The organism is Acholeplasma equifetale ATCC 29724 (assembly GCF_000687735.1).
Taxonomy (GTDB): Bacteria; Bacillota_I; Bacilli_A; order Acholeplasmatales; family Acholeplasmataceae; genus Acholeplasma; species Acholeplasma equifetale.
On sequence record NZ_JHXL01000001.1, the window covers coordinates 1 to 57,671 of the forward strand.

Genomic DNA, 57,671 nt, shown 5'->3' on the forward strand with positions numbered 1-57,671 from the left:
TGCAAGAGACATTTTTAATAAATACACATTTGATGGCAAATATATCATCAATGGAACAAGACTTATCATATGCCAGAGTAATGCATCAACTGATGATTTAAGAAAAGAATACCCTGATGCTGAAATCAATCCATTAGGAGATTGGACAGGTGGAACTGATGTTGACTCAGGTGCTACGAATAGAAAACTTGGCTCTGATATGGCTGATTCTGTTACTGGTGGTGGTCTTCATGGTAAAGACCTATCTAAAGCAGATGTTAGTTTAAACATCTATTGTTTCTTAAAAGCACAAGAGACTGGAGTGCCTATTGAACTTTGCTGTGCAATTGGTGATGAAATCATCGATGGTAGACCATATGCTGAGATAGTTGAGATTGCTCGTGAGTATATTAATGATCTAGGTGGTTTTGAGAAATTTGCAGAATGGGGATTGGTATAAATGGCAAAGACTTCTGTTAAAGAATTCAAACTTGTCGATGTTGATTTACTAGTTCCTTATGCAAATAATGCTAGAACTCACTCTAAAGAACAAATTAAGAAACTGCAATCATCTCTTAGAGAGTTTGGCTTTATTAACCCTTTAATCATCGATAGACAATACAATCTATTAGCAGGACATGGAAGACTTGAAGCTGCAAAAGCTGAAGGTTATAGAGAGGTTCCATGTGTATTTGTTGAAGATTTATCTGATGCTCAAAAGAAAGCATACATTCTAGCTGATAACAGAATGGCTCTTGATGCTGGTTGGGATGAAGAACTATTAGCAGTAGAACTTGAAGGATTATCTGATTTAGGCTTTGATTTATCTCTTACTGGTTTTGATGAAAAGGAACTATCTAACCTATTCAAAAGCGATGAAGCAGAGATAGAAGATGACGATTACGATTTAACGGAAGCTTTAGAAAAAGCAGCATTTGTCGAATATGGTGATCGTTGGATTGTTGGACGCCATGTTTTAGTTTGCGGTGATGCTACTAATCCAGATGATGTCAACAAACTCATGGATGGTAAAAGAGCAAACTTGCTTCTGACCGACCCGCCCTACGGTGTTTCATTCACTAGTTCCAGTGGACTTAAAATTAAAAATGATTCACTAAAGAATGAAGAGTTTTATCAGTTCCTACTTAAAGCATTTAAAAACATGGTTGATCATTGCGAACCAGGTGCATCAGCTTATTGTTTCCATGCTGATACTGAAGGTTTGAATTTTAGATCAGCATTTCATGATGCAGGGTTACATTTGGCTGGATGTTGCATTTGGGTAAAAGATTCACTCGTTTTAGGAAGATCTGATTATCAGTGGCAGCATGAACCAGTGCTTTATGGATTCTTAAAGAATGGGAAACATAGCTGGTATTCAGATAGAAAGCAAACAACTATCTGGAACTTTAAAAAACCAAAGAGAAATGAAAATCATCCAACAAGTAAGCCACTAGATTTATTATCATATCCTTTAAAAAATAGTTCACAAGAAAATGCAGTTGTACTTGATACATTTGGTGGTTCTGGTTCGACATTAATGGCTTGTGAACTTACGAATCGTATCTGTTACACAATGGAAATTGATGAGAAATATGCATCCGTAATCCTAAGAAGATACGTAGAGAACACAGGTGATGTAGACAATGTTTATTGCATTAGAAATGGTGTAAAAGTTTCTTATTTGGATGTAGTCAGAAAAGTCGAAATAAATAGCACAAATGACTTGCTATAATTGCCGTTTAGAGTGATATATATAGTACCTTAAAGGAGGTATAGAAATGGCAGAAAAAACAGTAGATGAATTAAGAGTAGAACTTAAAGCAGTATGTGAAAAGTATGACACAAGATACTCTGGAATGGAGTATTTAGTTAACTACTACATCAACTCACTTAAGTGGACTGAAAAAGAAGCACTTGAGTATGCTTTGAGGTTATTTCACGATGGAACAATCTCTCAAATAAAGTTGATTGGCAAAAACGGAAAAGAACTCTAAATGGAGGTATAGAAATGCTTGATAAAATTGTTGAAATGTTAAGGAAAGAATACCCTAAAGGAACAAGAATCGAACTCTTGAAAATGGATGACTTTCAAGCACCACCTGTTGGTTCAAAAGGAACTGTAGTTGGAGTCGATGATATTGGATCTATTTTAGTTCATTGGGATAATGGGAGTTCCCTAAATATTGTGTATGGTGAAGACCTGTTTAAGGTCATAACTGAGCCAAAAAAGTAATATCAAAAATAGTTAAAAAACACTTCTCAAATGACTTGATATTAATTGCCTTTAGAGTGATATATATACACGACAAAAGGAAATATACATACCATTTGAGGAGGATTAAACATGAAAGAAAAAGTTCAAAACTTAATCAACAAGATGAAAGAGCAAACCATCGGAGTTGAAATTGAAATGAATAACATTACAAGAAAGAAGGCAGCTGAATTATTAGCCGCATTCTTTGGAACAAGAGCATGGAACGCTGCAGGCGAATACGGGTATTCAACATGGGCTTGCAAAGACACAAACGGTAGAATTTGGAAGTTTCAAAAGGATGTAAGCATTGCAGGACCAGACGATGAAAAATGCGAAATGGTAACACCAATACTAAAATATGAAGATATCGATGCATTACAAGAGATAATCAGAATTTTAAGAAAGGCTGGAGCGAAAAGTGATGCAACAAGAATGTGTGGAGTCCACATTCACATTGGAGCTAATGGTCACACACCAAAGACTATGAGAAACCTAACAAACATCATGGCAAGTCATGAAAGATTGCTGGTTGAAGCATTAGACCTTGATAGAAACAGAATCGGAAGATACTGCAAGATGGTTGATCCAAGATTTCTAGCAGCATTAAACAAAAAGAAACCATCAACAATGAGTGGTTTTGCAGATGTTTGGTACAAAAGCCAAAATGAAGATTATCAAAGAAGCAACCATTACAATGGCTCAAGATACCGTATGTTAAATTTCCATGCAACCTTCACAAAGGGAACAATTGAATTTAGATTATTCCAATTCGATGCACCACAAGATCGCAAAAAAAATGGGCTTCACGCAGGTCAATTAAAGAGTTACATTCAATTATGCCTAGCACTAAGTCAAATGGCTAAGGAAGCCAAAGGAGCCTCACCAAAGCCACAACAAAACGAGAATCCAAAGTACGCAATGAGAACTTGGTTACTAAGACTTGGATTCATCGGTGAAGAATTCGCAACAGCGAGGGAATTCTTAACAAAGAGATTATCAGGTGATGCAAGTTTCAGAAGTGGGATAAGACCTACTTCTGAAGCAACATCAATTGGAGGTGCTGTATGAGTAAATATTATATTGCTTACGGAAGCAACCTCAATGTTAACCAGATGAAAAGAAGATGTCCAACTGCTAAGGTCGTTGGAACTGGGTTTATTGAAGATTATGAATTACTTTTCAAAGGTAGCAAAACTGGTGGTTACCTGACAATTGAAAAAGCAGAAGGAAAATCACTACCAGTTGCAATTTGGAAAGTAACTGAACTCGATGAACAAGCACTTGACAGATACGAAGGTTATCCAACCTTTTATTATAAGACCGATGTTGAGATTAATATCAAAGGCATCAAAACAGGATCTGAGTATAGAAAGAAAGCATTCGTTTATATCATGCACGAAGATCGAGATGTAGGGATGCCTTCAAAGTCCTATGTGATGACATGCCTTGAAGGTTACAAGACATTTGGATTTAGTCCTAAGTATCTAGAAGATGCATTAAAAAGAACTATGGAGGTTACCAATGAAAACAACAACTGATTTTTTAAAGACTTGTCCTTTGTGTGGTAAGGAATACAAAGGTCATCCTGCAATTTCAAGAGTTGATAATCAAACACCAATTTGCCCTACTTGTGGGACAAGACAAGCGTTAGAAGGACTTGGACTAAAACCTGATGAAATTGATAAGATTATACAATCCATTCTAAAGAGTAATGAACTTTAAAATCTAATATCAAAATGAATGAGTCGATAATAGTCGGCTTTTTCTTTACGCAAATGGAGGTTGAGGTTTTGGGTAAACTAAAAAAATATGTTCCTACCAAGTTCAAAGCCAAAGACTCCTACTATAGCAAAGAAGCAGCTGATAGAGCTGTATGCTTTATTGAATCATTAAAACACACAGATGGAGTTTGGTACAATAAACCATTTGAGCTTTTAGATTGGCAGGAACAAATAATAAGAGATGTTTTCGGTATTTTAAAACCGAATGGGTATAGGCAGTTTAATACAGCTTATATTGAAATTCCAAAGAAACAAGGAAAGAGTGAACTTGCAGCAGCAGTCGCTCTTTTACTTACTTGTGCAGACTTTGAGGAAGGTGCTCAAGTGTATGGTTGTGCTGCTGATAGAAACCAAGCGAAGATTGTTTTCAATGTGGCAAAAAAGATGGTTGAACTTAATAAGTATCTAAAGCGAACTGTTAAGATTTCTGAATCTAAAAACAGAATCGAATATAAAAATAGTTTTTATCAGGTTCTTTCAGCTGAGGCATACTCGAAACATGGATTTAATGTTCATGGCGTAGTTTTTGATGAACTGCATGCACAACCAAATAGAAAACTATATGATGTTATGACGAAGGGTTCTGGTGATGCTAGAAAACAACCTCTATTCTTTTTGATTACTACAGCTGGTGATGATACAAACTCTATATGTTATGAAGTACATCAAAAGGCAAAGGATATTCTTGAAGGAAGAAAGATAGATCCAACTTTCTACCCTGTTATTTATGGTACAGATCCGGATGAAGATTGGACTGATCCTGAAGTGTGGAAAAAGGCAAATCCTAGTCTTGGAATAACCGTAGATATAGAAAAAGTAAGAGCAGCATGTGAATCAGCAAAACAAATGCCAAGTGAAGAAAATACATTTAGGCAACTCAGACTTAATCAGTGGGTTAAACAAGAAAAGAGATGGATGCCCATGCGTAAGTTTGATGACTGCTATGTTAATTTCAAACCTGAAGACTTGGAAGGTCGTGTATGTTATGGTGGATTAGACTTGTCATCTACTATGGATATTACCGCCTTTGTACTAGTGTTTCCGCCTAATGAAAACGAAGATAAATACCATATCCTACCTTATTTTTGGATACCGGAAGAGAATATGAAACAAAGAGTAATCAGAGATCATGTTCCTTATGACTTATGGACACAACAAGGCTATTTAGAGACAACCGAAGGAAATGTCATTCACTATGGTTATATAGAACACTTTATCGAAGAACTTGGAAAGAAATACAACATTAAAGAGATTGCTTTTGACCGATGGGGAGCTGTTCAGATGACACAAAATTTAGAATATATGGGTTTTACAGTTGTTCCCTTTGGACAGGGTTTTAAAGATATGAGTCCTCCTACTAAAGAACTTATGAATTTAGTTGTTGGCAAACGAATCGCACATAATGGAAATCCAGTCCTTCATTGGATGATGGATAATATTTCAATCAGAGAAGATCCAGCTGGAAACATTAAGATGGATAAATCAAAATCAGTAGAAAAAATTGATGGTGCTGTGGCAACTGTTATGGCACTGGATAGGGCATTAAGAAATCAAGGTATTACAAATGAATCAGTCTATGATTCAAGAGGTATTCTATTTATCTAAGGAGGAAATACTTATGGGAATGTTCAGTCATATTTTTAAACCACGAGATAAACCTAAAGACAAAGCATTGTCATCTCAATATACTTTTTTGATGGGAAATAGTAGTGCTGGCAAAACTGTCAATGAAAGAACAGCTATGCAAATTACAGCTGTACATGCGTGTGTTAGGGTTATCTCAGAAACAATTGCATCTTTACCACTTCATCTTTATAGGTATGGTGAAAAAGGAAATAAGGAAAAAGCAACTGATCATCCACTTTATTTCCTCTTACACGATGAACCTAACCCAGAGATGACTAGTTTTGTTTTTAGAGAAACACTAATGACTCATCTGCTTTTGTGGGGAAATGCATACGCCCAAATTATTAGAAATGGAAAAGGTGAAGTTGTAGCCTTATATCCATTGATGCCTAATCGAATGAAAGTTGAAAGAGATGAGAATGGACAACTCTATTATGAATACTCTAAAACAGTCGATGAACGTGGTAGCTCAAAAGAAATAACCTATGTCCTACTACCAAAGGATGTACTCCATATTCCAGGGTTAGGTTTTGATGGACTTGTAGGTTACTCTCCCATTGCAATGGCAAAAAATGCGATAGGTTTAGCTTTAGCCACAGAAGAGTTCGGTAGTAAGTTTTTTGCAAATGGTGCAACACCGAGTGGTATTTTAGAACATCCAGGAACTATTAAGGATCCACAAAAAGTGCGTGATGCATGGATGAGCCAATTTGGCGGATCTAAAAATTCAAATAAAGTAGCTGTTCTGGAAGAGGGAATGAAATACACACAAATTTCTATTAACCCATCTGAAGCACAATTCCTTGAGACCAGAAAGTTCCAAATAGATGAAATTGCACGAATATTTAGAGTTCCACCACATATGATTGGTGATTTGGATAAATCATCATTTTCTAACATAGAACAGCAATCATTAGAGTTTGTTATGTACACTCTTGATCCCTGGGTTATTCGATTTGAGTCTTCATTAGCGAAGGCTCTTTTTAATTTCAATGAAAAGCGAGAGTTATTCTTCAAATTCAATGTGGATGGATTACTTCGTGGTGACTACTCAAGCCGTATGAGTGGATATGCAACAGGAATACAAAATGGATTCATGTCACCAAATGATGTTAGAAGACTTGAAAATATGGATTTAATTCCAACCGAACTTGGTGGAGATGATTACTACTGCAATGGTAATTTCTTACCATTACGCTTAGCTGGTGCATATGCACAAGCGAAATTAAATGATTCAAGTAATGATCTTGATTCAGATAAAGAAATTGAAAAGAAGGAGGAAACACAAAGTGAAAACAAAGAAGTTCTGGAAGTGGACAAACGAATCACTAAACGAACCAAATGAAATTCGTAACCTTGAACTTTATGGAACAATCGCTGAAACTAGCTGGTTTGATGACGAAATCACACCACAAATGTTCAAAGATGAGTTGTTTCAGGGCAAAGGTCCTGTCACTATTTGGATTAACTCACCTGGTGGAGATTGTATTGCAGCTAGTCAAATATACACCATGTTGATGGAATATCCTGGTGAAGTCACAGTAAAGATTGATGGGTTGGCTGCTAGTGCTGCATCAGTAATTGCGATGGCTGGTTCAAAAGTTTTAATGGCACCAACAGCAATGATGATGATTCACAATCCTATGACAACTGCTTTTGGTGATCATGTTGAAATGCAAAAGACGATTGAAATGCTCGAAGAAGTAAAAGAGTCAATCATCAATGCCTATGAAATCAAAACAAGCTTATCAAGGGCAAAACTCTCTCGTCTAATGGATGAAGAGACATGGATGAATGCGTACAAAGCAATTGAACTTGGTTTTGCAGATGCTCTTTTAGAGGATAAGAAAACTGCAAACATGAAGGATTCGTATGTATTCAGTCAAAGAAAAGTAGATGCTGCACTACTTAATAAAATGACAGCAAAGACAAAAGATAAAGCAAATCAATTCACTGGTAGAAATGTAGATGAATTAAAAAACCAATTAAAAGTCATGGAAAAATTATTCAATTTAGGAGGAAAGTAAAAATGACGATCAATGAATTATTGGAAAAGCGTAAAGCAAAATGGGAAGCAATGAATGCTTTCTTAAACACTCACAGAAATGAAAAAGGTGTACTTTCTGCTGAGGATGACAAGTTGTATTCTGCTATGGAAACAGAAATGGTAGAACTTACAAATGAAATTGAAAGAATGAACAGAGCAGCAGCTTTAGAAAAGATTATGAGCAAACCAGTATCTGAACCTATCACCTTAAAACCTATGTCATCAGATGATCATAAGGAAGATAAAACTGGTCGTAGTTCAAAAGCTTATAAAGATGCTTTAATGAAAGCTCTAAGAACAAACTTTAGATCCATTAGTAATGTTTTACAAGAAAATGTGGACACTGATGGTGGTTATTTAGTTCCGGAAGAAATCGATGGTAGACTTATTGAAAAACTAGAAACTGAAAACATCATCAGATTACTAGGTACTTCAATTGAGACATCTGGTGATCACAAGATTAATATTGCAGCATCTAAGCCAGCAGCAGCTTGGACAGATGAAGGAGAAACAATCACATTTGATGATGCTAAGTTTTCTCAAATCTTACTTGATGCTCACAAATTATGTGTTGCAGTTAAAGTAACAGAAGAACTTTTATACGATTCAGCATTTGACCTTGAAAATTACCTAACATCTGCTTTTGCAAAAGCACTAGCAAATGCAGAAGAAAATGCATTCTTAAATGGTAATGGAATAGGTAAACCTCTAGGTATTTTTGCTAATACAGGTGGTGCAGAAATTGGTGTAACTACAAGCGGAAACACTCCAACATATGATGAAATTATTAATCTTGTTTACTCTCTAAAACGTCCTTACAGAAAAAATGCTGCATTTATTATGAATGATTCAACTATTGCGGTTATTCGTAAGTTAAAAGACGGTAATGGTAGTTATATTTGGCAACCATCAAGCGTAGCTGGTGAGCCTGATAAAATATTAGGTTATCCAGTTTATACATCTGCTTATGTACCTGAAATAGCTGCTGGTAATAAGGTTATCGCATTTGGTGATTTTTCTTACTATAACATTGGTGACAGAGGTACTCGTTCATTCAGTCAATTAAAAGAATTATTTGCTGGTAATGGATTAGTTGGTTTTGTTGCTAAAGAAAGAGTCGATGGCAAACTCGTACTTCCAGAAGCAGTCAAAGTTCTTAAGATTAAGGACTAAGGTGACTAATTATGAGTGAGTACAATGTGAAAAACTACACCGAACAAGGTGGTGAGAAGACTGTGATCGGTGGCACTCTTGAAATCAAAGAAGGTGCTACCATTACAGGATTACCAGTCACTCTATCACCGGATGTTCCATTAGCATCAATTGAGACTGCAGGTTTAGTGAAACAAGCAGAAAATCAAACTGATTCAGATGCATCAACCTTAGCAGATTTAGTAGCTGATTTTAATGCATTATTAGCTAAATTAAAAAATGCTGGAGTGATGAAAACTGATGAACCAATAGTTGAAACACCTGAAGATGAAAATAAAGATGGTGAATCCTTAGAAGGAAACTAGCATAAAGGAGGGCAGCAGATATGGCTACTGTTGATTTATTAAGCAAGGTAAAAAAGAATTTAATACTTGAACATTCACAAGATGATGAACTGATTAGTAGTTTCATCTCTGCTGCTGTTTCATATGCTGAAAGTTATCAGCATTTAGAAGTTAACTATTACCAGACTCATGTGATACCACCAACAACTGAACAAGCAATTATTATGTTGTCGAGCCATTTTTATGAAAGCCGAGATGGCTCTACAGGTGGATTTTATGCTGATAATACATCAGCTGGACAGCAAGTGTGGAACACAGTGAATAGACTATTAAGACTTGATAGAGAATGGAAGGTTTAATATGGGATTATCTAGAATGGATCGTTTCATTAAGATTGTTAGAGAAGACCACATAATCGATTCTGAGGGCTTTAATTTGCCCACTGTGGAAGTTTTAGCAGAAGTACGAGCATACAGAGAAGGAAGGCACGGAAGCCGCAAGTGGGCGAATCGTGCGGCTTTTTCAGATGCAACAGATCTTTATCAGTTTAGAGTTATTCCTAACTTAGAAATCAAAACAGACATGCTTATATATGACGGTGATTCTCATTTTAAAATCACTTCAGTTGAAAATATCAAAGGGAGAAACATGTATGTTGAATGCTTAGTTAAGGAGGTAAAACCTCATGGCTAAGATGGTTATTAAAATGCCAGAAGACTTTCTTATAAAGCTTTCAAAATTAGGATCAAAAACAGATCTAATAATTACTAAAGTTTTAGAAGAGGGTTCAAAAGTACTTGAATCGGAAGTTCGTTCTAACTTACAAATAGTGATTGGTAAAAAAACAAAGCTACCTTCTAAATCAACCGGTGAACTTTTAGCTTCGCTTGGTACATCAAGTGTAAGACAAGACAAGAATGGTAATTTCAATATTAAGGTTGGTTTTGATGAAGATAGACCGGACGGAAAGTCAAACGCTATGATTGCAAATATTCTAGAGTATGGTAAGAGTGATCAACAGGCAAAACCATTCTTAAAACCAGCTCTAAGAAAGTCAAAACAAGCAGTAATGGACACTATGGTAAGAACACTGGATGAGGAGGTAAATAAGTTATGAGTTTATTAGGTGAACTAAAAGCGATCTTTACTGATTTAAAAATCCCATGTGAAACTGCAGTGTTTTCTGGAAAAGCACCAAACAGGTATGTTGTTTTAACTCCATTAGTGGACACCTTTGTTTTACATGGAGATAACACACCGAATATGAATGTTGAGGAAGTGCGAATATCTTTATTTGATAAAGGTAATTATTTAGAAGCAAAATCAAGAATCGAACAAGCACTTATGTCAAACGAGATAACTATAACCGCTCGTAGATATGTCGATCATGAAGATGATACAGGTTATAACAATTATGCGATTGATGTCGCAAAAAATTATTTATTAGGAGGAAATTAATAATGGCTACAATCGGTTTAGACAAACTTTATTACGCAAAAATCACAGAAGATGAACATGGGAATGAAACCTATGGTACACCTATCCAATTAGCAAAAGCAATTGAAGCTGATATCGCAGTTGAATTAATGGAAGCAATTTTATACGCAGATGATGGTGCCGACACGACAATTAAAGAATTCAAGAGTGGAACATTGACACTTGGAATTGATGATATTGGTGTTCAATCAGCACAAGATTTAACTGGTTCAACCTTAGACAAAAATGGTGTTTTAATCTCTACTGGTGAAGATGAACCAAAACCTGTCGCAATTGGTTTTAGAGCTAAAGCTGCTAATGGGAACTATCGATATTTCTGGTTATACAGAGTAATCTTTGGTATTCCTTCAACTACACTAAAAACAAGAGGTGACTCTATTGAGTTTTCAACACCATCTATTGAAGGAACCATTACACGTAGAAATAAGCTAGATGGTTTGAATAAACATCCGTGGAAAGCGGAGGTTACAGAAGGAGTCTCTGGAGTATCTAATGAAGTAATTAGTGGGTGGTTCACAACTGTATATGAGCCCTCATATGAAACGGAAGAAATCGAGGAAGAGGAGGAGTAAAACATGATTAACGATAGAGCAGCGAATATTAGAATTGGTGATCAAGAGTATCAATTAATCCTCACTACTCGTGCAACAAAGGAAATCGCAAAACGATATGGAGGATTAGCAAATTTAGGTGATAAGTTGATGCAAAATGAAAACTTTGAACTAGCATTAGATGAAATTATATGGCTTATCACCTTACTTGCAAATCAATCGATCGAGATTAAAAACCTACAAAATAAAGCAGATAATTTACCACTTTTAACAACTGATGAAGTCGAATTATTAACTAGTCCATTTGATTTAGCTAGTTATAAAGAAGCAATCAGTGAAGCACTAATTAAAGGTACAAAACGTGAAGTTGAAAGTGAAGAAAAAAAGTCAAAAAACATTTAGGTCGAGCAGATGATTCACGAGATGATGAGTTGTTTGCTCGACTTATCTTTTATGGAACAGTTTTATTAAATAGAACTGAACAGGAAGTATGGTTTATGCCTATTGGTCATTTATTGGATCAATGGGAAATCTATAAGCAATTCAACGGAATAGCAAAGCCTAAGCAAACAAGAACAATAGATGATGTTATTCCATTTGGCATTTAGGAGGTGAGTCTATGGCAGATAACATTGGTATCAAGATTGGTATAGAAGGTGAGAAAGCCTTTAAACAAGCCCTTTACGAGATTAATTCATCAATGAAAGTACTGGGTTCAGAAATGAAACTAGTAGAGTCTCAGTTTGATAGCCAGGATAAATCTGTGCAAGCATTAACAGCTCGAAATGCCGTACTAGAAAAATCGATTGATGCACAAAAGAAAAAGATTGAAACTCTTAGAAATGCCTTAAAAAACTCAACTGAATCGTTCGGTGAAAATGACAGCCGAACTAAAAACTGGGCTATTCAACTTAATAATGCTCAATCAGAACTTATCAGCTTAGAGAAATCATTAGCTAAGAACAATGCTACTTTAGATGATGCAAACACTGGTTTAGGTGTTGCAAAAGACAAAGTCGATGATCTAGGTGAGGAACTTAAAGATACAAAAGATGAAACTGAAGATGCTGGTGTAAGCTTTGAAGCATTAGGTAAAGTAGTCAAAGCAGTTGCTTCAACTATTGCAGTAGCTGCAGCAGCAATTTCAGCAGCTGCCATAGGTGCAGGAAAAGCACTTATTGATATGTCTATTGGTGGATCTCAGTATGCAGATGAGGTTCTAACAACAGCAACTGTCACAGGCATCGCTACTGACAAACTTCAAGAATACATGTATGCAGCAGAATTAGTGGATGTATCGGTCGAAACATTAACAAGTTCAATGGCCAAAAACATCAAATCGATGAAGTCTTTTGAAGAAGGCAATAAGAATGTTGTTGATGCTTATGAACGACTAGGTGTGTCCGTCTTTGATGCTAATGGTAATTTCAGAGACAGTGACACTGTGTATTGGGAACTCATCGATTCACTAGGAATGATTAAAAATGAAACTGAACGTGATGCGTTAGCGATGACCTTGCTTGGTCGTTCTGCACAAGAATTAAATCCATTAATCACATCAGGTTCAAAAGTCTTAAATGAATTGGGACGTGAAGCACAAAAAGCAGGATATGTTTTAAGTGATGAAATGCTGGTTGCTTATGGTGCACTTGATGATCAAATGCAGTACTTAAAAAACGGAGCGACTGCAGCAAAAAATGCATTGGGAACTATCCTGTTGCCATTATTATCAAATCTCGCTGGAAATGGTGTTGACCTACTTGGTGAGTTTACAAATGGGGTATTAAATGCTAATGGAGATTTAGAGAAAATTGGTTCAGTAATTAGTGATATCGTTCCAAAAGCAATTAGTGGAATCATGCAATTTGTCCCATCAATCATTGGTTTAATAGGAACAGTTCTTAAGTCAATCGGTAACACTATTGTTGCAAATTTACCAGAAATCGTAAGTGCAGCAAGTTCCATACTAACCGTTATAGTTTCTGGATTATTTAATGCTTTACCACAGATAAGTTCAGCAGCAGGACAAATCATAGGTATCTTTGCTAACACATTAATTGAGAACCTTCCAGTTTTAATTGACTCAATAGTCCTCATTACAAACTTAATAGTTGATAAAATTGCTGACTCATTACCTGTCGTCATTCCAATGATAATCGAGCTGATTAAATCAATTGTTGCAAAGGTTATCTCTGCACTTCCTGAACTTATACAAGCGGTATTAAAGTTGATAAAGGGAGTAGCAAAAACTATTGAAAGTTCACTACCACAACTCTTAGCATTCGTATTTCAAGGCATGAAAGAAGTTGTGACGATACTGGTTAGCTCATTTCCTGAAATCATCAATGTCATTTTGCTTCTTATAACTCAAATAGTGGATTCGTTAATTGGTGCTATTCCGGATTTAGTAAACTTAATTGGAGATGTGTTACCAGTAGTCATTCAAGCAATTTTGGCTGCGATTCCAGACATTATTAATGCAGTAATTACTATTATCCAATCAATCGTAAACACCCTACCAATAATCATTGATTCACTTGTTACAATGATTCCACAAATTATACAAAGTGTGATAACGGCAATCATTGAAGCAATTCCAAGCATTATTGATGCAGTCATCACATTGGTTAAAGTAATAGTTCAAAACTTGCCAACAATTATTTTGATGATTATAGGGGCTTTACCTGATCTCATTGGCAACATTATCACTGCGATAATTGACTGTTTACCAATGTTGATAGAGTGTGTCTTATTTTTATTTAAAGCACTTGTTGAAAACTTACCAGTGTTATTAAAGATGATTGTGACGCAGATTCCTACGATTATAGATGGTATAGTGAATGCTCTCAAAAATCTATTTTATAAACTTAAAGATGCAGGTATGGATTTGGTAAGAGGATTTTGGGAAGGCATCAAATCAATGGGTGAATGGTTGTCTAATAAAGTATCGGATTTCTTTGGTGGTATTGTTCAAGGTGTAAAAGATTTCTTGGGTATTAAATCACCATCGAAAGTCTTTGCTGGAATAGGTGAATTCATGGGTGAAGGTTTAGGTGTAGGTTTTGTTGATAGTATGAGAACAGTGGAAGATGAAATGAAGAAGTCTATTCCTACTGAATTTGATATAGCAGCAAGATCAAATATTGGAAGTGTCCTATATGATTCAGTAAAACAACCAATCCTAAATGAATATCCAAACACTTATACCAATGGTACTATGATTGGAAGCAGCAATGAAAGTTTAAGAGAGCAGCTTAATCTAATTCGTGAACAAAACAAGATATTAAGACAGCTTCTTGATAAAGACGTCATTGTGTCAATTGGTGATGAAGAAATTGGAAGAGCAAATACAAGATACGAAAAAAAGCGTGGATTAACAGTGAATGAAGGTGATTTTTCAAATGCCTATTAATATTAGAATGAAACCTGGATTTATGTACTGGGGAACCAATAGTGAGAATCTAACACTTGAGGTTCCCTTTCCTACAAGTGGAACATTTGAAACAAGTAGAAAAGCTCAAACTCAAGAAAGTGCAGATGGTTCAATCGTTGCACAGGTAATAGGTAGATCAAAAGATAAGCAAACTCTCTCATGGGTAGTAATGGATTGTAATAAGTGGTGGGAGATTAACAATTGGATTGAAGCAAATGGAATGTTTTTTTATTGTAAATACTTCAATTTTAATTTAGGAATTTGGCAGATTAAAAAGTTTTATTGTGAAAATCCAAGCTGTGAACCATATCGACCAAACTCAAATCCAAGTCATGCACAGTATGGAATGCCACGCTTTTTAGAAAACTGCAGAATCACTGTTGTTGATATGGGGAATGTAGATGTATGAAAACAGTAAGTGAAAGTTATGCAACTTCAATGTCGAATCAATATCGTAATCGTTCCCATGTAAAAATGATAATTAACTCTGGTGGAAATGAATATCAATTTCTTGATTCTGACATTGCTTCCATACAAAAGGCTACTGACGTTGATCCGTTAACAAGAAGACTTCCAAAGGAAACATTATCATTCTCTATTTTTGATTATGAAGGCAGTTACAATCCATCAAATCCTAGTGGTAAATGGAATGTACTTGATGAAAATGCAAAAATAACAATTCAATTTGGATATGAATTAACTCCAAATAACATTGAATGGTTAGAACCGGATTATTATTTGCTGTCTGGTAGACCTACTTTTAATGGAGGAGTTGCAACATTCCAAGCTAGTACCAAATTAAATCATTTAACCAAAAACTATTATAAAGGTAGTTATGGTACAAAAAGTTTCTATGAATTAGCTGTAGATGTATTAGAGGATGCAGGAGTAGATAATTATTCAATCGATGCAACTTTGATGGATATGTACACAAACGCACCAATGCCTATCACAACGCATGCAAACTGTCTGCAACTTATAGCTCATGCAACTAGATGTACTTTAAGAACTGGTAGTAATGGAGTTATACAAATAAAGCCATTTTCTGTTGCACAGACTCCAGATGAATTTTATCTACCATTAAGTTCAATAGCTATCAATGGAGATACCATTTCTAAAATTGAAACATTACATAAAGTTCAATGCAATCTTTATATTTATACAGTGGCTGATTCTGAATCAACGTTATTTGAGTCTTTGATAGAAGTTGATGGAGAGACTGATGTTCATATAGAATACGATGCATCTACAGATCAAGTAATAACATCAGATGGCGGCGAAATAACTAATGTTCACACTTATGCTTCGGCTGCAGATTTTACTTTGATTGGTTCAGGTACATATACAGTAACTGTTGTAGGAAAGAAGATTAATACAAGTACTAGGATGGTTGAGTCCTATATTTCAGCTGATCCAAATGGAGCAAACGATGTTGAAAAAAATACACTTATTACAGATTCAACAATGCAATCTGACCTTATTTATCATGTTGCAAACTATCTTCAATATCGATTGACACATACTGTTAAATATCGTGGCAATCCAGAACTAGATTGCTTAGACAAAATTTATATGGATACGGTTTATAACAGTTTCATCTCAGCTTTAGTTCTTACTCAATCTATCAGTTTTAATGGTGCAATCACTGGAACGATGGTGCTTAAAAGTTTGACTGAAATCGACAATGTATATCTTTATGATTCATCAAACACTCTTGTTGAAGATGTCAATGGTGATCCTATTGGTATCGTTGGAACAGAAGATTATATTAGCGAATATTCGCTAGAAGATATTGATTCATTTATTGAGGAGGTAGTTGGATAATGGCAAGAATTACATATACAGGGGCACAACTTGATGCAGCTATTAGAAAAGTCAAAAGTGGTTTTGCTGATGTAAGTCATGTTGATGCACAAGCAAGTGATGTTAGACTCGGCAAGAAAATCGTCAACTCATTAAAACAGGAAATAGTTGGTACAATGCCAGAAACAAATATCTTTACGACGGTTACCGTTGATGCAGACTTTATTAGCGATACAGAATCCGACTATGGTCTATTAATTACACCAATTGCATCGGTCGATAATCCGGGTTATGTATCAGGAGCTTCAGAAGGATTACCAGTTACCAAATACATAAAAACAGAATCAAAAATAATCACACCTAGTGATGAAATGCAAGAAATTCTGCCGTCTGCTGGGAAACTGTTATCAAAAGTTATAGTAAGAGCTGCTGATAATGTTAGACCGACACTTTATGCACCATCTATTTCTCTTTCAGGATCTATTCTAACTATAACGGATAACACATCTAATGGTGGTTTTGTTTCTGGGTATGACATATACGCAACCAAAAATGGTGTTGAACACTTAATTATTGAAGGTGCTACATCAACATCGATTAACATTGCATCAGCATTATCCGATGCTGGATTAACTGAACCAGGAATGTATCAAATTAGCGTAAAAGCAAAAGGAACAAACTTCAATGACAGTGTTACAAGTAACAAAGTAGTTTACACAATGTCATCATTCAATATTAACAATAAACTAAATGGTACGATTCTAAATACCTATTACAATTTTGAATATTCTGAGATGATTTACCACCAATACTCATTCTCTGGTGGAACACCAACATCGGTGACACTGAATGGTACAACCAGCAACTCATACGTTGAAAAAACTATAACAACTTCCGGTGGTTATACAGCATTTGTTAGAGCGTATGTTGATGGAAAAATCACTATTTATAATGATGGTGCAAATACTGAAGGTATCACCAGTTATGGCGAACTATCATGTTCAATTACGTTTATAAGTGGAGCATCAAGTGATTCAGATACCTTCAAAGCTAGAGGAATGGTTGATATTTGTTTAGTAGCTGGAACTCTTATTAAGACAACAACTGGTTATAAGAAAATTGAAGACATAGAATCTGGTGATATGATTCTTACTTATGATGCAATCAATGAAGCAATTTCTGAAACAATCGTAGATGAAATTGAAATTAGAAATGGAACTTCAAACATCCGAAAGATTACTTTAAGCAACGGTGCAGTTATTGGTGCAACTGCTACTCACAGTTTCTTAACAATAGATGGATGGAAATGCTGTGAACCTAATGAATATTTAGAAGTTCAGACCGTGTTAAATGTTGGTGATAAATTAAAAACGTTTGATGATGATTTGGTTGAGGTTGTAAGTATTGAAATTGATACTATAATTCAACCTACATATCATATAGTCCTTGCGGAAGGTAATTCATTCTTTATTACCAATGATGAAAATATCAGTCCAATAATCTCAGAACACTATGAAAAATACAGTTTACACAATTTGGCTGTTATGAGTCTCTTTGGTGCATATCAATAAAGGAAGGAAAATATATGGCAAAACTAGGAATTTTAATAGCACATTACAAAGAACCACTAGAACAGCTAAAAGGAATGTTAGATTCGATCAATCGACAGAATATCGACTTTAATCAAGTAAAGGTATGTATCCTGAATGATGGTGATGATGTAGTATTCCAACAATCAGACTTTGATGGGTACAATTACTCAATTGAATGCTCAATAGCAGAACGTTGTGGCACTTCAAAGATGAGAAATAAGTTATTAGGATTGTCGAAGGATGATTTTGTTTGGTTCCTTGATTCAGACGATTATCTCATAGACGATACTTTGCAAGACGTACTTGATGAATTATCATCAACTCAAAACTTAGACTTAATGTTTGTTGGTGCTTTATGGGAAAATAAGAAAAATCTGACATCACAGTTTTATCCTGATTATTACAGCTTTTCTATCATGGGATGCTCAATTTTTAGAAGAGAGTTCTTAATAAATAACAATATATCTTCTGATGAGAGTGTGTTTTTAGCAGGAGATGTAATTCTTGAAACACTGCCAAAATACTATACAGGTAATAGAAAAAGATTGAATAAGCCAGTGTTATTTTATAGATATCATCCAAAGTCAGCTGTTCATAACAGGAAGAATAATGGCTGGTATGATCAAGCACAAATAGTAATGTGTCACTTAATTGAACGACTGATTTCTGATGGAAAAATTCAAGAAGCGTACTATGAATATCTACATTATGTTTTCACTTATAACAGCAAGAAAGTTCATGATGCATTCAAGGATTACTTTCAGGAATTAGGTATGTATACAATTAATTTTAAAATGGACTTAAGGTAGTCCAAACCTAAAAAGGAGACATAAAGATGGAGTATTTAGCAATAGTGTTCTCAATTGTTGCAAGCATCGTTTCAGGAACGGTGCTTTTCTTTTTGAAGAGATACTTTGAGAAGAAAGAAAAAGTAGATGATGAGAAGTCAAAGGCTAGTTTCAAAGAGAGTGTTCTAATCTTGAAACTAATTGATGCCATTGGAAAACTAACATACGCAGAAGCAATAGCAATACGTGATGGGAAAACCAACGGTGAATTAAAAGAAGCAATCAAAGACTACACAGAAGTCAAAGATGAGCTTTATGAATATCTTTTAGAACAAAATGCAAAAAAATAGGAGGAATCAACAATGGAATTTGTAAACATTATTGCTGTTCCTGCAATTACAGCAGCAATCTACACTTTGATCGAAATCTTGAAGAAAGCATTCAATAACAATGAAAAGTTTCTAAGGTTCATTCCCTTAATTGCACTAATCTTAGGTGCTGTTTCTGGGATTATTTGTTATTTCTTTATCCCAGACATTCTTCCTGCAGGTAACCTAGTAGTATCAGCTATCATTGGAGCAGCGAGTGGACTAGCTTCAACTGGATCAAATCAAATTGTTAAACAACTTACAAAATAAATAGATTTATAGCGAATAAGCCTATCGGATTTTACACGGTAGGCTTTTTTTATTTTATAGGGTGGTCAAAAGGTGCCTTATTTCTCCATATGTTGAAGGAGGTAATCTTTATGACAAATCAAGAAAAAAATCAAATAAAACAATTTCGAGCACAAGGGTTAGGTTATGGGAAAATTGCTGAGATACTAAATCTTTCAAAAAGTACCATTAGTTCGTTCTGTAAATCAATGGATAGAGAAGATACATTTTGCTTACAGTGTAGTTCAAAATTAAAACAATCAAAAGGTCATAGACAAAAAACGTTTTGTTGTGACAAGTGCAGAATGGAATATTGGAAAAATCATAAAAAGGAAATCAAACGTAAACCAGATTATCTTGTTGAATGTTCTCATTGTCACAATAACTTTTTAACATATAAGAGTTTAAATAGAAAGTATTGCTCACGAGATTGCTTCTTTAAAAACAAAGTGGAGAGAATAGGCTATGGACAAAGACACGATCAACTATCTTAATGCAATGTTTCAAGCAAGAGCAATGGCAAAACAAGGTTTAATTAAAGAACAAGACTACATTAAAATCGAACAGAAGATGGCTGAAAAATATAATCAAAAAGAAACGAGCATTTATCGTTTAAATGACTTGATAATATCCCCTTTTAGAGTGATTAATATAATACAAAAAAAGGAGGAATAAAGTGGCAGAAATTAAGATAATAAAAAAACAAACCGAACTTCCAAAGTTGGTTAAGGTTGCTGCTTATACGAGGGTTTCATCGGATAAAGATGCCATGCTTCATAGTCTCTCAACTCAAGTCAGTTATTACAGCAATTACATTCAATCAAACAAGAATTGGATATATGCTGGGGTTTATTCTGATGAAGGTCAAACGGGAACTAAGAGCAAACGAAATGCTTTTCAAAGGATGATTCAAGATGCAAAGGATGGAAAAATTGATATCATCATTACGAAGTCTATTTCTAGATTTGCACGTAATACTGAGACGTTACTGCAGACGATTAGAGAATTAAGAGAAATCAATGTTGATGTTTACTTTCAAGAACAAAACATTCATTCATTAAGCAATGATGGAGAATTACTAATTTCAATACTAGCAAGTTATGCTCAAGAAGAATCAAGGATAAGCTCAGAAAACTCGCTGTGGAGGGTTAAGAAAAATTTTAGTGAAGGAAAGATTTATGGTGGAAAGAATTGTCTAGGATATAAAATCGTAGGTGGGCAATTTGTAGTAGTGCCAGAAGAAGCTGAAATAGTAAGATTAATTTTTAATCTATACGAACAAGGCTATGGAGAAGACAAGATTGCTAAAACTCTAAATAATAATGGAATCAAGTCTTACTTTGGTAAGTTATGGTATAGATCGTCAGTTAGAGGAATACTAACAAATTATAATTACACAGGTGATTTAATTCTTCAAAAGACTTATCGTGAAAACCATATAACTAAAACTACCAAAATTAATTATGGTGAATTGGATAAATATCATGTATCAAATAATCATGAGCCAATAATCAGTAAAGAGCAGTTTGAAAATACTGAAAGAATTAGGGCTGAACGATTATCAAAAAATCATAAAGTTACCTTTACACTCTATCCATTTACAGGTTTATTAAGATGTGGTGTTTGTGGTAGAAGTTATAAACACAAGAAAAACAAGTACCTGGAGTATTGGGTATGCTCAACATATGAGCAATTAGGTAAAGCATACTGTAATTCAAAACAAGTGAGAGATGATGTTTTGAGAAATGCAACATGCCAAGCACTAAATATAGACGAGTTTGATTCGCATAAACTAGATCAATTGGTATCGCAGATTGAAATTTTTAATGGAAACAAACTTATCTTCAAAATGAACAATGGTGAGCAAAAGGAAGTAATCTGGGAAACACCAAAAAGAAGTGATTGTTGGACTGAAGCGATGAGAGAAAAGGCTAGACTAGATGGGATGAAACGAAAGAAAAAAAGCAATATTGGAGGTAATAAATAATGGCTAAAGTAACAATTATACCATCAAAATTAAATCCAATAACTCAGTTACCAAACAACGCTTTATACAAAAGAAAAGTTGCCGCCTATGCTCGTGTATCAACATTACAAGATGAACAATTAAGTTCATATGATGCACAAGTAGACTACTACAAAAAGTATATCACTGACAAACCAGAATGGGAGTACGTTGGAATCTACACTGATAAAGGGATATCAGGAACTAATCGAAAGAATAGAGCAGGTTTTAATCAAATGATTGCGGATGCTTTAAATGGTAAAATCGACTTAATTATTACAAAATCAGTGACTAGATTTGCACGTAACACTTTAGATACAATTAGCGTAACAAGAGAATTAAAATCGCATGGTGTGGAGGTTTTCTTTGAAGAACAAAACGTTTATACATTTGATTCTAGTGGTGAGTTAATGTTAACGATTATGGCTAGTATAGCACAAGAAGAAAGTAGGAACATCAGTGAGAACGTTAAATGGGGTAAAAGGAAAAAATACAATGATGGTATTGCCTCATTAGCATATAAACATTTCTTAGGGTACGATAAACATCCAACTGATCCTAAAAAAGGGTTTGTTATAAATGAAGAACAAGCTGAAGTTGTAAGGCTGATATATAAACTTTTTATGAAAGGAAAAACGCTAACTTACATTGCTAAGTTTCTAGAAGATAATGGATATAAAACACCTATGGGTAAGGATAAGTGGAGAATATCAACACTTGAGAGTATTTTAAGAAATGAAAAGTATAAAGGTGATGCACTTATCTGCAAAACTTATGTAAAAGATTTTTTAGAACATAAACTTGTTAAGAATAATGGTGAAGTTGACCAGGTTTATGTAGAGGCGCATCATGATCCAATTATTGAACCCCATCAATGGGATTTAGTTCAAGTAGAATTAGACAGACGAAAAAATCTAAGCTTAGGTTATAAATGCAAGAGTGCCTTTTCGAGTAAACTTATATGTTCTCATTGCGGTAGCTTTTATGGACAAAAGGTATGGCATTCAACAAGCAAATATAGAAGACTTGTCTATCAATGCAATGACAAGTTTAATAAAAATCATTCAAAATGCCAGACACCTACACTTAACGAAGAAGATGTTATAACAAAATTTCTCAATGCATATACTACTTTTATGGGAGATAAGGGTAAAGTTATATCTAATTGTAGGGATATGATAAAGATACTTGATAATTCAAGTGAATTAGAAAATGAAATTGAGCACTTGAAAATAAGGTCAAATGAAATCATCATTCTAGTTCAAAATCTAATCGATAGAAATTCAACTGAGCCAATATCTCAAGAAGAATATCAAGCGAAATATGATGAGTATGACAAAGAGTATGCTGAAATTATCAATAAAGTAAATGAGCTTGAAGATGAGGTTAGAAACAAAAAAGCACAGGCAAAGAACTTGAATGCGTTTATAGCTGATTTAGCATATAGACCAAATGTTCTATCAGAATGGGATGAGGATGTGTGGAATTATCTAGTCGATAAAGCAACGGTTCATGAAGATAAATCTATAACATTCTTATTCAGAAATGGACAAGAGATTAATGTAAAATAACTATGAGATCACCATTAGAACAGCTGCCATGAAAGGTGGCTGTTTTTTAACTTTTCATCCAAAAATAGTGTTATTTATGATATAATTTATGTGATATAATTTTCATTTTTACGATTCAAATAATGCCAATATACAAGGCTTTAATAATCACTTTTGAGGTTTTATGTAAAGGGGTGAACGGTACTTGGATTTAAAACCATTATGTATAAGAATAGCTAATCGACTCGGTATTGATCCTCTTGATATCAAGTTTGAAGATTTAACTGATGACAGTAGACTTTACATAAAAGAAAACTATGTTGCTATCAACAAAAAGTATGAGAATGATTATGAGGAATGTGCTAAAAGTATCGCACATGAATATAGACACGTTTTTCAAATATTTTATGTGAGTTTATTTTCTAATGAGCGTTCCAAAAGATGGAAAAAAGAACTACAAGGTGTTATTAATAGTTCAAACATGGATAGCAATGGTAGTAACTACATAGCTCAAGAAATAGAACTTGACGCATTCGCATTCACTAAGTACTATCTTGAAGAGTTTGAAAATATAGAAGTAGTTAATAAGATAGATAAATTGGATTTTTATATTTTGGAGTACATAAAAAGGGCAAAGGATATATTGTAGAGTTTCGTGTGAGATTAAAGAGGTGTTTCAATGGTTGAAGTTGTAATAAAAATAATTAAAGTTCTTGTTTTTGGAATAGTGGCATGGGCAATATCAGATGTAGTTTTCAATATTCTTTATGAATCTATTGATAATGCGATTGTATCATCTGGTGAAAATGTAACCGGGCTATTAAAAGTAATGAAAGCTATAGCTGGACTCCTAGCTTATGACGGAGTATCATTTGCCGTAGGTCTTTTAACAGCAATAATCACAGTTTTCAAACTTAAAGATATTGATTGATAGAAAACAATGATTAGCATAACTGTTTTATAAAGGGGGATAATTAAATGGATGAACAAGACTATAAAACAATAAAGTATTCAAACTGTAAGGCACATAATGATAAAGATTATAATGTTTCAAGGATTCTGTTTGTAGACAATGAAGGCGATTCAAAGTATAAATTTAAAGAAGAAATCACTTTCTTGAACAATATGATTTCAGCTGAAAAAAGGGCAGTTTGCATAGGTTATAATCCAGCAAAAGCAGAAGAAGATATTGATAGATCTAATAAAAGATTAATCAATTTGTTATGGGATTATTATAATGGTTATGATTTATACAATCTATATCCTGAAGTGACAGACAATAAAAATCAGGTAAATTTAGAAGATAGCGAAAATGTAGAGTTCTTGGATAAACTAATAGAGAAAATTGCTAAGGACAAAAGGGATATAATTCTATTCTTTGGAAGGACAACAGTAATCCCAAAAGCATTTGAAGAATTCTTATCGAAAAGACCTATATCAAATAATATTAAAATAACAGCGCATAACGGTGAATTTACACATCCAGGCTCAAATTCTCAAATTAATTTAATGGATTTTAATGTTGATTTTTTAAAAACAGATACGGTTATTAGAGTGATTAAACCTAAGTGATTATTTTTTAATTGATTAAAACATATTAGTTCCATATAATGTTACTAGGGGTACGAACTTTTTCGTGGGGTAAGAAATTGTATCAAAATAGTCGCCCTAACACACTTATAATAGGCAAGTTCTGTGCAATTGCAGAGGGCGTTAAGTTTATTATGAATGGTGCAAATCATAGAATGGATGGAATTACAACCTATCCTTTTAATATCCTTGGTGGTGGTTGGGAAAAGGTTACCCCTACAATAAAGCAGTTACCTTTTAAGGGAGATACAGTAATTGGCAATGATGTGTGGATAGGTCAAAATGTAACTATTATGCCAGGAGTTAAAGTAGGTGATGGAGCTATTATTGCTGCTAATTCTACTGTGGTAAAAAATATTGAACCATATACAATTTATGGTGGTAACCCAGCAAAATTTATTAAGAAACGTTTTAGTGATGAAAAGGTTGAATTTTTACTTAACCTTCAATGGTGGAACTGGGACGAAGAGAAGATATTTAATAATCTTGAAATGTTAACATCGGAAACAGATAACTTTTGGAACGAGGAGAATTTAAATGAAAGAAAACAAATATGATGATAATATATTTTTTCAAAAATATAGTCAAATGAGTCGCTCACAGCAGGGTCTGGCTGGTGCAGGAGAATGGGAAACATTGAAAAAGCTGCTGCCAGATTTTAAAGATAAGCGTGTGCTTGATTTAGGATGCGGCTATGGATGGCACTGTATTTATGCGATGGAACACGGTGCTTCTTCTGTTGTAGGTGTTGATATTTCTCATAAAATGCTCGAGGTAGCCAAAGAAAAAACACATTTTCCACAGGTTGAATATAAATGCTGTGCTATAGAAGATGTGGAATTCCCAGATGAGAGTTTTGATGTAATATTAAGTTCACTTGCGTTTCACTATGTAGCAGATTATGAGATTTTAGTAAAAAAGATATATAGAATACTGAAGTCTGGTGGTAAGCTAGTTTTTACGGTTGAACATCCTGTTTTTACTGCCTATGGAACACAAGACTGGCATTATAACGAAAAAGGAGAAATACTGCATTTTCCGGTGGATAATTATTATTATGAGGGCAAACGGACAGCTGTGTTTTTGGGAGAAAAGGTTACAAAATATCATAGAACACTGACCACATATCTAAATACACTGCTTTCAAATAGTTTTATAATAAATCAGATTGTGGAGCCACAGCCGCCAGAGAACATGATGGATATTCCGGGGATGGCGGATGAAATGCGACGCCCAATGATGCTGATTGTATCGGCAAAAAAGAAGATGTAATAATATAGAAAAAATAAACGAGGAGTATGTAAATGAGATCAGAAAAAGAAATGATGGATTTAGTACTTTCTTTAGCAGAACAGGATGAACGTATTCGAATTGTGACCCTTGAGGGGTCACGCGCAAATATTAATATACCTAAAGATGAATTTCAGGATTATGATATTACATATTTTGTAAGTGATATAGAACCGTTTATATCTAATGATGACTGGCTTAATCAATTTGGGAATATAATAATGATGCAAAAGCCGGAGGATATGGAATTATTCCCACCTGAAGAAAAGGGATTTTCCTATCTTATGCTATTTGATGATTACAATAAAATTGATCTTACCTTATTGCCCTTGGAAGAGTTAGATAATTACCTAAAGGGCGATAAATTAATAAAGGTTCTAATTGATAAAGATTGTAGAATTAAAAGGGACATAGTTCCGACTGATATAGATTATCATGTAAGAAAGCCAAGCGCAAGGGAGTATGATGATTGCTGCAATGAATTTTGGAATGTAACACCTTATGTTATTAAAGGATTGTGCCGCAAAGAGATACTGTTTGCAATCGATCATCTGAACCAGATTCTACGGTTTGAACTACTTAGGATGATGTCGTGGAAGGTTGGGATAAAGACAGAATTTTCATTAAGTGTTGGGAAAAATTATAAGTATATTAACAAATACATTGATGAAGATCTATGGAATAGATTATTATCTACATATCGCATGGATTCCTATGAAAATATTTGGAAGTCATTATTTATATGCCACCAATTGTTCAGGGAAGTGTCCAAAGAGGTAGCAGAACTACTGGGGTTTGATTATCCAGAGTATGGTAAGAACATAACAAGATATACCGAGGACATGTATAAAAAATATGTTGAAAATGACTATTTTTAAAGATTAGCAAAGATTATTAACCATAAGCAAGGGGTGTAAATGTATGGAAAGTACTGATGTTATAAATGAAATTAGAGGTATATTACCTCGTAACTCAATTGGAAAATATGATTTACTAACTATTTTTACACATAAAACCGTTTTTGATAAAATTGTAAAAGTACTATCATTGGATTTTCAAAATAAAGTAGATTATGTGGCTGCCCCAGAAGCAATTGGATGGATACTAGGCACTGCCATAGCCAAAGAACTTGGAGTGGGGTTTATTGGAGTAAGAAAAGGTGATAAGCTGCCATACGCAAAAGAAGAGATTATTTCGACACATTTTACCGACTATTCAGGTCAAGATAAAAGCTTTGAAATATCTAAGAGTTCTATTGTGAGGAACAAAAGAGTTTTGATTGTAGATGATTGGATAGAGACAGGTTCTCAAATGAAGGCTTTAATAGCTTTGTTAGAGAAATTGGATTGCAGCATTATTGGGTTGGCTACTATTGGGATTGATATAAATGAGGTTACTCAAAAATGGATAGACAGCAGTTTTGTAGCTTATATTGGCTCAAACATATAATAAACCGAAAGAAAATCTTGAATCAAAATTTTGGATGGCGTTAATTTACAATACAACGAAAGATGTTTACTCTTTTTTTATAAATTTTAAGAGGCGTTAAAAAACAGTTTTCAGACGAAAGGAGATCGAAGTTGAGTATAGATTTAAGTAACAAAAAAATTCCGAAAGAAGCAATTCAAGCATTAAAAACTATAGCGGAACTACTTGATAATATGTTAATTGGGGTGTATTTGTATGGTTCGGCAGTAATGGGTGGTTTACGTATGAATAGCGATGTAGATATTTTGGTAATAACAAATCAAAGTTTATCTGAAAAAACTCGAAGGAATCTTACAAATAGGTTAATGCTTATATCTGGGAAAATAGGAAACATAAAAGATATGAGGCCTCTTGAAGTTACGGTCATAAATCAAAAGGATATTGTCCCTTGGCATTTCCCCCCCAAATATGAATTTATGTATGGCGAGTGGCTAAGAGAGCAGTTTGAAAAGGGAGAAATTCCTGAGTCGACTTATGATCCGGATTTAGCAATACTTTTAGCACAACTAAGAAAAAATAGTATTAACCTTTTGGGACCAAAGGCAACAGAAGTAATTGAGCCTGTGCCAATGACAGATATTCGAAAAGCAATTAAAGAATCGTTGCCCGGGTTGATAGCTAGCATTAACGGTGACGAACGCAATGTGATTTTAACTTTAGCCAGAATGTGGCTGACAGCATCTACTGGTGAAATTCGCTCAAAAGATCTGGCAGCTGAATGGGCGATACCTCAATTACCCGATGAGCATGCTACTTTACTCAACAAAGCGAGAGAGGCTTATTTAGGAGAGTGTGTTGACAAGTGGGAAGGAATGGAATCTGAGGTGGCTGAACTCGTTAATCATATGAAAAAGTCTATAGAGTCTTCCCTTAATATCCAATTACCTTTTCGAATAGTTTAAATATAACAAAGACTAGTTGTTAATGTGCATTATTGATTGCTTCGATATGTTCCCCCATATATCAGTTTCTTAAAAAATAATCAAAATACCGTTGATACGTTCCCGCGAACGAAAGGGTTAAAAATCAGCTTAAGACATCAATGCCATCAACTCGAGCCACTATGGGTGCGGGAACATGTCAACAAAAAAATTAAGTAATCTGAACAAAATAATAGTTGTAATACGATTAACTTGTAAATTTGTTTGGATATGCTAATGAAGTGACAGTGAAAAGGTCCTATTATAAACCTTGAATACTAATAAATTGCGTAAAGGTTCAAATCGATAATAACACGACCCCCATACTATAAAGGGGTACATCTTTACACAAAACTATTTATTTTGCGTATTACTAGGCATACTTCATTCTAAACACAGATTGAATGTGACAACATATTATTAAAAGTGATGGGAAAGGACAAACCTAATTGGACAAACAATTATGCTGTTTTTATAGTATAATTGTAATAATCAGTTATCTCTTTATGACTTATCAAAATATGAACTTTTAGCATTATTTATAGTAAAGTTAGTCTAGAGGTTATAGTAAAGTTAGTCTAGAGGTTATCAAAAACAGTGATAAAGTCCATAATGACAAGACAGTTGATATAGGGGTACGAAAAATATCTCAGGGGTACGAACTTTTTTAAAGGGGTACGAAATTGTATCAAAATAGTCGTCCTTACACATATTGAATGCATAGGTTTGATACAAAAGTATCGAGCCTTTTTTCATGCAGAAAGGGTGAAATCCCTTATTTGCAAGTTATATAGTGTCATTTGAATGACGAAAACCTGTACTTAGTGTAAACTAATATATACAAAAGGTATCAGATGAAAGACAATACGAAAAGATTGAAAAAATAAGATCAGAATGTCATTAACTTGAATAAAATGCCTATTGTTAAGTTATTAAAAAGTTGTAACAGACGTACCTTTACAAGTTGTAGATTCTAAAGATAGACTACCTAGGGTAATATAAAAATTAGAAGTTCGACTCCTATTAGTGATGATTAAAATTTTATTAAGAAGAGGAGATTTAATATGAAGATTGAAGTTATGTTTCATTGTGGGAATGCGCCAAAAATGGAACGTGTTATAAACTTAACAATCGCACTATCTAAGAAAGACATAGATGCGGTTAAGACTCATGTACGAGAAGATTTCACATGGCGAATAGTGGGTGAGAATCATATTGTAAAATTAGATCAGTTAACTCAAACTTTAATGACTAAACCACAAATATTGGAGTTAAGAGTTGAGAATGCATTAAGTCATGGAAAAGGAGCTATGTGCGAAGGTGTAATCACTTTTGATAACGGATTAACTTATGTCTTTTGCAATATTGTTCAGTTTGTGAATACTGCTAGTGATGCACTCATAAAAGAAGCACATACTTATTTTATAAAAGCATAAGAAATTGGTATCAACCCAGTATTTTGTATTACATTTATAAACAAGGGGAGTAAGTAAATATTTATAACCTATGGTTTCATATATCGAATCAAATCTTTCTTTTCTGAAATAGAATTAAATGTTGATAAACAAGTGACTGAAGATCAAATCTATGAACATCTATTTCAAGGCCTGTCGCTACTTAAATCTATTGATGATATGAGGTATCTTTTTATTGAGTATCAATACTGTATTAAAAAAATAGCAAAGATAAACAGAATGTTGAGAATACCTCAAAAAAGAGAAATGTTTGATCAGACAAAGTTATAAATGAGAACATGCACAAGGTTCAATCGCAGGAAGAGTACACGAAGAAGTACGAAGAACTCCTAAAGCGTTATGAAAAAGCAAATGTAGAATATGGTAGAATTCAAGATGAGATATTGCATAAGATTAGCTTGTCACAAAAGCTTGAGTCATCATCAAGGATTTAGAAACTAGACCTGTATCAATTGATTATTTTGATGAAACTACATTCCGTTTTATGGTTGAAAGTGTAAAGATATCAAAAGATAAGGTGTTAACGTTCAAGTTTAGAAATGGCAAGGAAATAGAAGTATAGGAACCAAGAGTAGGATTAGACCTTCATCAGTAATGGTGGAGGTTTTTTTCTATACAAAAATGTGCCAATAATCCACGCCTCATGTACGTGCCCGTATTGACATAAATATGCAGGGGGGCTAAAATTATAGTATATATTATACTTAGTATAAAATATTAAAAAATACGACTTATTGGGCGATTTTATACAAACTCAACAAAAAATTGAGTAATTCAAAAAAGCGTTAATTTTCAAATCGATAATTCAATTGTAAAATGAAATTGGTTTAAGGAGGTGTTGAGTTATGGGCGTTGGTTCAAAAATTAAAGAATATAGAAATAAAGCTGGTTTGACACAAAGAGATTTAGCTGATCAATTACACGTTACATACCAAGCGGTTTCTAGATGGGAAAATGATGATGCAGAACCGTCAATTGATACTTTGAAAGAAATGTGTGGAATCCTTAATTGTTCCATTGAAGAGTTATTTGATATGGAAAGAAAAGAGGAAGATAAACCTGTTGAAGAAAAGATTACAGTTGTAGAAAAAATAGTGGTTCAAGAACCTAAACCAATATTAGGTGTATGCGAGCAATGTAATCATCCTATCTATGAGGCATCGAATTTAAATCGAATCAATGAATCATTTGTAGTTAGAACAGGCAGAATAAGTCATTCAGATACAAGACAAAGAGTCTTATGCAATGGTTGTAATGAGATAAGACTTCTAGAAGAAAAAAAGAAAGCAGAACAAAGACAAAGAGAAATCAATGCTACTTTTAAAAAGAGAAGGATTCATTCATTTATTTGGCCTTCTTTAATAGCGTTACTATTTATTGCAGTTGGTATAAGTTCATTTGTAAATGGCGAAGTTTCTACAGGATTTGGTTGTCTAGGATTTGGCGTGTTTGCCTATTGTTTTTTAGGAACTATGATTCTAAATAATACATTCATAACTGATATGTGGTTGGAAATTACGTCTTGGGGATTTGTCAAACTTCCAGGTATCATTTTTGAATTTAGTTTTGATGGTTTGGTATTCTTAATAGCAATGAAGATTTTATTCTTCCTATTAGGTTTAGCATTAGCATTATTAGCAGCTGCATTTGCTACAGCTTTAGCAATGGCATTGAGTATATTTGTCTACCCATTCGCTTTAATTAAAAATATAAAATGTGAAGAGTAGGAGGAGAGAAAAAATATGATTGAAACAAAACAAGTACATTTATCAGGTTGGCAGCCAACACAAGAATCAACTGAAAGACATGGACGTGCAACGAGGCATTACCAAATAATGGATCGCGAAACATCAATGGAACGTTATAACGAATTAAGAAAATTAGAAAGTGAATATGAATCTTCAAAGAGTCAAATCAAGTCATACAGTTCAATGAAATTCACGACTGTATTATTATTCCAGGTGTTATTTACATTGCCTATAAAACAAATCAAAAGAATTCTATCAATGAAAATAACCAAAATTGCAGAAGTAGAATGCAAAAAGCTGTCACTAACGCTAGAAAGATTAAGTAATGGAGGGGGATTATAGATGATAAAGAAAAAGATAATTGCTTTGTTAATGGGATTAGCAATCATCGGCATGCTAACTGCATGTGGCGGTGGTGGTAAAACTCCATCAACATATCCTCCTACTACACAACCACCTGATGAAACAGTACCAGATTCCACAACGGATGAAATTGAATTGGCATCATACATATCAGCCGCTATTTCTAAGTTAGATGAACTTGTAAAGCCAGTTATTGAGAAGATTTCTGATGAAGATTTAAAAGCTGCTATTAAGAATTATTATGATACTGAAAAGCAATATGTTAATGGAATCAAGAACTTAGAAACGGCAAAGTCAGCAGCAAATAAGGTTGTTGAGGACACAAAAGTATTTGCTAAGGACACCCTAAAACCTCTAGCAATTCAAAAATTAAATGGCGTAATCAATCCTTTAATAGAGAAGATAACATATGAAGAATTAAAGAATTCTGTTCAGTCTTTCTACAATACAGAAATGGCAAAAATTGATGCGATAGAAACTTTAGCTGAGGTATCAGATACTTTCAAAGAAATATTAGACAATACAAAGGCTTTTATAAGCACTGAAACTGAAAAAGTAATCATTGCATTAAAGAACAAGGCATTAGAGGAACTTGACCCATATGTTACAGTATTGATTGCTAAGATTCCTTATGACACTTTAAAGACTGATACTCAAGCATTCTATAATGAAGTAAAGAAGAAACTAGAGGCAGTGGATACTATCGAAGGATTCGAACCTTGTGTTAAGGAAATTAAAGATGATTTAGAAGAATATGCATTAACTGAAACAAAGAAGATTGCAATTGCAAAATTACAAGAAGTAGTTGATGCAGGAATTGCTAAGATTCCAAATCCTGTATTTAAGGAAGATTTAACTGAATTCTCAAAGACAGAGATTGCAAAGTTAAATGCAGTTACAGCAATTGAGGATGTTCCTACTACTCTTACAACAGTAATCACTGAAACTGAAGCACACATTCAAGGCTTATTAGTTAATACGGTTAAAGAATATGTTGCAAGATTAACAGCAATAGAAACAGCAACAGCATATGATTATTTGCCAGCTGCAATGCATCCATCATATTCAAATAATGTTGTTGATGCATCAAGCATAAATTACGATTTCACTTCATTTACTAATGTCACAATCATTAATCAAGCAGGCTATGGCGAACAATGGCAAATGGTAGTTGAAAACATCAACCAAAGCGTGGCAATGGCTAAGGTATTCAATGTAGCACAAACTGCATTAAATGCCGCAGGTAATGCCGTAGATATTTATATTACAAATTCATATTCTGAAGAAATGTCTTATACATTTAGTGGAAATGGCTATACTGGAAAGTTTGAATTTAAGGACGCTATGCTTATCTTCAATATCACATTAACTGATTCAGTTACGGTTCCAGGATTCGGTTCAGTTAAACCTGTTATTAAGATGGAATATGATTTAACAAAAGAGGCAAAAGGAATGTTCATTAGCCTTGGTGATTCATATAAAGTTAAATATATCATTACAGAAAATGGATACGAAATGGCTACAACTTATGGATTAACAATTGCTGGTAAGTCTGCGTCTAGATCATCATATCTATCAATCGTTAAGAACAATGGCAAAACAACAGGTCATATCTATGAATATATAACATATGAAGGTTCCGACAAAATCAAGGCTTGTGCTGATTTCTATGTTGAAAACGGATATGTATCAGTTGTTGGTAATAAATCTTCAGGTATGACAGGATTTGATGGTTATATTAATGAATTATATTCAGCAAATGAAGGTAGATTACTTGGCTATGAAGTAAGAGAAGAATTAACATATGCAGGTGTAACTGGAACTTACAACACATTATGGTTCAATTTATGGGACATCCAAGGTATTAATTCTGTTAAAGTTACAGATAAAACAGATGCAAATAAATCAGGAAAGAGTACTGTAGATGTATACTTAAATGGTTCTTCAACACTTTTATCTCCAACATATAATACAATATTTTCAGTTAAAACTAGCCGTAAGTATGACATCGAATTTAGAACAAGATACTACTATACTTATGATGCTGAAACAGGAACTTACGTTTCAAATGCAGTACAAGTACCTATGATGTTCGTCCAAGAAGGGGATAACTACAATTCATTCTCTTCAGATATGTTAAAAGACAATGGTGTTACAGTATCGGTATCACTTTCTCAAACACATTTGAATAAGATTCTGTCTGATTATGACACATTAATCGATATCTTTATTGCAAACAAGGATGCTATGACATCTGAAACTATCATTGCATATTTAGAACAATACGAATAAAAAATGAGTCCACCAGGTATAAGAACTTGGTGGACTTTTACTTTTGTATTTAAGTATTTGATTTCTTTTTCATCTAAAAAGTTTTTTGCAGCATTATAATGATTTATTGGACTTAAACCATAATTACTGCGTCTTATATCGTAGGCTATAATTGTATTATCGAATAAATCAATATATAGATTCCAGTCATACTTACCACTTTTATGAGTGAGTATTGTTGTATCTGTACATACTTTCTCAAATGGACGACTTGCATCAAAGTCATGTAGTAAATTTGGATAAATCTCATGTTCTTTTCCAGCCTTGTGTCGCTTTATTCTTGCTTTTGAACGAATACCTAATAACTTACAACACTTATGACATAAAAGATCTGAAAAGTATCGATTTGTTTTATTTCTAATATAATGCTCTATGTTTATATCCCCATATCTTATATTTAACATAAGTTTCTTTTAATTTCTTCTATTAACCATAATCTATTCGTTTGATATCTATTTAAGATCCCTTTTCTTTTTACCCATTTATAATATCCCGAACGTGATACCCTCATATATGTGCGTAAGCTTTCAACATTCATTTGTTTACTTAATAAAGCTATGATTTCGTATTCGCTTTGGTTTTTCTTTTATTCTCTAATGCCTCTATTCCACCTTCATTATATTTTCTAATCCAGTTTGATATCATTCCATGAGATACATTATTTTTTCTTCCTAGTTCCATGGCACTATATTCACTCGATAGAACTAGCTTAACATATTCATATTTTGCTTCTTTACTCCAGTAACGTGATTCAGTTTTATTCTTAACACCTTTAGGTCTTCCCATTAATTATTCCTCCTGATAGTTAAATTATACAAAAAAAAGATGCTAGTAGTTTTTTGTGTCTACTAACATCTTACTATTTCATGGTTATCCTTTTATTTTATTTTCCAGACATAAAATTGATAAATTATATTTTTTACAACTAACAATGATATAATTTGATTAAATGATATTCCATTCTAATAGATTAATATATAAATACTTGTATATGGAGTCAATATTAAATATAGAAACATTTTATGATATCTGATAATTTAAATTAAACAAAATGTTAATATAGTTATGTGGAATAGAAAAATCTTGATGAATAAAGTGAATAAATAGAAATGTGAGGGTATTTAATGAATTTTTGTCCGAATTGTGGAACTAAATTGAGTTCTAAAATTATAGATAATTCTTCAGTTAAGACATGTAATTCATGTGGATATATTGATTGGGATAATTGGGTTAATATTTCATGTGTTGTCGCTGCATATACAGATAATGATGAATTGCTGCTTGTTAGATTAAAAGGTAAAGAACAAGGCAAAATTACATTTCCTGGGGGGTATCGCGAATTGGGCGAGTCATTAATTCAAGCTGCTCAAAGAGAATTTTTTGAAGAGACCGGAATGAAAGTTGATCAACTAAAACTATTTAAGACATACACAAAAGATGAGCAACGATTAGTTTGGATAGTCTATAGGGGAAAAGTTAAAAAGACTGATTTTATTGAAAATAGTGAAGTATCAGAAGTTATTTTTATTAAAAATATTAAAGATATTAGCCCAAATGAATTAAGAGGTAAATTAACTAAACAGTTGTTAGATGACTTGAATGTTTAATTAATATTCACTTTTTTATACTTAATAGGCAAATATATTCTATTATTTTCGTGATATTTCTTAGCGATTGTTAAGTTTAATAATTAAACCTTAAAATAATCAATTGAATATGATTTACAATAATTACTTGATGAAGTCAAAGAAAGTAAATTTAGCTTACTTTAATGTTATAATTGACTCATAAATGTTAAGTCTTATTTGATATTTATACATCATATTCGATTAAAAATATTAAGATAATGATGAATACATAAATTTCATGATAAATATTACCTTAACGAAGGGATAAAAACATGCAGCTTATAACATCAAAAAAAGAGATAGAATATTTAATAGGCAACCATAATATGGTTTTACTATACTTTAGTGGTTCTAATTGTGGTGTATGTAAAATAATAAAACCTCAAATAGTTGAATTAATCAAAAAATATCCAAATATAAATTTATTTGAAATAGAAACAGAAAAACATGCTGATATTTCTGCCCAATATGACATATTTACATTACCATCTTTAATACTTTTTATAGATGGTAAAGAAACAATTAGAAAATTAAGATATATGAGTATAGTTGAATTAGAATCAATAATTACTAGATATTATGATTTATATTATAAAAATTAAAATAATTACATTTAAAAACTCTAGAATTTACTAGAGTCTTTTTATTTAAATGCCGAATTCAATTAATTACTTTTCATACTAGTTATTAAAAATTTCAAAACAATTTAATTAAGAAAAAACAATTTGGGCTGTATTTGAAAAATATTGTAGAGGATTTTAATGATATAGATATTTTAATCGATATTAAAGATGTTGATAAAGTTATTAAAATAATGAATAAAAAAAGATACTCAAAGTCATTAAAATTATTTAACTCAAGTATTTTTAGAATATGAGGTTGATCGAGTCAAAATTGATATTATGTCAGAATTTAAAATAAAAACATATGATAAAATCATTGATGGTTCTTTAAAAAAAGAACAAATCGTTGAATATATTGATTTTTATGATACAAATATACCATTACAGTCAATTGATTTATGGTTAGAATATTACACTCATATGAAAAGACTTGATAAAGTAGAATTAATTAATGTATATAAAAATAAAAGAAATTAAATTATGAATGAATTTAATTAATTAATAATGCATAATAATTTATCAATGATTTCATTCTTTTAAAAATAGTTTGTTCGAACACATAATTAAATCCATATTTATAAAAAATATAAACTAAAAGAAAAATGCTAATTCATTAGCAATTTTTTTATAATATAATTTGACTAATAATCAAAACATACTATAATATATATGAACAGTTGTTCATATGTTCACTAAAAGTAGGTGATTACATTGGAAATAAAAAATTATGATGTACTTGATCAAAAAATAGCATTAAAGTTATCTGGAATATTTAAAGTATTATCAGATCCTACTCGAATAAATATTTTAAATATTTTAAAACATGGAGAAAATTCAGTTACTGAAATTGAATTAAAACTTAATATGACTCATAGTGCAATTTCTCATCAATTACGTATATTAAAAGATAAAAATTTAGTTAAGTTTAAAAAAAGAGGGAAAGAGGTTTTTTATGCTTTTGCTGATCATCACGTATTAAGTATTTACAATCAAGCATTAGAGCATATTCAACATACATAAGAGGTATAAGACAATGGAAAAACAACAAAAACAACACAATCATCATGATCATAAATTATTACTAATTTTATATTTTCTAGGTTTATCAGTATTTATTGGTGCTTTTTTTATAGAAAATGAAACCTGGAAAATGATTCTTAATATTGTTACAATTGTATTATCTGGTTCACATGTAATCTATGAAGGATTTAAAGATACTGTTGTAACATCAATAGAGAAAAAAGGATTCTATCCAAACGTTCACGTTCTAATGACAATCGCTGCATTTGGTGCAATTTTTATTCATGAATATTATGAAGGAGCGATGCTAATTTTAATATTTGCTGGTGCCCATTATATTGAAGATTATGCTGAAGATAAAAGTAAACGTGAAATTTCAAAACTTATGAATTTAAATGTGCCATTAGCGAGATTAATCTTAAATGATGGAACCTTTAAAATGGTTAAAGTAGAAGAGTTGCAAATTGGAGATAAAGTTTTATGTTTAACTGGAGAACAAATTCCAACGGATGGAATTTTATCAGATGAAGAAGCTACCATTGATGAACATATGATTACTGGTGAATCAATGCCAAAAGAAAAAATAAAAAATGATAAAGTCTATGGTGGAACGATTAACCTATCTAAGGATTTTGTTATGGAAGTTACACATTTAGCACATGATACAGTGTTAGCGAAAATCATTCATTTAGTAAGTCAAACGCAGACAAATATTTCAAGAACTGCAAAAGTTATTAAAAAAATTGAACCTATATATGTTAATATTGTTTTAATATTAGCACCTATATTTTATTTAGCTGGTGTATATTTATTTGATTGGGGACATGATGAAAGTATTTATCGTATGATGGTATTTTTAATTGTGACATCACCTTGTGCATTAGCTGCAACTGATATTCCTGCAAGTTTATCTGCGATCAGTAATCTAGCTAAAAACGGTATTCTTTTTAAAGGTTCAAACTATGTATCATTAGTAAATGATGTACGTGTTGTAGCATTCGATAAGACAGGTACAATTACCAAGGGTAAACCAGTTGTAATGGATATTGTTTATGCTAACAGCATTAATGAAAATAATAAGTCATTTTATAATTCTTTAATATATTCTCTTGAAGTTAAATCAACACATCCAATTGCGATAGCATTAGTTGAATATTTTAAAAATGAGAAGTTTATGGATTTGGATGTTGAACAAATGATTGGCTATGGATTATCAACAAAAGTTAATGAAAAGCTATACCATATTGGTAAACCTAAAAGTATTAAAGATGATAATTTTAATAATCAAGTAGAGGTTTTTCAAAAAGAAGGTAAAACAGTTGTAGTGTTATACGAAGATGATAATCCTATTATTTTAATGACTTTAATGGATATTGAAAAAGATAATATTAAAGAAACAATTGATTTTTTAAGAAAAGAGAACATAACCACAGTATTAATTAGTGGTGACCAAACGTATACTGCAGATTATATTGCTCATCGTGTAGGTATTGATAAAGTATATGCGAATGTCTTACCTGATCAAAAACAACAAATTATTGAAGAATTAAAACAAGAATATGGATATACAATGATGTTAGGTGATGGTATTAATGATGCACCTGCATTAGTTTCAGCCGATGTAGGTATTTCAATGGGAGATGGTACCGATATAGCTATTGATGTATCAGACGGAGTATTCATGAAAAATGATATATCTAAGTTAAAATATACAAAACAAATATCTAAAAAATTAAGAAGAATTGTTATTGAAAATATGATATTTGCAATGGGTGTTGTATTATTCTTGGTTATTATGAACGTTTTTGGTTTAATGAGAATGCCAATTGCTGTTGTATTTCATGAAGGTTCTACAGTATTAGTAATATTGAACGGATTAAGAATGTTAAAAAGATTATAATAGGTTAATCATAAGCAAAACTTTGAAATATGCTAAAATATAATAAATATAGTTTTACTAATAAGGGGGATTTACATTACTTTCACAAGTGATGTTATAAATCATGATAACAATAAAAGAAGTTACAACAAAAAGGTTAAGTAAGAAATTTACAAATTTTCCTATTAAATTATTCAAAAATATTGATGCTTTTGTACCAGCTTTATCATTAGATGAAGAAAATGTATTCAGTAAAAAGAAAAATCCAGTACATGAATATTGCGATTCAATAAGATTTTTAGCTTATAAAGATAGAAAAATTGTAGGTAGAATTGCAGGAATTATTAATCATAAGTATAATGAAGCATACCATAAGAAAATTGTACGTTTCACACGTATTGATATGATCGATGATATAGAAGTTACAAAAACTCTAATTAATCAAGTAATTGAATGGGGTAAACAATATGGTGCAACAGAAATTATTGGACCTATTGGTTTTACCGATTTAGATCGACAAGGTATGCTTGTTGAAGGTTTTGATGAATTCGGATCATTTATAACAATATGGAATCCAAAATATTATCACGAACATTTAGAAAAATTAGGTTTTATCAAAGATGTTGATTGGATTGAATCACAAATTGAATGGCCTAATGAAGTTCCTGATAAAATAAAATTAGGTACAGAAATTGTTAAAAAAAGGTTTAAATATGAACTTGTAAAAATTAAACGTAAAAAAGATTTATCCAAATATGTTTATGATGCATTTGATGTATACAATCGAGCATTTAATGTGCTATATGGATTTTATCCACTATCAAGAAAAGTCATGGATTACTATATTAAACAAGTAAAATTAATTGTAAATTTAGATTTTTTATGGTTTGTTAGAGATGAAAACCAAAAAGTCATTGCACTTGGTGTTATGATGCCAAGTCTTGCGATGGCAAATAAAAAAAATCACGGTAAATTATTACCATTTGGCTTTATAAGAATACTTAAATCCTTAAAAAAATTTGATGTTGTGGATTTTTATTTTATTGCAGTTGATCCTGAACATCAAGGACGTGGTGTTTTCTCATTAATTATTGAAGATGGAATACGTCAAGGAATTAAATATGGTGTAAGAATGGCTGAAACTGGGCCGGAACTAGAAAACAACAAGAAAATATTAGCCCAATGGAAAGATTTTAACCCTAAATACCATAAACGTAGAAGATGCTATAAAATGGATATTTAATTAATTTATAAAAAATTTAATAGATACTTTATTAAAGGGGAGTTTGGGAGGACAATCCTATGATTGAGTTAATCTTGACACATTGACACAGGTGCTGATTTGGGCAACAGTTGTTATTGCATTAGGTCTTTTGTTCACGCATTTTTATACTGGACATTTCCTAAAAGGATTACTTTTTTGGGTTTATGGAATTACATTTGAGTCTACAGGATTTTTAATTATTGCATTCTATGAGAACGGAATATATAAATTGATAGCAAATATACTCATATATTTGGGTGTTATATGTTTTTACCATGGAACAAATCGTTTCTTAGATAAAAAAACGCAATGGAAAGAATTAGTAATCGTAGGAGTAATAATAGTTATTTTATTACCGACGTTTATTTATGCATATCCAAGTGTTGAATTACGTCGATTAATGATGAGTTTAACAATTTCATTCGTTCTTACTAGATATACACTTCTTATTTATAAAAACTTAAAGACAGATAAAGGTAAATATTTACATTTACATATACCATTTTCAATAGGTATTATTGGTGTTATGTTTGTAAGAGTTATAATGATATTTTTTAGTATAAATAATTTACCTATATATAATGAAATTACAGTTGATGATATACTTGTTGGATTTGTTTCTTTATTTGTTATTATTATTGCATCTGCAATGACTATTACAACAAATTTACTAGCAATTAGAGATTTAAGAAATGAAAGAAGATTATTAGAAAATCTTTCTAATACTGATTTTTTAACTCAAATACCAAATCGTAGATCACTTTATGAACATATGAAAAAATTAATTTCGGAAAATAAGTCATTTAAAGTTATCATTTCAGATATGGACGACTTTAAAATGATTAACGATAAATTTGGTCATAAAATTGGTGATTTAGTATTAATTGAATATGCTAAAAGACTGATGTCTGTAAAAGAACATCAAGATTTTATTGCTAGATTTGGTGGAGATGAATTTATCTTCATTGTAGAAAGCAGATATAGCGATGATGTATTTGGAAAAAATGTTAGAATTAAACAAAAACTTATAGGTAATATAATAGTTATTAATCATCAAGAAATTAAAATTAGAACATCAATTGGAATATCAAGTTATCCTGAAGATGGAAAGACTATTGATGAACTTATTCGTAAGGCAGATGAAGCTTTATATATGGTTAAACTACAAGGTAAAGATAATTATGCTTTTTTCAAAGATATAGAACATCAAATTGGAAATTAATAATTAACTGAAAGCATGCTAAAAAAACTTGAAATGCTGTGTATTTCATGTTACAATAGTCATGCTTTTAAAATGGGCAGTTAGCTCAGCGGGAGAGCACCTGCTTGACGTGCAGGGGGCCATAGGTTCAATCCCTATACTGCCCACCATTTTAAAATCAGTTATAAAATAAAAGGCCATACTTTGATATGAACCCCAATAGTTGGACCAAGTAAGATTGGAAAGACTAAAGGGGTTTTTATTATGAAATTAAATTTAAAACGCTCAATCAATTAGAATTAGCTATTAAAGAATGTATTCATTACTATAACAATGAAAGAATTACAGTAAAATTAAAAGGATTGACTTCTGTTCAATTTAGAAATCAATCCTTTAATTAAAATATTAAATTTTATTTAGTCCAATATATAGGGTACATTTTAACTACACTTTAGGACTTTTTTTAATGAAAATATATATAAAATTCTACTTTATTATAATATTTTTGCATAATATATATTTTTATTATAAGATTAAATGTGGTTATGAAGACAAAATGAGTGAATAATATATCAAAAAATATATATTAATGTATTATTATATTATCAAAAATATATTTATGCATTTTAAAGTAACTTTTATAGATTAATTGATATCAGGTTTGTTAAGAAAGGGGTGAAAATATGGATTGGTTAGATATAAATAACATTCCAATGTATTTTCTTGCATTCCAAGTTATTATAATAGGATTTTTTATATTTATCCATTTTCTCTTGGGTGTTAAAAGAGGATTTGCAAAAACATTTTGGTTGCTATTAGGTAATATAGCTATTGTATTAGGTATTTTATATGTATTAGGATTTGTTCAGTTGAATCGATTTGTTAACGCAGAAAATGTTAGACAACTTGCGGATTTAATGAAAACATATACTGGTCAAGATATGAATGAAGCATTAGATATTATTGAAGGTGCTGATGCAATGCCATTATTTATAGCAATCTTGGATCTTTTGATAAAGATTTCTTTATTTACGGTCTTTTATGGTATTATACGATTTTTAATTCAAACTATAATTCTAGGTATTCCATGGGCGTTAATTATTAAACCAATGATAAAGAAAAAGAAGAAACACCGTTTAATTGGTGGATTTTTTGGTATTATTCGCGGAGCTTTCACAGGCTTTATTTTAGTATTCCCGGTACTAATATTACTGAATACTGTAATAGGTGAAAGTAGAGAAATTGAAATTGATGAATACCGTGAAATCAGTCAACAAATTGCTAAAGCCAATGATTACAATCTTGTAAAAATTATTAACGATGCAGTACAAATAAATAATAAAGGCATTGGTGATATGCTTTTTGATCTAGCATTTAGAAGCGAAGTTGAACAAGGCGAAGTTATCGTATGGCGTTCAGAAATTGCATGGATTGCAGAAGGTGCGAAAATTATTCTACCAGAAGTATTAAATGAAAATGCTACTTACAAATATACATTAGAAGATTTTCAAAAATATGAAGGATTATTTACAAAATTTGCTGAATCTCAGCTTGTTGACTCTAGTTTCATACCATTTGTGAAACTCGTATTAAAAACAACAAACGATACTTTAGAGACTCCAATGTTTACTGAAACAGAATTAGCTGATATTTTCACACGTTTAGATGAAACAGATATTGATATTACTAAAGATGTTTCAAAAATTTACGATGCTATTATCGATTTATTGTCAATTGATGATACATCATTTTGGTTTAATAACTATACAGATATTGCCACTTATCTTAAATTCAATCAAGTTGAACAACAATTATTTATTTCAGCACTTAAAAAATTAGTATCTTTAGATGTTTTAAAAGTAGGTGATATTGCAGCTGAAGTTATGATCTACCAAGATTTTATTAAAGATGAAATTAAATGGTTAAATAGTGAACAAGATAAGATCAACTATTTAAATTCTATACGTAATAAGATTAGAAGTTTCGAAGGGGAATTTGTTGCAGGTACACTTTCTGAACTGGCAAATATTTTAGAGTTAACAATTTATGATTTTCCTGGAATTTACATTGAAGATTTAAATCGTGATATTACACTATCTGAATTTATTGAAAATATTAGTAATTTAGTATATTTATTAAATGATGATGCCCGCTATCATGCGTGGTTTTCAAATATAGTTGAAGAAATTGTTGAATTGAATGTTATAGAAGTATTATTTGATCCTATACTTAATTTTGGTTTGTATACATTATTAAGTGAAGATACTGAGTGGACTCAAAATGAATTTGCATTGTTATTAGAAACAGTTAAGGAAAATCTAGTTGATAACAATGATTTAAAACGCGAATTAGAATGGTTAGCAGACACTTATTATGAAATTGGTAAACTTCATATTGGTAAAGCACTTGAGGAAAATGAATCTGTTAATATTGCATTAGATGATGTTTTAAGTACAGTTGAAGGTAGAGATCAATTTTTAGTTATGATTTCAAAAATATTAGAAGGACAATTAATTTCTAATACAACAAATAAACTAAGTACAATGCTTATTACAAAATACATCACTGAACCGCTAGAACTTGTTGAAACTTTACATATGGCAGTTGAAACAGATGACTTTAAATTTACGGATGAAGTACAAATATTGGCTCAAGTTATTGTGAAGTTTTATGAAGATGGATTTAAATTAGGTGATATTGATAATGAAGATATGCTTAATTCTCTATTACCATCGCTATTGAAATTCATGAAACATGAAGATAATAGAGATATTACTCTTGATTCAACAATTCTATATGCATTTATGAGTGAGTACATATCCGAAATTAATTTTTTAGAAATACCATCTTTTGTATATGAAACATCAGGTACATATGATGGATGGATTAAAAAATCTGAATTAGCTTCATTAATTGATGCGATTGGTATTTTAATTGAAGAAATGGATTATCAAAATATGGATATTTCTATTCTATTAGATGAAAATACGGAGTTATTAAATCAATTAATGCCTATTTTAAAAGTTGTTTTAGATGATAGTCAAAATCGTGATAAGTTATTAGCATCAGATATTCTATATTACACAATAGATAAGAATATTCAAGATTTTGAAGAATTAGAAATTCCTTTAGATGCTTTAAGTATAACAGCTCCATATGTTTCATTAATTAAACGCGATGAATTAAGCAAATTACTTCAATCAATAACGCTTATTGATGTTGACTTTGGAGCTCAAAAGTTAGACTTTTCATCTCTAAATGGTGAAACATTATATGAAGTTATTTCGTTAGAATCAAGAATTACAGAACGTAATATCACAAACCTGATCAATGAAAATATGTTAGATATACCTGTGATTTCATACATGAATCCTGATAAAAAGGATTTAAAACATAATGAATTGTTAGCATTGAGTCAATTAATGATTGATTTAGATTTAGACTTTAATAAGATTACAGAAAATGAAATTTTAGATGAAGTAAAAATTGAAGATTTAATATTAATTCATTATCAAAGTTCATATATTATTAAATCAGTAATTACATATGGTATAAAAAATGGTTTAGGCAATCCTCATCCATTAGCTCTAGATAATCTATACCCAGAAGTATTAAGTAATCAAGAAATTGGTGAAATATTTAAAATTTTAGAAGTTTTAGATGAAAATCCAAGTTTATCATTAAGTGAATTACTCGTTGAATTAGATCCTAATGAATTATCATTTAAGGATATTACAGATGTCGTTAATGCTGGTGATTCAGTGATGATTCGTGGTTTATTCACTCAAGAACTCATCTCATCAAGTTTAATAAATGGAATTAGTCTAAACCCAATAGGGTTTGAAGAAGTAAATGGTACTAGATATATGACATTAATGACATATCCTGAAATGATTCGTATAATAGATGCTATATCTCATTTCAGTAGCGATGTTAATGAAAAACTTCTAGATACTGTGGAATTAATTGATTTAGATACAATAACTACTCAAAAGATTATGGCAGTTGTTGATGAGAAATCATATATTTTAAGATCCGTATTTAGTGATTATATAATTTCAACTATTGGAGTTAACCGAGTTGTTCCAAATGCAAAAGATAATATACATTCTACAGACTTATCACAAGTAGAACTAGAAAAGTTCATACTTTCGTTATCTCAACTAGATACAACATATAATAACGGTAATCCAAGTGATGATCAATCTATCGTGGATCTAATTAATAATTTAGCAGCATCATCAAATAACTTAACAATAGGTCAAATTCAAATGTTAAACAATATTGATTCATTAATAATTCGTAAATTTGTTTCAGAAGGTATTATTAATTCAGTTGGTGTCAATAAAGTTAGATTAGATGCTTATGAACTTTCTGCATATCAGTTCATTAAATATGAAGAAATAGAAGCTTTAATTGGTGCATTGTTAATTGTTGCAGTAGAAACTGAAGGTTCATTGGCTCTGGCATTAGAAGTTCCAATTCAAGATGTAACTGCCGATATTAATCCAACAGATATTACACCTTCAATATTAAGAAATATATTAAATGAAGGGTCAATTATTACAAATCGAATGATTTCTGATATTATTATCAATTCTAATATTTCAATACCTAATTCAGCATTTGAAGTACACCCATATAATGGCAATGACATATTACATCAAGAATTAATTAATCTTTCATATGCGATCGAAAAATTAGGTATGACAACATTAGATGTAGCTTTAATAGATGCAGGTAATACAAATTTATTACAAGTTAAAGATGCATTACTTGAACAATCAATTATCTTTAAACGATTAGTATCTGAAGCAATTGTAACTGCAAATTTAGATACCATTGAATCACATGAGGGTGAAGAGGATATTTCAATTGATGTTCAACTAGATGAAATCATTAACTTAATTGATGCATTGAATACATTCGGCATAAATGCAATAAATGATGCTCAAACAATGGATGCATTGACAATCTATATACATGCTCAAACAATGGATGAGGCAACATTTAATACATTTATTGATTATAGTGAACCGTATGATCCAAATGATGAAAATACTGGTTTAACAATCTTTAAGTCCTACTTAATTGATAAGGTCAATACATTACCAGATCCGGATAATTTCCCAAATAACTTTAACATTTCAACACGTCAAGAATTAAACGAATTGTTCTTTGGTTAAAATTTAGCCCCTTTAAAAAATTGTGTGGTATACCACACTATAATGGATAGGTATATTGTTACCACACAATAATTTATATACCTAAAATAAAAAGCGTAGATTTATATTTCTACGCTTTTTTATCGTATTTAAGTTATAATTTCTTATAAATCGTTTATAATAAAATTAACTTAAGTTTTTGATAGGAGGAAATTTCATGAAACGTGCGTCTTATAGTTGGTTACTTAAGTGGGTTTTAGCGGCTATTTTAATTGCAGTTGGGGCAACCATGTATTTTAATGATACCTTTGTTTACTTAACAACAGGTATTGGTATTGTTATATTTTCAGTTTTTAGATTATATCCATTATTTAAATCATTAAATAAAGAAATATTAAGAACTTTAAATATTGTAGAAATTGTTTTATCTGTCATTATTGGTGGATTAATGATTTATGTAGGTGTTGTAGCAATCCAAAATCAAAATTCGATTGGTGCATTTTGGGCAGCATTTTATAGATTTGGTTTAGCATTTGTATTTATAGTTCGTGCAATTGTATTCTTATACTCTGTCGTATTCTTAGAAGAAAAGACTGAACAAATTAAATTTTGGACACATTTAGGTGTATTTGCAATTGGCTCAATGCTGATTATTTTTGATGACTTTAATCACGAATGGGTAGCTTGGTTATTATTATTAATTTCATGTTTTGGTGGAGCTTATTTAATTTATGATGGTACTAAAGGATATGGCAAGTATCGTGAATACTCTCGCTTTATACAAGAAACGAAGCAAGAAAAATCAAAAGATAAACAAATTGATTTACCGGCTCCAGAAGATCAAGATAGACCTTATGTTAGTTGATTTTATCAAATTAAAAATTATGGTTCCTCTATAAGAGGAACCTTATTTTTTTATATAATTTAAATTTCAAACATTTTGAATTTCAAAACAATTGACAAATGAAATTAAAGTGATAAAATGATAACAAGTTTGAAATTCAAAGTAATTAAAATCGAATTGAAAGAGAGAAGAGAATTATGCAAAAAGATATTATTGAAATCATTTCAGAAGAATTAAATGTAGATAAAACAACAATTAACGAAACAACAAGATTAAGAGAGGACTTAAATGTTGATTCACTTGACGTTGTCGAACTTATTATGAGAATTGAAGAAACATTTGATGTTACTGTTTCTGATGAAGCTGCAACCAAAATGGAGACTGTTGGCGATATTATCGAATACGTGAAGGGATTAAAATCTTAATAATAAATAGATTTTAGTGATCGAAATGAAAATCAACGAAATCAAAAGTATCATTAAAGACTTTGAACAGTCTTCATTAACTGTATTAGAACTTGAAACAGATACAGTTAAATTAAAACTATCTAAAAACAAAGAACAATTATTAGATGTAAAAGAATCTTTAGAAACATCAGTTTCAATTGAATCACCACAACAAGAATTTAAAAAAGAAGAAAAAGTATCAGTCAAATCTGACAAGGTCATTAAATCACCTCTTGTAGGAACTTTTTATGAATCAAGTACTCCAAATGGTAAACCATTTGTAAAGATTGGAGATTCAGTTAAAAAAGGACAAGTTGTTTGCATCGTTGAAGCAATGAAGATTATGAATGAGATTACAGCACCGTATGATGGTGTAATAGATTCAGTATGCTTTAAAAATGGTGATGTTGTTGGATTTGATGATGTTTTATTTGTGTTGGTGTAATTATGATACAACAAAATAAAATTTTGATTGCTAATCGTGGAGAAATAGCAGTAAGAATCATACGTTCATGTAAGGAATTGGGTATTCCGACTGTTGCGATATATTCAACTGCTGATAAAGACAGTCTTCATGTTAAATTAGCTGATGAATCGGTTTGTATAGGAACTGAGCGTTCTAAAGATAGTTATTTAAATATGCAAGCAGTCTTATCTGCAGCCATAGCCACTGGATGTAATGCGATCCATCCTGGTTATGGCTTTTTAGCAGAGAATGCAAAATTTATAGAAATGGTTGAAGCAACAGGTATTAAGTTTATAGGGCCTTCAAGTTATGTTGTTAGCCAAATGGGCGATAAAGCAACTGCTAGATCTATTGCAAAAAATAATAAAGTTCCAGTAGTTGAAGGTTCAGATGGAATTGTTGAATCCAAAGAAGAAGGATTAAGAATTGCAAATAAAATTGGATATCCAATAATGATTAAAGCTTCGGCAGGTGGAGGTGGTCGTGGTATTGCGGTAGCACGTAACGACCAAGAGTTCGAAAAATCATTTGAACTAACAACGTTAGAAGCTGAAAATACATTTGGAGATAAATCTGTGTATATTGAAAGATTTGTTGAAAATCCAAGGCATATAGAGATTCAAATTTTAGCAGATCATCATGGAAATGTCGTTCATTTATTTGAACGTGATTGCTCTATGCAACGTCGTAATCAAAAAATTATAGAAGAAGCACCATCTAGTTTCTTAGATGAAAAATTAAGAAAAAGTATTGGTGATGCAGCAGTTCGACTAGCAAAAGCGGTCGATTATAGAGGTGCTGGAACAATCGAATTTTTAGTTGATAAAAATAAAAATTTCTATTTTATGGAAATGAATACGCGTATTCAAGTAGAACATCCTGTGACAGAAATGATTACTGGCATTGATCTAATTAAAGAACAAATTCGTATTGCCTATGATAAAGTTTTACCATTTAAACAAGAAGATATAAAAATATTAGGTCATGCTATTGAATGTAGAATTAATGCAGAAAACCCAATGAATAATTTCATGCCAACACCAGGTAAGATAGGTCGAATCTTATTCCCTGGTGGGTTTAATGTTCGCTTTGATTCACATATTTATCCTGAATATGAAGTACCACCATTTTATGATTCAATGTTAGGGAAATTAATCGTATTAGCACCATCTAGAATTGATGCAATACGTAAAATGCGTGTAGCTTTAGAACAATTAGTTATCGAAGGTATAACAACGAATATTGAGTATCAATATGGATTAATGCATGCACCTGATTTTATTAAAGGGACACATGACACTGGTTTTATTGCAAAATTTAATCGTTATTTGAGTGAGACAAATGAAAAACTTACTTGATGAACGTAAAAAACAACTAAATCATTTTCAAGAGTTACTTAATCGACGTACGATACAAACAAAACCAGTGGATATTCCTGATGGTGTTTTTACTCAATGTGAGCAATGCCATTCAGCGATTTATAATAAAGATTTAAGTGATAACTTTGATGTTTGTCCTTATTGTGGATTTCATTTTAGAATTGATGCACATAAACGTATTTCATATACACTTGATAAAAATACATTTGTAGAATTATTTTCAAATATTGAATCAATGAATCCATTAAAAATGCCTGGATATGAAGAAAAACTTATTAAGGGTCAGCTGATGACTAAAATGAATGAAGCATTTTTATGTGGTACAGGAATCATTGATGGTTATAAAGTTTCAATAGGCATATTAGATTCATTTTTCATGATGGGATCTATGGGGTCAGTCGTAGGTGAAAAGGTGACTAGACTTATTGAATATGCAGCGAATAATAATTTACCACTAATTATATTTAGTGCATCAGGAGGAGCGAGAATGCAAGAGGGAATCTTATCTCTTATGCAAATGGCAAAAACCTCAGGTGCTTTAAATTTATTAGATGCAAAAGGTATATTATATATTTCTGTTTTAACGAATCCGACAACAGGTGGCGTAGCAGCAAGTTTTGCAAGTTTAGGAGATATTAACATCGCTGAAAAATCAAGCTTAATAGGTTTTGCAGGTTCAAGAGTAATTAAACAAACAATTGGACAAGATTTACCTTCTGGATTTCAGACAGATTTATTTCAATTAAAAAAAGGTCAAGTTGATATGGTTGTTGAAAGAAAAGATTTAAGAAACGTAATTTCAAACCTATTAAACTTACATGGTGTAAAGAAGGTGAAGCGATGAAAAAAACAGTTTGGGATCGTGTTTTACTTGCAAGAAATACCGAAAGACCTACAGCTAAAACGTTAATAGAGTATTTATTTCCTAATTTTATTGAATTACATGGGGATAGACTATTTGGTGATGATCAAGCTATTATTGGTGGATTAGCATCAATTCAAGATATCCCAGTTACGATTATTGCAGAAGAAAAAGGAAAGAATACGGAGGATAAAATTAAACATAATTTTGGTATGCCTCATCCAGAAGGTTATCGTAAAGCTTTAAGATTGATGCAACAAGCAGAAAAATTTAAGCGTCCAATTATTACAATTATTGATACACCCGGTGCATATCCAGGTTTAGGTGCAGAAGAAAGAGGACAAGCTCAAGCAATTGCCTTTAATTTAAAAAAATTAATGGATTTAAAAACACCAATTATTGTAATTATATTAGGTGAAGGTGGATCAGGTGGTGCTCTTGCAATAGGTGTTGGTGACCACATCATGATGTTTGAAAATGCGATTTATTCTATACTTTCACCTGAAGGATTTGCATCTATATTATTTAAAGACAGTTCGAAAGCTAAAGAGGCATCAGAGTTTATGAAACTAACTGCAAGTGATTTAAAAGAATTTCATGTGATTGATGAAATCGTTTATGAAGGTAAGGGTTTAAATATAGAGCCCAAAGTTGGTTTTGAAAATTTAAAAAAAAGTATAATTAAACAACTTAAGATGCTCACTAAAATGGATTTAGATATACTTATGAAAAATAGATATCAAAAATTTAGAAATATGGGTGTCTTTCAAGAAAGCGTGATAGAAGATGAAAAATAACTTAATAAAGATTGTTGGTTTTGGACATTATGTACCAGAAAAAGTAATGACAAATGATGATTTTGCAAAGTTTTTAGAGACTTCTGATGAATGGATTTATACACGTACAGGTATTAAAAAAAGACATATATCTGGTGAAGAATCAACAATTGATTTGGCATATCAAGCAGCAATAAATACAATTAAAAATTCAAATTATGATGTTAATAAAATAGATTTAATTATTGTCGCAACAATAACTTCAAAGCTTAGAACACCCTCTGTTGCAAATTTAGTACAGGCAAGACTAGGAATCAATGAGAAACATGTCATGACATTTGATATAAATGCAGCTTGTAGTGGATTTGTTTATGCGTTAGAAGTAGCATCTAGTTTATTATTAAGTGGGAATTATAAGAGCGCATTAGTCATTGGTAGTGAGCAAATGTCATCAATTGTCGATTGGAATGACAGATCAACATGCATCTTGTTTGGTGATGGTGCGGGAGCTGTAATACTTGAAAAATCTAATGATGAAACAGATAAAGTTTATTTTTATAATGGATCAAAAGGTGATGATAAAGGTATTTTATGGATTGATCCAAAAGTGAAAATGGACGGTAAAGAAGTTTATAAATTTGCAGTTGATATTATGCCTAAAGCAATTCAGAAAGTATTAGAAATGTCACCTTATAAATTAGAAGATATTGATTTAATTGTTCCTCATCAAGCAAATATTAGAATCATTCAAAGTGTAGCAAAAGATATGAATTTATCAATGGATAAATTTTTAGTTAATATTGATGAATATGGTAACACTTCATCCGCAAGTATCCCAATTTTACTGAGTGAGTATAAATCAAAACATAAGGATAAAAAAAGAGCACTTTTCATAGGGTTTGGAGGCGGATTTACTTGGGGTGCTGCTATTATGAATATATAGGTGAATATATGAAAATCGCAGTGTTGTTTTCTGGACAAGGTTCACAATATGTTGGTATGGGATTAGATTTTATAAATTCTAGTCAAATTTTAAAAGATAAAGTATCAAATTATTCTAAAGTTACAAATTTAAACATTATTGATTTATTGAGTGATGAATCAAAAATCAATGTAACTCGCTATACACAGCCATTAATGGCAGCAGTTGAAATTATTATTTATGATTATTTAAAGCAAAATCTAAATTTAAAAATTGAAGGATTTACAGGGTTTTCTTTAGGATTATTTCCTGCATTATATGCTGCGGGATATATCGATGACGTATCACTTATGGGTTTAGTTAATAATAGAGCAATCTTTATGGAAGAATCATCAATTGATAATCCTGGAAAAATGGCTGCAATACTTAATTTAGACGACAAAATTATTGAAGATTTATGTATAAAAATTTCAACAGAAGATCAATTATGTACACCTGCTAATTATAACAGTCCGGGTCAATTAGTAATTAGTGGTCATGAATTAAAGGTTAAAGAAGCAGTCGAAAAATTATTAGCTTTAGGTGCTAAAAGGGCAATTATGCTAAATGTAAGTGGTGCATTTCATTCACCTCTTATGTATGATGCAAGTCTAAAACTTAAAGATTATATTAGAGATTTAGAATTTAAGAATTCTAGAAGACTAGTTTATCGAAATTCAAATGCTCAGCCTTTAACATTTGAAACCATTAAAGAAGAAATCGAAATACAAGTATATAAACCAGTATTTTTTAAACAATCCATAACAAATATGATTAATGATGGATTTACACATTTTATTGAAATTGGTCCAGGTAATGTTTTAAGTAATTTAGTTAGAAAAATAGATCCAAATGTCACTGTAGTTAGTCTTTCTAAGTTAAGTGATATGGAAAAATTAAAGGAGATATTTATATGATATTAAAAGATAAAGTAGCACTAGTTACTGGTGGTTCAACAGGAATAGGTAAAGCTATTGCAACATATTTAGCATCTTTAGGTGCTAATGTTGTAATAAATTATTTTGTTGGTCCTGAAGAAGCAAACAAAGTAGCAAAAGAATTAAGTGACACATACAATATTAAATCATTAGCAATCCACGCTGATGTTTCGAATTATGAATCAGCAGAAAAATTAATTAAAGAAGTTGTTGATACATTTGGAAAATTAAATATAGTTGTAAATAATGCAGGTATTACAGATGATGCACTCATTTTACGTATGAATGAAACACAATTTGATCGAGTGATTAACACAAATTTAAAAGGTGTATTTAATATATGTAAACATGCAGCAAGACCGCTTTTAAAATCTGGATATGGTCGAGTTATCAACATTGCATCAGTCATTGGACGATATGGTAATGTTGGTCAAGTAAACTATGGTGCTTCTAAGGCAGGCGTTATTGGAATTACAAAAACTTTAGCTAAAGAATTTGCATCAAGAGAAGTCACAGTAAACGCGATAGCACCTGGTTTTATTGAAACACCTATGACTCAAAAATTACCACCTGAAATTAAAGAAGAAATGTTAAAACATATTGGCTTAGGTAAATATGGAAAACCTGAAGATATTGCATATTTAGTAGGATTTCTAGCTTCTCCATTAGCATCTTACATCACTGGTGTTGTTATTGATGTTGATGGTGGATTAACAATTTAAAGATAAGAGGTTTATCATGAAAAGAAGAGTCGTTGTCACAGGACTTGGTGCAATTACACCAGTAGGAAATACTGTTGATGAAACATTTCAAAATTTAATTAAAGGTGTTAACGGTATTGATTATATAAAGTCTTTTGATACATCTAGATTAAAGGTAAAAATTGCTGGTGAAATTAAAGGTTTAGATTTTGAGCAATATTTAGACAAAAGAGAAATCAGAAGAAGCGATCGTGTGATGGTTTATGGCACGATTGCTGCTATGCAAGCATTTGAAGATAGTGGATTAAAACAAACAGATTATGACCCATATCGATTTGGTGTATATGTAACAAGTGGTATTGGTGGATTAGATACTTTACAAGAAGATATTTCAAATCTCGCATTAAAAGGACCTGATAGAGTTTCACCGTTTTTTATTCCAAATGCAATTGTCAATATGGTTGGCGGTATGATTTCAATAAAATTTGGTGTAAAGGGTCCAAATCTTCCAATTGTTACAGCATGTAGTGCTGCAACTAATGCTTTAGGTGAAGCATTTAGAGCCATTCGAGATGGTTATTTAGATTTAGCGTTTGCAGGTGGAGCAGAAGCACCAATTAATGAAACAGGAATTGCAGGATTTTCTGCTTTAAGAGCTCTTTCTATAGAAGAAGATCCTAGTAAAGCATCAAGACCTTTTGATAAAAATCGAAATGGTTTTGTTATGGGAGAAGGAGCAGGTGTATTAATTTTAGAAAGTTATGAACATGCAATTCAAAGAGGAGCCAAAATATACGCTGAAGTTGTTGGGTATGGTGCGACTTCTGATGCATTTCATATGACAGCACCAGATGATGATGCATTAGGATTAACAAAAGCAATAGAAATTGCATTATCTGATGGGGCTATCAAAAAAGAAGATATCGGTTATATTAATGCACATGGTACATCAACATTACTTAATGACAAAATAGAAACGAAAGGTATCAAGAATGCATTTAAAGAGCATGCATACCAATTAAATATATCTTCAACAAAAGGTGCAACAGGACATATGTTAGGAGCAACAGGTGCTATCGAATCAATTGTATGTATTAAGTCATTATTAACGGGATTAATACCTCCAACGATTCATTATGAAACACCAGATCCAGAATGTGATTTAAATTATACAATTAATCATTATGTTCAAAAAGATTTAACTCATGCTATGAATATAAATGTTGGATTTGGTGGACAAAACGCAGTTATAGTATTTAAAAAATATGAAGGAGATAAGTAATGGCAATATTAGATCAAGAACAAATTAAAGAAATATTACCTCATAGAGAACCGTTTTTATTTGTAGATGAAGTCATTGAACTAAAAGAAAAAGAGCGTTGTGTAGCAATCAAACATGTAACAAAAGATGAATACTATTTTAAAGGTCATTTTCCAAATTATCCTGTTATGCCAGGTGTATTAATTTTAGAAACAATGGCTCAAGTAGGAGCAATTGCATTACTTATGGCTCCAGAGTTTAAAGGAAAAATTGGTTTTTTCACAGGTGCTAATAATGTTAAATGGAGAAAGCAAGTTTTACCTGGTAATACATTGAAGGTTGAAACTGTTCTTACTAAAATCCGTGGACCATTTGGATTTGGAAGTGCTAAAGCATATGTTAATGATCAGGTGGTCTGTGAGGCCGAGATTAGTTTTATGATTGGATAATTTATGGCAAAAATAAAGGTTGTTGAATTTAAAAGAATAGAATCAACAAATGATTATTTAAAAAATAATTATCAAAAACTACCAACCTTTACGGCTGTAAGAACGGATTATCAAACTAAAGGTAGAGGTCAATTTGATCGTCGATGGTATTCAGCCTATGGGAAAAACTTGATTTTCTCTTTGTTGTTAAAAGATGTTTTATTTGATCAATTAACACTGATTAAAGAATGGGTTAAATCTTCACTATTTAGTTTACTTGGATCATACGGATTAGATGTTTATTTTAAAGAACCAAATGATATTTATGTAAATGATAAAAAAATATGTGGTATCTTAATTGAAACAAAAAGTAATCAAACGATGTTTGATTATGTCATTATTGGTATAGGTTTAAATATAAACCAACTATTTTTCCCTGGATTAAAAGCAACATCAATGCATATTGAAACTAAAAAGAGCTATAGTATTCGAAAAGTATTTTCAAAGTTAATATCTAATTTATTAGAAAACTATTTTTAGGGTATAGATATGACTATTAAGCGTATGATTTTAATATCTACATTTGCAGCATTATTGGTTTTATCTGCATTATCCCCAGTTCAAATTGAAGGGGTTGCTTTTACATTACAGACAATGGCAATCATGCTTATTGGACTTTTAATGAGACCAAGAGATTCGTTTTTAACAGTTTTAGTATATTTATTTGTAGGACTGATAGGATTGCCTGTTTTTTCAAATGCTCAAGCTGGATTTCATGTATTTGTAGGTCCTACAGGTGGTTTTTTAGTTGCATTTCCATTTGCTAGTTTCTTAATTAGTTTATTTAAAAGTAAAGATAAAAATATATTAAAAGATATATTAGTATTATTTTTATTTGGATTCCTTTTTATTTATTTAATAGGTATACCATATTTTTCATTTATAACAGCAATTCCAATAGGTCGTGCAATAACACTTACGTTTATTCCTTTTTATTTAATTGACATAGTTAAAATTGTTATTGCTTATATGATTTATTATTTAATTCCAGATGATTTAAAATCACATTTTAAGGACTAGGTTTAACCTAGTTTTTTTATGGGTATTTTTTTACATTCAAGCAATTTCCTTTTAATATTTTCATTAGATGGTATACTTTAAAATTGGATAGTCGAGGTGTATTTATGTTAGATGTATTAATTATCGGTGCTGGTCCTACAGGATTATATGCAGCATTTATGGCAGGATTAAGAAAACTAAATGCAGCAGTGATTGAATCAAATCATGAAGCTGGTGGACAACTTACAGCAGTATATAAAGAAAAATTTATTTATGATATTCCTGGTTTTTATAAAATTTCAGCTGAAGATTATACTAAAGAGCAATTAAAGCAATTCGCTCGCTTTAAAGACGAAATTTCAATTCATTATGGCGAAGAAGCGATTGATATTGAGAAAATTGATCAGGGTTATAAAGTTACAACAACAAATAAAGTTATTGAAACAAAATATATATTAATTGCACATGGTGGTGGAGGATTCGTTCCACAAAAATTAAAAGTTT

65 protein-coding genes, 1 tRNA gene and 3 pseudogenes (1 of these 69 running past the window's edge) are annotated in these 57,671 nt (G+C 31.7%); 67 read left to right on the forward strand and 2 right to left on the reverse strand.

Features of this window, described 5'->3' with window-relative positions:
* The 42 genes and pseudogenes from T434_RS0100005 to T434_RS0100205 form a co-directional block, all read left to right on the forward strand.
* Positions 1-439: pseudogene (locus T434_RS0100005) on the forward strand (S-adenosylmethionine synthetase N-terminal domain-containing protein); the annotation flags it as partial.
* The gene (locus tag T434_RS0100010; protein ID WP_026399368.1) at positions 440-1,714 is read left to right on the forward strand and encodes a site-specific DNA-methyltransferase; all 1,275 of its coding nucleotides are present in this window, start codon (positions 440-442) and stop codon (positions 1,712-1,714) included. It abuts the pseudogene before it with no gap.
* Positions 1,715-1,760: 46 nt separating this feature from the next.
* On the forward strand, positions 1,761-1,976 hold the full coding sequence (locus tag T434_RS0100015; RefSeq protein ID WP_026399369.1) for a hypothetical protein: 216 nt from the start codon (positions 1,761-1,763) through the stop codon (positions 1,974-1,976).
* Positions 1,977-1,990: 14 nt separating this feature from the next.
* Positions 1,991-2,215 (forward strand): DUF4314 domain-containing protein, encoded by a 225-nt coding sequence (locus T434_RS0100020; protein WP_026399370.1) that lies wholly within the window; start codon positions 1,991-1,993, stop codon positions 2,213-2,215.
* A 111-nt stretch (positions 2,216-2,326) separates the two neighbouring features.
* Positions 2,327-3,304: an amidoligase family protein gene (locus tag T434_RS06180; protein WP_162150533.1), complete on the forward strand. Its 978-nt coding sequence runs from the start codon at positions 2,327-2,329 to the stop codon at positions 3,302-3,304.
* A complete protein-coding gene (locus T434_RS07595; RefSeq protein WP_162150534.1) occupies positions 3,301-3,774 on the forward strand; it encodes a gamma-glutamylcyclotransferase family protein in 474 nt (157 codons plus the stop codon). The genes T434_RS06180 and T434_RS07595 overlap by 4 nt, the downstream gene beginning before the upstream one ends.
* Positions 3,758-3,958, forward strand: coding sequence for a hypothetical protein (locus T434_RS0100030; protein ID WP_026399371.1), 201 nt, complete (start codon positions 3,758-3,760; stop codon positions 3,956-3,958). The genes T434_RS07595 and T434_RS0100030 overlap by 17 nt, the downstream gene beginning before the upstream one ends.
* Positions 3,959-4,011: 53 nt before the next feature.
* Entirely contained in the window at positions 4,012-5,622 is a 1,611-nt protein-coding gene (locus tag T434_RS0100035) for a terminase TerL endonuclease subunit (protein WP_035357914.1), read from the forward strand.
* A gap of 13 nt (positions 5,623-5,635) precedes the next feature.
* Complete coding sequence (locus tag T434_RS06185) at positions 5,636-6,988, forward strand: phage portal protein (protein WP_162150535.1); 1,353 nt, start codon at positions 5,636-5,638, stop codon at positions 6,986-6,988.
* On the forward strand, positions 6,933-7,670 hold the full coding sequence (locus T434_RS0100045) for a head maturation protease, ClpP-related (protein WP_026399373.1): 738 nt from the start codon (positions 6,933-6,935) through the stop codon (positions 7,668-7,670). Before T434_RS06185 ends, T434_RS0100045 begins: the two co-directional genes overlap by 56 nt.
* A 2-nt stretch (positions 7,671-7,672) precedes the next feature.
* Positions 7,673-8,863 carry a phage major capsid protein gene (locus tag T434_RS0100050; RefSeq protein WP_026399374.1) on the forward strand — a complete coding sequence of 397 codons (1,191 nt, stop codon included), beginning with the start codon at positions 7,673-7,675 and terminating at the stop codon, positions 8,861-8,863.
* A gap of 11 nt (positions 8,864-8,874) precedes the next feature.
* Positions 8,875-9,207 carry a head fiber protein gene (locus T434_RS06190; RefSeq protein WP_051614243.1) on the forward strand — a complete coding sequence of 111 codons (333 nt, stop codon included), beginning with the start codon at positions 8,875-8,877 and terminating at the stop codon, positions 9,205-9,207.
* A gap of 20 nt (positions 9,208-9,227) precedes the next feature.
* The gene (locus T434_RS0100060; protein ID WP_026399375.1) at positions 9,228-9,545 is read left to right on the forward strand and encodes a head-tail connector protein; all 318 of its coding nucleotides are present in this window, start codon (positions 9,228-9,230) and stop codon (positions 9,543-9,545) included.
* Between the two features lies 1 nt (position 9,546).
* Positions 9,547-9,879, forward strand: coding sequence for a head-tail adaptor protein (locus tag T434_RS0100065; RefSeq protein WP_026399376.1), 333 nt, complete (start codon positions 9,547-9,549; stop codon positions 9,877-9,879).
* The gene (locus T434_RS0100070; RefSeq protein WP_162150536.1) at positions 9,872-10,303 is read left to right on the forward strand and encodes an HK97-gp10 family putative phage morphogenesis protein; all 432 of its coding nucleotides are present in this window, start codon (positions 9,872-9,874) and stop codon (positions 10,301-10,303) included. The genes T434_RS0100065 and T434_RS0100070 overlap by 8 nt, the downstream gene beginning before the upstream one ends.
* On the forward strand, positions 10,300-10,644 hold the full coding sequence (locus T434_RS0100075; RefSeq protein ID WP_026399378.1) for a hypothetical protein: 345 nt from the start codon (positions 10,300-10,302) through the stop codon (positions 10,642-10,644). Before T434_RS0100070 ends, T434_RS0100075 begins: the two co-directional genes overlap by 4 nt.
* A gap of 2 nt (positions 10,645-10,646) precedes the next feature.
* A complete protein-coding gene (locus tag T434_RS0100080; RefSeq protein WP_026399379.1) occupies positions 10,647-11,255 on the forward strand; it encodes a major tail protein in 609 nt (202 codons plus the stop codon).
* A gap of 3 nt (positions 11,256-11,258) precedes the next feature.
* Positions 11,259-11,636 carry a hypothetical protein gene (locus T434_RS0100085; protein ID WP_026399380.1) on the forward strand — a complete coding sequence of 126 codons (378 nt, stop codon included), beginning with the start codon at positions 11,259-11,261 and terminating at the stop codon, positions 11,634-11,636.
* A 29-nt stretch (positions 11,637-11,665) separates the two neighbouring features.
* A complete protein-coding gene (locus tag T434_RS07980; RefSeq protein WP_168711531.1) occupies positions 11,666-11,842 on the forward strand; it encodes a hypothetical protein in 177 nt (58 codons plus the stop codon).
* Positions 11,843-11,853: 11 nt separating this feature from the next.
* The gene (locus T434_RS06200) at positions 11,854-14,646 is read left to right on the forward strand and encodes a phage tail protein (protein WP_051614244.1); all 2,793 of its coding nucleotides are present in this window, start codon (positions 11,854-11,856) and stop codon (positions 14,644-14,646) included.
* On the forward strand, positions 14,636-15,076 hold the full coding sequence (locus T434_RS0100100) for a hypothetical protein (protein WP_162150537.1): 441 nt from the start codon (positions 14,636-14,638) through the stop codon (positions 15,074-15,076). Before T434_RS06200 ends, T434_RS0100100 begins: the two co-directional genes overlap by 11 nt.
* Positions 15,073-16,491 (forward strand): hypothetical protein, encoded by a 1,419-nt coding sequence (locus T434_RS0100105; RefSeq protein WP_026399382.1) that lies wholly within the window; start codon positions 15,073-15,075, stop codon positions 16,489-16,491. Before T434_RS0100100 ends, T434_RS0100105 begins: the two co-directional genes overlap by 4 nt.
* The gene (locus T434_RS0100110; RefSeq protein WP_026399383.1) at positions 16,491-18,041 is read left to right on the forward strand and encodes a Hint domain-containing protein; all 1,551 of its coding nucleotides are present in this window, start codon (positions 16,491-16,493) and stop codon (positions 18,039-18,041) included. The genes T434_RS0100105 and T434_RS0100110 overlap by 1 nt, the downstream gene beginning before the upstream one ends.
* 14 nt (positions 18,042-18,055) lie before the next feature.
* Positions 18,056-18,871 (forward strand): glycosyltransferase family A protein, encoded by an 816-nt coding sequence (locus T434_RS0100115; RefSeq protein ID WP_026399384.1) that lies wholly within the window; start codon positions 18,056-18,058, stop codon positions 18,869-18,871.
* A 26-nt stretch (positions 18,872-18,897) separates the two neighbouring features.
* Positions 18,898-19,200: a hypothetical protein gene (locus T434_RS0100120; protein ID WP_026399385.1), complete on the forward strand. Its 303-nt coding sequence runs from the start codon at positions 18,898-18,900 to the stop codon at positions 19,198-19,200.
* 12 nt (positions 19,201-19,212) lie between these two features.
* On the forward strand, positions 19,213-19,488 hold the full coding sequence (locus T434_RS0100125; RefSeq protein ID WP_026399386.1) for a phage holin family protein: 276 nt from the start codon (positions 19,213-19,215) through the stop codon (positions 19,486-19,488).
* Between the two features lie 110 nt (positions 19,489-19,598).
* Positions 19,599-20,000 (forward strand): helix-turn-helix domain-containing protein, encoded by a 402-nt coding sequence (locus T434_RS0100130; protein WP_026399387.1) that lies wholly within the window; start codon positions 19,599-19,601, stop codon positions 19,998-20,000.
* On the forward strand, positions 19,972-20,181 hold the full coding sequence (locus T434_RS0100135; RefSeq protein ID WP_026399388.1) for an SHOCT domain-containing protein: 210 nt from the start codon (positions 19,972-19,974) through the stop codon (positions 20,179-20,181). The genes T434_RS0100130 and T434_RS0100135 overlap by 29 nt, the downstream gene beginning before the upstream one ends.
* A gap of 1 nt (position 20,182) precedes the next feature.
* A complete protein-coding gene (locus tag T434_RS0100140) occupies positions 20,183-21,493 on the forward strand; it encodes a recombinase family protein (RefSeq protein ID WP_026399389.1) in 1,311 nt (436 codons plus the stop codon).
* The gene (locus T434_RS0100145) at positions 21,493-23,082 is read left to right on the forward strand and encodes a recombinase family protein (protein WP_026399390.1); all 1,590 of its coding nucleotides are present in this window, start codon (positions 21,493-21,495) and stop codon (positions 23,080-23,082) included. Before T434_RS0100140 ends, T434_RS0100145 begins: the two co-directional genes overlap by 1 nt.
* Positions 23,083-23,266: 184 nt before the next feature.
* A complete protein-coding gene (locus tag T434_RS0100150; RefSeq protein WP_026399391.1) occupies positions 23,267-23,710 on the forward strand; it encodes a hypothetical protein in 444 nt (147 codons plus the stop codon).
* Positions 23,711-23,740: 30 nt separating this feature from the next.
* Positions 23,741-23,992, forward strand: a complete 252-nt coding sequence (locus T434_RS0100155; RefSeq protein WP_162150538.1) for a hypothetical protein — start codon at positions 23,741-23,743, stop codon at positions 23,990-23,992.
* A gap of 47 nt (positions 23,993-24,039) precedes the next feature.
* Positions 24,040-24,633, forward strand: coding sequence for a DUF1643 domain-containing protein (locus T434_RS0100160; RefSeq protein ID WP_162150539.1), 594 nt, complete (start codon positions 24,040-24,042; stop codon positions 24,631-24,633).
* A gap of 104 nt (positions 24,634-24,737) precedes the next feature.
* Positions 24,738-25,208, forward strand: a pseudogene (locus T434_RS06205) (CatB-related O-acetyltransferase); the annotation flags it as partial.
* A complete protein-coding gene (locus T434_RS0100170) occupies positions 25,189-25,923 on the forward strand; it encodes a class I SAM-dependent methyltransferase (protein ID WP_026399394.1) in 735 nt (244 codons plus the stop codon). The pseudogene T434_RS06205 and the gene T434_RS0100170, both read left to right, overlap by 20 nt.
* 32 nt (positions 25,924-25,955) lie before the next feature.
* Positions 25,956-26,819, forward strand: a complete 864-nt coding sequence (locus T434_RS0100175; RefSeq protein WP_002294505.1) for an aminoglycoside nucleotidyltransferase ANT(6)-Ia — start codon at positions 25,956-25,958, stop codon at positions 26,817-26,819.
* 43 nt (positions 26,820-26,862) lie between these two features.
* On the forward strand, positions 26,863-27,390 hold the full coding sequence (locus T434_RS0100180) for a phosphoribosyltransferase family protein (protein WP_002294507.1): 528 nt from the start codon (positions 26,863-26,865) through the stop codon (positions 27,388-27,390).
* Between the two features lie 131 nt (positions 27,391-27,521).
* A complete protein-coding gene (locus tag T434_RS0100185; protein WP_002294509.1) occupies positions 27,522-28,331 on the forward strand; it encodes an ANT(9) family aminoglycoside nucleotidyltransferase Spw in 810 nt (269 codons plus the stop codon).
* A gap of 1,082 nt (positions 28,332-29,413) precedes the next feature.
* Positions 29,414-29,785, forward strand: coding sequence for a hypothetical protein (locus T434_RS0100190; protein WP_026399395.1), 372 nt, complete (start codon positions 29,414-29,416; stop codon positions 29,783-29,785).
* An 884-nt stretch (positions 29,786-30,669) separates the two neighbouring features.
* Complete coding sequence (locus T434_RS07325) at positions 30,670-31,551, forward strand: helix-turn-helix domain-containing protein (protein ID WP_051614245.1); 882 nt, start codon at positions 30,670-30,672, stop codon at positions 31,549-31,551.
* 15 nt (positions 31,552-31,566) lie between these two features.
* The gene (locus tag T434_RS0100200; protein WP_026399396.1) at positions 31,567-31,914 is read left to right on the forward strand and encodes a hypothetical protein; all 348 of its coding nucleotides are present in this window, start codon (positions 31,567-31,569) and stop codon (positions 31,912-31,914) included.
* Positions 31,915-34,227 carry a BAR domain-containing protein gene (locus T434_RS0100205; RefSeq protein WP_026399397.1) on the forward strand — a complete coding sequence of 771 codons (2,313 nt, stop codon included), beginning with the start codon at positions 31,915-31,917 and terminating at the stop codon, positions 34,225-34,227.
* Here T434_RS0100205 and T434_RS06215 read toward each other — a convergent pair.
* A complete protein-coding gene (locus tag T434_RS06215; RefSeq protein WP_051614246.1) occupies positions 34,140-34,670 on the reverse strand; it encodes a hypothetical protein in 531 nt (176 codons plus the stop codon). The genes T434_RS0100205 and T434_RS06215 overlap by 88 nt on opposite strands.
* Positions 34,671-34,821: 151 nt before the next feature.
* Positions 34,822-35,052 carry a transposase gene (locus T434_RS0100215; RefSeq protein WP_026399398.1) on the reverse strand — a complete coding sequence of 77 codons (231 nt, stop codon included), beginning with the start codon at positions 35,050-35,052 and terminating at the stop codon, positions 34,822-34,824.
* 338 nt (positions 35,053-35,390) lie between these two features.
* On the opposite strand from T434_RS0100215, the gene T434_RS07330 reads away from it, so the two are divergent.
* The 25 genes and pseudogenes from T434_RS07330 to T434_RS0100330 form a co-directional block, all read left to right on the forward strand.
* Positions 35,391-35,873: an NUDIX hydrolase gene (locus T434_RS07330; RefSeq protein WP_051614247.1), complete on the forward strand. Its 483-nt coding sequence runs from the start codon at positions 35,391-35,393 to the stop codon at positions 35,871-35,873.
* Positions 35,874-36,166: 293 nt separating this feature from the next.
* Entirely contained in the window at positions 36,167-36,496 is a 330-nt protein-coding gene (locus T434_RS0100225) for a thioredoxin family protein (RefSeq protein ID WP_026399399.1), read from the forward strand.
* Positions 36,497-36,630: 134 nt separating this feature from the next.
* Entirely contained in the window at positions 36,631-36,771 is a 141-nt protein-coding gene (locus T434_RS07850) for a hypothetical protein (RefSeq protein ID WP_162150540.1), read from the forward strand.
* Positions 36,772-36,796: 25 nt separating this feature from the next.
* Positions 36,797-36,994: a hypothetical protein gene (locus tag T434_RS0100230; RefSeq protein ID WP_026399400.1), complete on the forward strand. Its 198-nt coding sequence runs from the start codon at positions 36,797-36,799 to the stop codon at positions 36,992-36,994.
* A 234-nt stretch (positions 36,995-37,228) separates the two neighbouring features.
* On the forward strand, positions 37,229-37,537 hold the full coding sequence (locus T434_RS0100235; protein ID WP_210997059.1) for an ArsR/SmtB family transcription factor: 309 nt from the start codon (positions 37,229-37,231) through the stop codon (positions 37,535-37,537).
* A 13-nt stretch (positions 37,538-37,550) separates the two neighbouring features.
* Positions 37,551-39,437 carry a heavy metal translocating P-type ATPase gene (locus tag T434_RS0100240; RefSeq protein WP_026399402.1) on the forward strand — a complete coding sequence of 629 codons (1,887 nt, stop codon included), beginning with the start codon at positions 37,551-37,553 and terminating at the stop codon, positions 39,435-39,437.
* A gap of 103 nt (positions 39,438-39,540) precedes the next feature.
* Positions 39,541-40,659, forward strand: coding sequence for a GNAT family N-acetyltransferase (locus tag T434_RS0100245; protein ID WP_051614248.1), 1,119 nt, complete (start codon positions 39,541-39,543; stop codon positions 40,657-40,659).
* A 91-nt stretch (positions 40,660-40,750) separates the two neighbouring features.
* Complete coding sequence (locus T434_RS0100250) at positions 40,751-41,902, forward strand: GGDEF domain-containing protein (RefSeq protein ID WP_245588311.1); 1,152 nt, start codon at positions 40,751-40,753, stop codon at positions 41,900-41,902.
* 74 nt (positions 41,903-41,976) lie between these two features.
* Positions 41,977-42,051, forward strand: a tRNA-Val gene (locus T434_RS0100255).
* Between the two features lie 87 nt (positions 42,052-42,138).
* Positions 42,139-42,282, forward strand: a pseudogene (locus tag T434_RS07600) (IS3 family transposase); the annotation flags it as partial.
* A gap of 282 nt (positions 42,283-42,564) precedes the next feature.
* Positions 42,565-47,067: a hypothetical protein gene (locus T434_RS0100260; RefSeq protein WP_026399405.1), complete on the forward strand. Its 4,503-nt coding sequence runs from the start codon at positions 42,565-42,567 to the stop codon at positions 47,065-47,067.
* A gap of 196 nt (positions 47,068-47,263) precedes the next feature.
* On the forward strand, positions 47,264-47,911 hold the full coding sequence (locus T434_RS0100265; protein ID WP_162150542.1) for a 2TM domain-containing protein: 648 nt from the start codon (positions 47,264-47,266) through the stop codon (positions 47,909-47,911).
* Between the two features lie 173 nt (positions 47,912-48,084).
* On the forward strand, positions 48,085-48,315 hold the full coding sequence (acpP, locus tag T434_RS0100270) for an acyl carrier protein (RefSeq protein ID WP_425393894.1): 231 nt from the start codon (positions 48,085-48,087) through the stop codon (positions 48,313-48,315).
* Positions 48,316-48,340: 25 nt separating this feature from the next.
* The gene (gene accB, locus T434_RS0100275) at positions 48,341-48,781 is read left to right on the forward strand and encodes an acetyl-CoA carboxylase biotin carboxyl carrier protein (RefSeq protein WP_026399408.1); all 441 of its coding nucleotides are present in this window, start codon (positions 48,341-48,343) and stop codon (positions 48,779-48,781) included.
* 2 nt (positions 48,782-48,783) lie between these two features.
* A complete protein-coding gene (gene accC, locus T434_RS0100280; RefSeq protein WP_162150543.1) occupies positions 48,784-50,160 on the forward strand; it encodes an acetyl-CoA carboxylase biotin carboxylase subunit in 1,377 nt (458 codons plus the stop codon).
* On the forward strand, positions 50,144-51,025 hold the full coding sequence (gene accD / locus T434_RS06225; protein ID WP_162150544.1) for an acetyl-CoA carboxylase, carboxyltransferase subunit beta: 882 nt from the start codon (positions 50,144-50,146) through the stop codon (positions 51,023-51,025). Before accC ends, accD begins: the two co-directional genes overlap by 17 nt.
* The gene (locus T434_RS0100290; RefSeq protein WP_026399410.1) at positions 51,022-51,840 is read left to right on the forward strand and encodes an acetyl-CoA carboxylase carboxyltransferase subunit alpha; all 819 of its coding nucleotides are present in this window, start codon (positions 51,022-51,024) and stop codon (positions 51,838-51,840) included. The genes accD and T434_RS0100290 overlap by 4 nt, the downstream gene beginning before the upstream one ends.
* The gene (locus T434_RS0100295) at positions 51,830-52,762 is read left to right on the forward strand and encodes a beta-ketoacyl-ACP synthase III (RefSeq protein WP_026399411.1); all 933 of its coding nucleotides are present in this window, start codon (positions 51,830-51,832) and stop codon (positions 52,760-52,762) included. The genes T434_RS0100290 and T434_RS0100295 overlap by 11 nt, the downstream gene beginning before the upstream one ends.
* A gap of 8 nt (positions 52,763-52,770) precedes the next feature.
* A complete protein-coding gene (locus tag T434_RS0100300) occupies positions 52,771-53,697 on the forward strand; it encodes an ACP S-malonyltransferase (protein WP_162150545.1) in 927 nt (308 codons plus the stop codon).
* The gene (fabG, locus tag T434_RS0100305) at positions 53,697-54,440 is read left to right on the forward strand and encodes a 3-oxoacyl-[acyl-carrier-protein] reductase (RefSeq protein ID WP_026399413.1); all 744 of its coding nucleotides are present in this window, start codon (positions 53,697-53,699) and stop codon (positions 54,438-54,440) included. Before T434_RS0100300 ends, fabG begins: the two co-directional genes overlap by 1 nt.
* Before the next feature lie 16 nt (positions 54,441-54,456).
* The gene (fabF, locus tag T434_RS0100310; RefSeq protein ID WP_026399414.1) at positions 54,457-55,701 is read left to right on the forward strand and encodes a beta-ketoacyl-ACP synthase II; all 1,245 of its coding nucleotides are present in this window, start codon (positions 54,457-54,459) and stop codon (positions 55,699-55,701) included.
* Positions 55,701-56,129 carry a 3-hydroxyacyl-ACP dehydratase FabZ gene (gene fabZ / locus T434_RS0100315; protein ID WP_035357866.1) on the forward strand — a complete coding sequence of 143 codons (429 nt, stop codon included), beginning with the start codon at positions 55,701-55,703 and terminating at the stop codon, positions 56,127-56,129. Before fabF ends, fabZ begins: the two co-directional genes overlap by 1 nt.
* 3 nt (positions 56,130-56,132) lie before the next feature.
* Positions 56,133-56,648, forward strand: coding sequence for a biotin--[acetyl-CoA-carboxylase] ligase (locus tag T434_RS06230; RefSeq protein WP_051614250.1), 516 nt, complete (start codon positions 56,133-56,135; stop codon positions 56,646-56,648).
* A gap of 9 nt (positions 56,649-56,657) precedes the next feature.
* The gene (locus T434_RS0100325; RefSeq protein ID WP_026399416.1) at positions 56,658-57,188 is read left to right on the forward strand and encodes a biotin transporter BioY; all 531 of its coding nucleotides are present in this window, start codon (positions 56,658-56,660) and stop codon (positions 57,186-57,188) included.
* A 104-nt stretch (positions 57,189-57,292) separates the two neighbouring features.
* Positions 57,293-57,671, forward strand: partial view of an NAD(P)/FAD-dependent oxidoreductase gene (locus T434_RS0100330; protein WP_035357868.1) — the start only. The gene runs 590 nt beyond the window's last position; the window shows 379 of its 969 coding nt (coding positions 1-379); it begins with the start codon at positions 57,293-57,295; its stop codon lies beyond the right edge, outside the window.

Excerpts from the sequence above, each read along its gene's own strand:
- T434_RS0100010 (WP_026399368.1), top strand. The coding sequence starts at position 440 with ATGGCAAAGACTTCTGTTAAAGAATTCAAACTTGTCGATGTTGATTTA.
- T434_RS0100015 (WP_026399369.1), top strand. The coding sequence starts at position 1,761 with ATGGCAGAAAAAACAGTAGATGAATTAAGAGTAGAACTTAAAGCAGTA.
- T434_RS0100020 (WP_026399370.1), top strand. The coding sequence starts at position 1,991 with ATGCTTGATAAAATTGTTGAAATGTTAAGGAAAGAATACCCTAAAGGA.
- T434_RS06180 (WP_162150533.1), top strand. The coding sequence starts at position 2,327 with ATGAAAGAAAAAGTTCAAAACTTAATCAACAAGATGAAAGAGCAAACC.
- T434_RS07595 (WP_162150534.1), top strand. The coding sequence starts at position 3,301 with ATGAGTAAATATTATATTGCTTACGGAAGCAACCTCAATGTTAACCAG.
- T434_RS0100030 (WP_026399371.1), top strand. The coding sequence starts at position 3,758 with ATGAAAACAACAACTGATTTTTTAAAGACTTGTCCTTTGTGTGGTAAG.
- T434_RS0100035 (WP_035357914.1), top strand. The coding sequence starts at position 4,012 with ATGGAGGTTGAGGTTTTGGGTAAACTAAAAAAATATGTTCCTACCAAG.
- T434_RS06185 (WP_162150535.1), top strand. The coding sequence starts at position 5,636 with ATGGGAATGTTCAGTCATATTTTTAAACCACGAGATAAACCTAAAGAC.
- T434_RS0100050 (WP_026399374.1), top strand. The coding sequence starts at position 7,673 with ATGACGATCAATGAATTATTGGAAAAGCGTAAAGCAAAATGGGAAGCA.
- T434_RS06190 (WP_051614243.1), top strand. The coding sequence starts at position 8,875 with ATGAGTGAGTACAATGTGAAAAACTACACCGAACAAGGTGGTGAGAAG.
- T434_RS0100060 (WP_026399375.1), top strand. The coding sequence starts at position 9,228 with ATGGCTACTGTTGATTTATTAAGCAAGGTAAAAAAGAATTTAATACTT.
- T434_RS0100065 (WP_026399376.1), top strand. The coding sequence starts at position 9,547 with ATGGGATTATCTAGAATGGATCGTTTCATTAAGATTGTTAGAGAAGAC.
- T434_RS0100070 (WP_162150536.1), top strand. The coding sequence starts at position 9,872 with ATGGCTAAGATGGTTATTAAAATGCCAGAAGACTTTCTTATAAAGCTT.
- T434_RS0100075 (WP_026399378.1), top strand. The coding sequence starts at position 10,300 with ATGAGTTTATTAGGTGAACTAAAAGCGATCTTTACTGATTTAAAAATC.
- T434_RS0100080 (WP_026399379.1), top strand. The coding sequence starts at position 10,647 with ATGGCTACAATCGGTTTAGACAAACTTTATTACGCAAAAATCACAGAA.
- T434_RS0100085 (WP_026399380.1), top strand. The coding sequence starts at position 11,259 with ATGATTAACGATAGAGCAGCGAATATTAGAATTGGTGATCAAGAGTAT.
- T434_RS06200 (WP_051614244.1), top strand. The coding sequence starts at position 11,854 with ATGGCAGATAACATTGGTATCAAGATTGGTATAGAAGGTGAGAAAGCC.
- T434_RS0100100 (WP_162150537.1), top strand. The coding sequence starts at position 14,636 with ATGCCTATTAATATTAGAATGAAACCTGGATTTATGTACTGGGGAACC.
- T434_RS0100105 (WP_026399382.1), top strand. The coding sequence starts at position 15,073 with ATGAAAACAGTAAGTGAAAGTTATGCAACTTCAATGTCGAATCAATAT.
- T434_RS0100110 (WP_026399383.1), top strand. The coding sequence starts at position 16,491 with ATGGCAAGAATTACATATACAGGGGCACAACTTGATGCAGCTATTAGA.
- T434_RS0100115 (WP_026399384.1), top strand. The coding sequence starts at position 18,056 with ATGGCAAAACTAGGAATTTTAATAGCACATTACAAAGAACCACTAGAA.
- T434_RS0100120 (WP_026399385.1), top strand. The coding sequence starts at position 18,898 with ATGGAGTATTTAGCAATAGTGTTCTCAATTGTTGCAAGCATCGTTTCA.
- T434_RS0100125 (WP_026399386.1), top strand. The coding sequence starts at position 19,213 with ATGGAATTTGTAAACATTATTGCTGTTCCTGCAATTACAGCAGCAATC.
- T434_RS0100130 (WP_026399387.1), top strand. The coding sequence starts at position 19,599 with ATGACAAATCAAGAAAAAAATCAAATAAAACAATTTCGAGCACAAGGG.
- T434_RS0100135 (WP_026399388.1), top strand. The coding sequence starts at position 19,972 with ATGGACAAAGACACGATCAACTATCTTAATGCAATGTTTCAAGCAAGA.
- T434_RS0100145 (WP_026399390.1), top strand. The coding sequence starts at position 21,493 with ATGGCTAAAGTAACAATTATACCATCAAAATTAAATCCAATAACTCAG.
- T434_RS0100155 (WP_162150538.1), top strand. The coding sequence starts at position 23,741 with ATGGTTGAAGTTGTAATAAAAATAATTAAAGTTCTTGTTTTTGGAATA.
- T434_RS0100160 (WP_162150539.1), top strand. The coding sequence starts at position 24,040 with ATGGATGAACAAGACTATAAAACAATAAAGTATTCAAACTGTAAGGCA.
- T434_RS0100170 (WP_026399394.1), top strand. The coding sequence starts at position 25,189 with ATGAAAGAAAACAAATATGATGATAATATATTTTTTCAAAAATATAGT.
- T434_RS0100175 (WP_002294505.1), top strand. The coding sequence starts at position 25,956 with ATGAGATCAGAAAAAGAAATGATGGATTTAGTACTTTCTTTAGCAGAA.
- T434_RS0100180 (WP_002294507.1), top strand. The coding sequence starts at position 26,863 with ATGGAAAGTACTGATGTTATAAATGAAATTAGAGGTATATTACCTCGT.
- T434_RS0100190 (WP_026399395.1), top strand. The coding sequence starts at position 29,414 with ATGAAGATTGAAGTTATGTTTCATTGTGGGAATGCGCCAAAAATGGAA.
- T434_RS07325 (WP_051614245.1), top strand. The coding sequence starts at position 30,670 with ATGGGCGTTGGTTCAAAAATTAAAGAATATAGAAATAAAGCTGGTTTG.
- T434_RS0100200 (WP_026399396.1), top strand. The coding sequence starts at position 31,567 with ATGATTGAAACAAAACAAGTACATTTATCAGGTTGGCAGCCAACACAA.
- T434_RS0100205 (WP_026399397.1), top strand. The coding sequence starts at position 31,915 with ATGATAAAGAAAAAGATAATTGCTTTGTTAATGGGATTAGCAATCATC.
- T434_RS06215 (WP_051614246.1), bottom strand. The coding sequence starts at position 34,670 with ATGTTAAATATAAGATATGGGGATATAAACATAGAGCATTATATTAGA.
- T434_RS0100215 (WP_026399398.1), bottom strand. The coding sequence starts at position 35,052 with ATGGGAAGACCTAAAGGTGTTAAGAATAAAACTGAATCACGTTACTGG.
- T434_RS07330 (WP_051614247.1), top strand. The coding sequence starts at position 35,391 with ATGAATTTTTGTCCGAATTGTGGAACTAAATTGAGTTCTAAAATTATA.
- T434_RS0100225 (WP_026399399.1), top strand. The coding sequence starts at position 36,167 with ATGCAGCTTATAACATCAAAAAAAGAGATAGAATATTTAATAGGCAAC.
- T434_RS0100230 (WP_026399400.1), top strand. The coding sequence starts at position 36,797 with ATGTCAGAATTTAAAATAAAAACATATGATAAAATCATTGATGGTTCT.
- T434_RS0100240 (WP_026399402.1), top strand. The coding sequence starts at position 37,551 with ATGGAAAAACAACAAAAACAACACAATCATCATGATCATAAATTATTA.
- T434_RS0100245 (WP_051614248.1), top strand. The coding sequence starts at position 39,541 with ATGATAACAATAAAAGAAGTTACAACAAAAAGGTTAAGTAAGAAATTT.
- T434_RS0100260 (WP_026399405.1), top strand. The coding sequence starts at position 42,565 with ATGGATTGGTTAGATATAAATAACATTCCAATGTATTTTCTTGCATTC.
- T434_RS0100265 (WP_162150542.1), top strand. The coding sequence starts at position 47,264 with ATGAAACGTGCGTCTTATAGTTGGTTACTTAAGTGGGTTTTAGCGGCT.
- accB (WP_026399408.1), top strand. The coding sequence starts at position 48,341 with ATGAAAATCAACGAAATCAAAAGTATCATTAAAGACTTTGAACAGTCT.
- accC (WP_162150543.1), top strand. The coding sequence starts at position 48,784 with ATGATACAACAAAATAAAATTTTGATTGCTAATCGTGGAGAAATAGCA.
- accD (WP_162150544.1), top strand. The coding sequence starts at position 50,144 with ATGAAAAACTTACTTGATGAACGTAAAAAACAACTAAATCATTTTCAA.
- T434_RS0100290 (WP_026399410.1), top strand. The coding sequence starts at position 51,022 with ATGAAAAAAACAGTTTGGGATCGTGTTTTACTTGCAAGAAATACCGAA.
- T434_RS0100295 (WP_026399411.1), top strand. The coding sequence starts at position 51,830 with ATGAAAAATAACTTAATAAAGATTGTTGGTTTTGGACATTATGTACCA.
- T434_RS0100300 (WP_162150545.1), top strand. The coding sequence starts at position 52,771 with ATGAAAATCGCAGTGTTGTTTTCTGGACAAGGTTCACAATATGTTGGT.
- fabF (WP_026399414.1), top strand. The coding sequence starts at position 54,457 with ATGAAAAGAAGAGTCGTTGTCACAGGACTTGGTGCAATTACACCAGTA.
- fabZ (WP_035357866.1), top strand. The coding sequence starts at position 55,701 with ATGGCAATATTAGATCAAGAACAAATTAAAGAAATATTACCTCATAGA.
- T434_RS06230 (WP_051614250.1), top strand. The coding sequence starts at position 56,133 with ATGGCAAAAATAAAGGTTGTTGAATTTAAAAGAATAGAATCAACAAAT.
- T434_RS0100325 (WP_026399416.1), top strand. The coding sequence starts at position 56,658 with ATGACTATTAAGCGTATGATTTTAATATCTACATTTGCAGCATTATTG.